The 57,671-nt window shown below is 43.1% G+C and carries 33 protein-coding genes (1 of these 33 running past the window's edge); 16 read left to right on the top strand and 17 right to left on the bottom strand.

Features of this window, described 5'->3' with window-relative positions:
* The first annotated feature begins 363 nt into the window (after positions 1 to 363).
* From QXD64_04045 to QXD64_04065, 5 genes are read left to right on the top strand one after another with little or no spacing between them, the layout of a single operon-like run.
* A complete protein-coding gene (locus QXD64_04045) occupies positions 364 to 759 on the top strand; it encodes a hypothetical protein (protein MEM3396485.1) in 396 nt (131 codons plus the stop codon).
* Complete coding sequence (locus tag QXD64_04050) at positions 731 to 1,318, top strand: DUF2085 domain-containing protein (GenBank protein MEM3396486.1); 588 nt, start codon at positions 731 to 733, stop codon at positions 1,316 to 1,318. Before QXD64_04045 ends, QXD64_04050 begins: the two co-directional genes overlap by 29 nt.
* Positions 1,315 to 1,998, top strand: coding sequence for a 7-cyano-7-deazaguanine synthase QueC (gene queC / locus QXD64_04055; GenBank protein MEM3396487.1), 684 nt, complete (start codon positions 1,315 to 1,317; stop codon positions 1,996 to 1,998). Before QXD64_04050 ends, queC begins: the two co-directional genes overlap by 4 nt.
* Positions 1,958 to 2,896 carry a TIGR00269 family protein gene (locus tag QXD64_04060; protein ID MEM3396488.1) on the top strand — a complete coding sequence of 313 codons (939 nt, stop codon included), beginning with the start codon at positions 1,958 to 1,960 and terminating at the stop codon, positions 2,894 to 2,896. The genes queC and QXD64_04060 overlap by 41 nt, the downstream gene beginning before the upstream one ends.
* A 49-nt stretch (positions 2,897 to 2,945) precedes the next feature.
* Complete coding sequence (locus QXD64_04065) at positions 2,946 to 8,624, top strand: hypothetical protein (GenBank protein MEM3396489.1); 5,679 nt, start codon at positions 2,946 to 2,948, stop codon at positions 8,622 to 8,624.
* Here the strand turns inward: QXD64_04065 and QXD64_04070 are convergent.
* From QXD64_04070 to QXD64_04080, 3 genes are read right to left on the bottom strand one after another with little or no spacing between them, the layout of a single operon-like run.
* Positions 8,568 to 8,885, bottom strand: a complete 318-nt coding sequence (locus QXD64_04070) for a KEOPS complex subunit Pcc1 (protein MEM3396490.1) — start codon at positions 8,883 to 8,885, stop codon at positions 8,568 to 8,570. The genes QXD64_04065 and QXD64_04070 overlap by 57 nt on opposite strands.
* Positions 8,869 to 9,852: a hypothetical protein gene (locus QXD64_04075; GenBank protein ID MEM3396491.1), complete on the bottom strand. Its 984-nt coding sequence runs from the start codon at positions 9,850 to 9,852 to the stop codon at positions 8,869 to 8,871. The genes QXD64_04070 and QXD64_04075 overlap by 17 nt, the downstream gene beginning before the upstream one ends.
* 2 nt (positions 9,853 to 9,854) lie before the next feature.
* Positions 9,855 to 11,174 carry a hypothetical protein gene (locus tag QXD64_04080; protein MEM3396492.1) on the bottom strand — a complete coding sequence of 440 codons (1,320 nt, stop codon included), beginning with the start codon at positions 11,172 to 11,174 and terminating at the stop codon, positions 9,855 to 9,857.
* 128 nt (positions 11,175 to 11,302) lie between these two features.
* Between QXD64_04080 and QXD64_04085 the strand changes: the two genes are divergently transcribed.
* On the top strand, positions 11,303 to 13,066 hold the full coding sequence (locus QXD64_04085) for a carboxypeptidase regulatory-like domain-containing protein (protein MEM3396493.1): 1,764 nt from the start codon (positions 11,303 to 11,305) through the stop codon (positions 13,064 to 13,066).
* 126 nt (positions 13,067 to 13,192) lie between these two features.
* Here QXD64_04085 and QXD64_04090 read toward each other — a convergent pair whose 3' ends face one another.
* On the bottom strand, positions 13,193 to 15,604 hold the full coding sequence (locus tag QXD64_04090) for a fibronectin type III domain-containing protein (protein ID MEM3396494.1): 2,412 nt from the start codon (positions 15,602 to 15,604) through the stop codon (positions 13,193 to 13,195).
* 195 nt (positions 15,605 to 15,799) lie between these two features.
* On the opposite strand from QXD64_04090, the gene QXD64_04095 reads away from it, so the two are divergent.
* From QXD64_04095 to folP, 5 genes are all read left to right on the top strand, one after another.
* Positions 15,800 to 24,652 (top strand): S8 family serine peptidase, encoded by an 8,853-nt coding sequence (locus QXD64_04095; protein MEM3396495.1) that lies wholly within the window; start codon positions 15,800 to 15,802, stop codon positions 24,650 to 24,652.
* An 85-nt stretch (positions 24,653 to 24,737) separates the two neighbouring features.
* Complete coding sequence (locus tag QXD64_04100) at positions 24,738 to 28,232, top strand: hypothetical protein (protein ID MEM3396496.1); 3,495 nt, start codon at positions 24,738 to 24,740, stop codon at positions 28,230 to 28,232.
* On the top strand, positions 28,233 to 29,132 hold the full coding sequence (locus QXD64_04105; protein MEM3396497.1) for a DHHA1 domain-containing protein: 900 nt from the start codon (positions 28,233 to 28,235) through the stop codon (positions 29,130 to 29,132).
* On the top strand, positions 29,120 to 29,818 hold the full coding sequence (locus tag QXD64_04110; protein MEM3396498.1) for a metallophosphoesterase family protein: 699 nt from the start codon (positions 29,120 to 29,122) through the stop codon (positions 29,816 to 29,818). Before QXD64_04105 ends, QXD64_04110 begins: the two co-directional genes overlap by 13 nt.
* A 6-nt stretch (positions 29,819 to 29,824) precedes the next feature.
* The gene (gene folP / locus QXD64_04115) at positions 29,825 to 31,009 is read left to right on the top strand and encodes a dihydropteroate synthase (protein ID MEM3396499.1); all 1,185 of its coding nucleotides are present in this window, start codon (positions 29,825 to 29,827) and stop codon (positions 31,007 to 31,009) included.
* A gap of 56 nt (positions 31,010 to 31,065) precedes the next feature.
* Here folP and QXD64_04120 read toward each other — a convergent pair whose 3' ends face one another.
* Entirely contained in the window at positions 31,066 to 31,539 is a 474-nt protein-coding gene (locus QXD64_04120; protein ID MEM3396500.1) for a zinc ribbon domain-containing protein, read from the bottom strand.
* 108 nt (positions 31,540 to 31,647) lie between these two features.
* On the opposite strand from QXD64_04120, the gene QXD64_04125 reads away from it, so the two are divergent.
* A complete protein-coding gene (locus QXD64_04125) occupies positions 31,648 to 32,274 on the top strand; it encodes a DUF835 domain-containing protein (protein ID MEM3396501.1) in 627 nt (208 codons plus the stop codon).
* 1 nt (position 32,275) lies between these two features.
* Here the strand turns inward: QXD64_04125 and gvpD are convergent, their stop codons facing one another.
* The 10 genes from gvpD to QXD64_04175 all read right to left on the bottom strand — a co-directional run bounded on the left by gvpD (position 32,276) and on the right by QXD64_04175 (position 45,927).
* On the bottom strand, positions 32,276 to 33,802 hold the full coding sequence (gene gvpD / locus QXD64_04130; GenBank protein ID MEM3396502.1) for a gas vesicle protein GvpD P-loop domain-containing protein: 1,527 nt from the start codon (positions 33,800 to 33,802) through the stop codon (positions 32,276 to 32,278).
* Positions 33,780 to 34,232 carry a winged helix-turn-helix domain-containing protein gene (locus QXD64_04135; protein MEM3396503.1) on the bottom strand — a complete coding sequence of 151 codons (453 nt, stop codon included), beginning with the start codon at positions 34,230 to 34,232 and terminating at the stop codon, positions 33,780 to 33,782. The genes gvpD and QXD64_04135 overlap by 23 nt, the downstream gene beginning before the upstream one ends.
* Before the next feature lie 50 nt (positions 34,233 to 34,282).
* A complete protein-coding gene (locus tag QXD64_04140; protein MEM3396504.1) occupies positions 34,283 to 35,977 on the bottom strand; it encodes a DUF5591 domain-containing protein in 1,695 nt (564 codons plus the stop codon).
* A complete protein-coding gene (locus QXD64_04145; protein ID MEM3396505.1) occupies positions 35,967 to 38,309 on the bottom strand; it encodes a helicase-related protein in 2,343 nt (780 codons plus the stop codon). The genes QXD64_04140 and QXD64_04145 overlap by 11 nt, the downstream gene beginning before the upstream one ends.
* A 48-nt stretch (positions 38,310 to 38,357) precedes the next feature.
* Complete coding sequence (locus tag QXD64_04150; GenBank protein ID MEM3396506.1) at positions 38,358 to 39,314, bottom strand: RNA-guided pseudouridylation complex pseudouridine synthase subunit Cbf5; 957 nt, start codon at positions 39,312 to 39,314, stop codon at positions 38,358 to 38,360.
* Between the two features lie 113 nt (positions 39,315 to 39,427).
* Complete coding sequence (locus QXD64_04155; GenBank protein ID MEM3396507.1) at positions 39,428 to 43,168, bottom strand: S8 family serine peptidase; 3,741 nt, start codon at positions 43,166 to 43,168, stop codon at positions 39,428 to 39,430.
* A gap of 214 nt (positions 43,169 to 43,382) precedes the next feature.
* Entirely contained in the window at positions 43,383 to 44,138 is a 756-nt protein-coding gene (locus QXD64_04160) for an asparagine synthase C-terminal domain-containing protein (protein MEM3396508.1), read from the bottom strand.
* Positions 44,098 to 45,507: an amidophosphoribosyltransferase gene (purF, locus tag QXD64_04165; protein MEM3396509.1), complete on the bottom strand. Its 1,410-nt coding sequence runs from the start codon at positions 45,505 to 45,507 to the stop codon at positions 44,098 to 44,100. The genes QXD64_04160 and purF overlap by 41 nt, the downstream gene beginning before the upstream one ends.
* A gap of 1 nt (position 45,508) precedes the next feature.
* Positions 45,509 to 45,670, bottom strand: coding sequence for a 50S ribosomal protein L37e (locus QXD64_04170; protein ID MEM3396510.1), 162 nt, complete (start codon positions 45,668 to 45,670; stop codon positions 45,509 to 45,511).
* A gap of 29 nt (positions 45,671 to 45,699) precedes the next feature.
* Positions 45,700 to 45,927: an LSM domain-containing protein gene (locus QXD64_04175; protein ID MEM3396511.1), complete on the bottom strand. Its 228-nt coding sequence runs from the start codon at positions 45,925 to 45,927 to the stop codon at positions 45,700 to 45,702.
* 355 nt (positions 45,928 to 46,282) lie between these two features.
* Here QXD64_04175 and purB point away from each other — a divergent pair, with 355 nt between their 5' ends.
* The gene (purB, locus tag QXD64_04180) at positions 46,283 to 47,605 is read left to right on the top strand and encodes an adenylosuccinate lyase (GenBank protein ID MEM3396512.1); all 1,323 of its coding nucleotides are present in this window, start codon (positions 46,283 to 46,285) and stop codon (positions 47,603 to 47,605) included.
* A gap of 1 nt (position 47,606) precedes the next feature.
* A complete protein-coding gene (locus QXD64_04185; protein ID MEM3396513.1) occupies positions 47,607 to 49,010 on the top strand; it encodes an aminopeptidase in 1,404 nt (467 codons plus the stop codon).
* A gap of 128 nt (positions 49,011 to 49,138) precedes the next feature.
* Here the strand turns inward: QXD64_04185 and QXD64_04190 are convergent, their stop codons facing one another.
* On the bottom strand, positions 49,139 to 49,429 hold the full coding sequence (locus tag QXD64_04190) for an iron-sulfur cluster assembly protein (protein ID MEM3396514.1): 291 nt from the start codon (positions 49,427 to 49,429) through the stop codon (positions 49,139 to 49,141).
* A gap of 725 nt (positions 49,430 to 50,154) precedes the next feature.
* Here QXD64_04190 and QXD64_04195 point away from each other — a divergent pair.
* On the top strand, positions 50,155 to 50,703 hold the full coding sequence (locus QXD64_04195) for a TATA-box-binding protein (GenBank protein ID MEM3396515.1): 549 nt from the start codon (positions 50,155 to 50,157) through the stop codon (positions 50,701 to 50,703).
* 2 nt (positions 50,704 to 50,705) lie between these two features.
* Complete coding sequence (locus QXD64_04200) at positions 50,706 to 51,539, top strand: TatD family hydrolase (protein ID MEM3396516.1); 834 nt, start codon at positions 50,706 to 50,708, stop codon at positions 51,537 to 51,539.
* Positions 51,540 to 51,546: 7 nt separating this feature from the next.
* Here the strand turns inward: QXD64_04200 and QXD64_04205 are convergent, their stop codons facing one another.
* A protein-coding gene (locus QXD64_04205; GenBank protein MEM3396517.1) for a NosD domain-containing protein crosses the window boundary here: on the bottom strand, positions 51,547 to 57,671 show its 3' portion. It continues 295 nt past the right edge of the window; 6,125 of the gene's 6,420 nt are visible here — the last part of the coding sequence; its start codon lies off the right edge, out of view; it ends in the stop codon at positions 51,547 to 51,549.

The following is a 57,671-nucleotide window of genomic DNA, read 5'->3' on the forward strand; positions in this document are numbered from 1 at the left end:
CTGACTATCAGGAACATACGGGGATTCTATATTCGTAAGGTGACGCCTTTCGGCACCAGCGCCAAGTGGGCAGATCTATATAGAGAAGGAGGTGAGATTCAAGGAATTTCTTCTCGCTCTCTATGAAATATGTAGAGAGCGAAATGAAAATACACTAGGGAAGGGTTGATGGCCACTTCTATGGTACAGGAGCCATAGGGGTGTAGGCCGGGAAAAAATCAGTAGATTTCCCTGTAGTATGTCCACATCAATTCCCTTTCTAATGGCTTTTAGGGTAGTAATGAGTATCTGGCTTTTCCAACTTGTTCGGAGATACTGACAAAGAGCGATAATTTTATCTATTCTCCTATTTTATTCTGCAATGTGAAACTAAAATTTCCACATACTAAAGAGTCGTTCATCCTCCTGATTGTTGTCTTCTTCGGTGCTTCTGCGTTTATAATCTTCATAATGCCTGCATTTCTACCAGAACTTCCGCATAATGATATTTATCCAGTTCTCACCAATATGATGGGCATCTTTGCAATTATTTCTGCAATATTCTTCATTTACTGGGCATACAACATGTCCAAAAGAATGCGAATGCGTAGCCAAGCAAGTTCCCAAGCCAAAGTCAGTGATGAAAGAGTGGAAGAAGGACATGGTGAGTTCATTTTCTGCACAGAATGCGAATTAATAGAAGGGAGGGCAAACATTTGCAAGGGCTGCCCGAAAGCAGGAGAGGTAAAAAATGGATATCCAGGTAAAAAAACTTTTTGATTTTAAACCTTCTTTGAACTTCTCAATTGCGCTTTTTTCCCTCAGCATCCTATTTACCGTTTTTGCATTTCTTCTAGTAATCACTCCCTACATGCTTCCACCCAACTCACTGGATTTAGGTGAGGGAGGCAGGGTGAACATAATTGACTTTCAAAACGAAACCGAAAAGATGCCGCACTTGGCTAAAGAAATTTATGAATTTGGGGATATAATGTGCCATCAGCATGCCTCTCGTTCTTACTTTCTAAATGGAAACCAGATGCCTTTCTGTGCAAGATGTACTGGCATTTTCTTCGGCCTTGGAATTGCTACTATATTACTCAGCTTTGTCAATTTAGATATTAAACTCTGGCTCATTTTCCTGCTTCTGGTGCCAATGGGTGTTGATGGTGTTGCCCAGGACTTTCTCACATTTTTACATTACGAAAGCACAAACCCTATTAGAGTATTCACAGGTGTGCTTGGAGGCATCGCACTTGCCCTCGCAATTGCATTCATTGTTCGCTCAATCGGAGAAATCCGTAAGATGGAGCAGGAGTTGAAGAAGGCGAGAAGATGAAAGCAGTTGTTCTTGTCTCTGGTGGCTTAGATTCTGCTACAGTGCTCGGAATCGCAAAATCAAAGGGCTATGAAATTCATGCAATTTCCTTTGTCTATGGACAACGACACAAGAGGGAACTGGCATGTGCAAAAAAGCTCTGCAAATTCTTTGAGGTAAAGGAACATAAGATAATAAAACTCAACCTTGATACGATTGGGGGCTCGGCGCTCACAGATAAGTCGATTGATGTCCCGCTAGCAACTCACAAAATCGGAAAGGATATTCCGCCAACTTATGTGCCTGCTAGAAACCTCATTTTTCTCAGTATTGCGGGCGCATATGCAGAAGTAATTGATGCAGACGCAATTTTCATCGGTGCAAACCAGGTTGACTTTAGTGGTTATCCTGACTGCAGGGAAGAGTTCTTGAATGCATTTGAAGAGACGCTAGCAAAAGGAACTAAAGTGGGTGTTTCAGGCAAAAGAATAAAGGTGTTAGCACCGTTACTCCACATGACAAAGGGAGAAATAATAAAGAAGGGAATACAACTAGGCGTTCCTTACGAATTCACATGGACTTGTTACAAAGGTGGGAAGCTTGCCTGCGGAAAATGCGAGGCATGCATCCTCCGCTTGAAAGGATTTAGGGATGCTGGCTATGAAGACCCTCTCAAATACGAAAAAAAGCCGAAGATGTGATTTTTGCAGTAAAGAGGCAATAGAATTCGTTAGATACAGCGGTGCTCATCTATGCCGTGAACATTTCAATGAATTTTTCGAGAAGAGAGTGAAACGGGAAATTGCCACCCAAATATACATCGAAAAAAAAGCGGTTATAGGAATTGGTCTATCTGGCGGAAAGGATTCATCTGTCTGTCTCTACATGCTTCATAAAATTTTTTCTAGGCACAGAGATGTACGAATTGTAGCAATAACTGTGGATGAGGGAATTGAGGGTTATAGAAGTGAGACAATTAAAGCAGCAAAAAAGCTCTGCAAAATGCTTGGTGTAGAGCATCACTTTATCTCATTTAGGCAACTTTTTCAGAGGACACTTGATGAGACCGTTGCAGATAATCGAACACGGGCTTGCACATACTGCGGGGTTATGCGAAGAAAGGCACTAAATCTGGCAAGCAAATCCCTTGGCTGTACAGTTCTTGCTACTGGCTTAAATCTAGATGATACTGTACAATCAATTCTGATGAATTTTACAAGAGGAGATGTGGAGAAACTTGCACGGATGGCACCGCATGTTCATGTACAGCCTGGGCTTGTACCTCGAATTTTACCGTTGAGGAGCATACCAGAAAGAGAAGTATATCTCTTTGCAATGCTAAATGCTATTCCATTTTCGCATGCTGTCTGCCCTTATGCAGAATTTGCATTGCGGAACCAATATAGGGCTCTGATAGAGAGGCTAGATAAAGAAAACCCGAGTGTAAAATTCGGAATTTTAAAAAGTTATGATGAAGTTATCCCCCTAATCCGAGAGAGATACAAACAAAAGCAACTTAAGGTGTGTAAAATCTGTGGCGAACCATCTATAAATGAAGTGTGCAAGAGCTGCAATTTATTAGAAGGAAAACCAAAATAATGATAGAACGCTGTAACCTATAAATACCAGAAGTTGGATATATATACAGATGATGGGAAAACAGGCACCTGAGATGAGAGAGATATACAAAATGTATGATAGTGCACTCTTCTTTTATTCCAATCAGGATTTTCATAGTGCAATCATACAGCTTAAATCTATTCTTAATCTTAATCCAGAATTTAAGGAGGCCTGGGAACTTCTCGGTCACTGTTACAAGGCACTTGGTGATATAGACGCAGCCCAGCACTGCTACCAGCAATCACAAAAACTTGCATACAGTGGGCCTCTAACATACTACTGCCCATTCTGTGGGACTGTTGTGGGTGAAAAAGATTCAAAATGCAGGAGCTGTGGGGTGGTCATTGTCGATAGTGAGGAGGAGAAAGCAAAATACAGGGGTTTTGTGCTTGCAAGGAGTGAGTTGAAGGTGATGGGACAGGTGGAGATTCCAGAGACACAGAAAACTGATGTGAAAGGAACTTACGAGAGCCAGGATAATATTCCAGCCCAACCATTGAGACAAGAGCCACCACAATACCCAGTGGAGGAGAGAGCTGAGTTGAATGGGCGGGAATCCCGGCCACCATATGTGTTTCCAGACCTCTCTGTGAAAACTTCCGCAAGGTTCGGATTTGCTGACCCAAGTGGTCTCACATTTGGAAGAAAAAAAATCAGGGGCTTTTCTCCCAAAGTGTACATTGTGCCATTTATCTTTCTGATGTTTCTTCTTATTTCCATTTCATCAGGACTTTATGAACTCAGCACCAAACCCCTTCTGAAAGTGGATGGAATTTTTGAAGAATGGAAGGACATTGACAAGTCATCCCAGATAACCAGTCACGCTCAGGTAAATCCAAACATCAGAATCAGAGAATTTTCTTTTGCAGAGAAGGAACAGGCATACTTTGTTTACCTTTCAGTGGAAGGGAGAATGCTGGCTGGAAGTCAAGACCGTGTAGCAGATACTATTTTTGTTTTTATTGACACAGGCACAGGGGGTTTTAGCATCTCGGGTGTCACTGCCTCCTACCATGTGCAGGTCTATGGCTGGAATAATGAGGTTTATTCCACAACCCTTTACAGATACGACAGTGCGAGCCCTTATTCCTGGCAGTGGATTCAACCTGTATCTGTGCCAGCGGCAGTTTCAGAAAACCAGCTCGAAGTTGAAATTAAAAAGTCATTGCTTTCAGGTAACGATTTTAAAATTTTTATCGTTGTCCAAGCATACGATGGCACTCTAGATATGGCTGACTATCCAATTGGAAAAAAGCCCACACTTATCCTTACTACCAGAACTTTGCTCCAGGATATCACACAACCTGGGAATGTAGATGCGATGGAACTTGAGTTCACATCTGTCAGAGGAGATTCGAAAGTCGAGGAGGTCTTTGTAAGCATTGAAGGTAGTGCAGCACCGCAAACCGCTACATTGAAAGGCCCTCAAACCATCAGTGTTGGGCTTGAGGCGGGAAGGTACAGGTTCCAGCTGGGAAGAACATTGAGCTTTGGCACATCAGAGAAATGGCAGTTTTCGGTGCCAGTAGATGGAAGCATGAATACCGCTACCCTCGGTTTCTCAATTAAGGACGGAGGGGTCAGGGGAGATGTCATCGTAGTCCTGATGGATGCCTCAGACAGATACCATGCTAGAAAAAGTTATGTTGGTTCAGCCCCTGCAATTACCATAGATGGTGCCTTTGCCGATTGGGCTTCAACGCCGAAAAGGAGCGAATCCTCTGGTGAGGTCTCAAATCCTTCCATAGACATTCAAGAATTTGCGGTAGTACATGGCACAAGCAACCTTCAGTTTTACCTTGATGTTGAAAAGTGGATTTTTGGTGGAGAGAAACTTCCATATCGAAACTATGTGACTGTTGGAACTGTTTACACCCCTGATACTGATAGAGACACAATGCCAGACAACATTGATCCGCTGCCCTCTGACTTCAACAATGATGGGATTCCAGATAGCCAGACAAATAATGATATTGATGGAGATGGGATAAAGGATTATCCCTATGGTGAGGACTATTACCTCAACACGACAATTCCAGATACAGTGGAATTTCCACTGGCGTACAGAGGCAAGTTTGTGAGTGTCTACATAGGGCCAGTAACACCAACAGAAAGCGAAGATAGAGGACTTGACTGGCTCAGAGTTTACCTGGACATGGATAACAACAGAAGTACTGGAATTCCGTGTGCTAGCATTGGTGCAGATTACCTGATTGAGTTCGGTGGAAGGGAAGGGAAGATCCTTGAGAAGAAAACATGGAGTGCAGAAGGAGGTAATTGGAGATTAACAGGCGATGGAGTTTCTGGTGCTATTGATTTCTATAGGTTAGAATTTGAGTTGACAAAATCGGTGCAAACAAACCCTGATATTTACATTGAATTTGCAGATTTCTGGCAGAACAGGGACACGGCCTTCTTTGAACATGGGTTGCTGGACCAAGTTCGGGCTGCAGAATGCACTCCATCAGTTGGAACATTACAAGGAAGAGTGGTGGAGCCAGTTCATGAAGAAAACCCACCACTTCCCCAGCATGTTGCTGAACTCAAATCAAACGATGTCCCTGTTACCTCTGTTCCAGAAAAACTTGAACCTGCCGAGATGCCTGTGCCTAGAGCTTACTCTACGGGCACTGTTTCAGCGGAAACACTGTCTTACTACCTAAATGCTTCAAAAGAAAAGCCAGTGAGACGAGGGTTTGCATTTACGCCAGCGAAACCCATGGTGCCAGGTGGTGCTGTCGGTTCCGGGTGGATTCCTGATGTGAATGTGAGCAAGGCCTCAAACTATAATGCTTTCTCGCCTGTGATGGCAACCGATAGTGATAACTACATTTACACTGCGTTCATGTTCTGGAGCACAGCCGTTTCAAGATGGGGCATTGCAGTATTCCGTTCAACTGATTCTGGCCTCACATGGAGTGGTCTTTGGTGGTATTTCACGAACTATGATTGTGACAATCCTTCGCTTGCGATCTCTAGCAACTCTGGAAGTTATGCAAACAGAATCTACCTTGCTTTCACATTGTATTCCTCCTCTTACTTGTTTATAGAATTGGGCTATGTGGATAAGGCAAATTTTGCCACATCTACAGCTTGGCAGTGGAGGCAGATTACTAGTACCTCAGAGTACTGGGATATGCCATCCATTACTGTGATGGGAAACTCAGTAAATTCTGTTTATATCGCAGCTAGATGGTGGTATGGTAATTTTGACAGGGACATTCTTGGATTTAGGTCTGACAATGGTGGAAATAGCTGGAATGGATATGCTCCACCTCTGACTTCGAGTTATGCTTACCAGATAAGATACACATACGAAGATTCAGGTGTGGTCTATGGACCCACTGTCGCCTGGGGCACTGGTACAAATCTCTATTGTGCGTACGATGACATGGGAGTTACTTATGCCCGCTGGGAATTCTGGACAAATGGAAATGCTGAGGGCTGGGTAGTCGGTAACCATCTCACCGCCTTCACAGTTTCAGGTGGCATTCTCTCCACCACTGCAACAGGCAATGACCCGTTTATGTACAGCCCCGCTCTGAACATTCCCGCATCCAATTACAAATACATCCATCTCTACATGCGGGCTACTGGCACTGGCACAACCACAAAAATTTACTTTATCACTAGCACTGACGGAACCTGGAACGAAGCAAAATCAGTAACTCTGAGTGTAACAGACCACTCTAATTATGTTTGGTACACCTTCAACATGTCACAATGTGCTGGTTGGACAGGGACAATCACTAGGCTACGACTTGACCCGATTGATGCAGGTGCCCAGAGTGGGGACACATACTCCATAGACATGATTGGCATCCAGTCCCAGCCACTTAACTCTATTGTCTTGAAATCCACAGATAGTGGTGTTACATGGAACATTGGTTACATTTTAAGGCCAGCAGGACCTGATGTCACACCTTCATTTGCTCCTTATGTGGCTGCAACCCACGGGAGTAATACCGTGGTAGTGGCGAGCGTTTATTACAAATCAAGCACGGACTGGGATATCAACATTTCTTACAGCACTGACGGATTGGCATCGCCACCTTATGTTATCCCCTTCAGCACCGAAAGCACCACTCAGGCGTGGCCTGCACTTTGTTCTGACCCTGTATATGGGTATTTCCATTTAGTTTACTATGATTCTGGGAGTTATTCAATAAGATATGCAAAGGCCTACTACACCACACCGAACTCCTGGAGTGTACCCTATGCCACAAGTTATGTCTCGGATGGAAATACAGGAGATTGGGAATACAGGCCTGCGGTAACCTACCAGTGGAGAGATGGTGGTGCAGGTTACTATCCCTGTGTTACCTGGGGTGATGCAAGAGGAAGTTACTGGAATGTTTATTACTCCACGCCAGGCTCAAGGTGCACAATCACCACATCCCCATCTGGCTTGCTTGTTGAAGTTGACAGCACTCAGTACACAGCCCCTGTTTCATTTACCTGGATTGCTGGCTATAATCACTATCTCTATGCTCCATCCCCTCAAGGAACAGACATATATGCCCCAAGGTATCTGTTTTCTTCATGGAGTGATGGTGGTGCTCAGGGCCACACAATCACAGTCCTCGGATTTGACATGACAATTACTGCTTATTACCAGACCCAGTACTATCTTCGGGTAATTTCTGCCCATGATAGTCCAGCAGGAGAGGGCTGGTATAATGCCGGAAGCTCTGCCTCTGCCTCTGTGACCTCTCCCGTTTCTGGAGGTTCTGGTATCCAGTACACATGTACAGGTTACACTGGAACTGGCTCGGCACCTTCAGGCACTGGGAACAGTGTTATATTCACAATCACCGCACCTTCAAGCGTCACCTTTAACTGGAAGACCCAGTATCTCCTAACTGTCTCAACCCTGAATCTGACATCTACCTATCCCGGAATCCTTTCTCTCAATGGTTCCTTCTATTCTACAATTTATGACAGCTCACCTGTTACGCTCTGGCTTGACGAAAATCTTGGCTATCAAATTGGGATTTCTTCAGAAGTAGCAGGCCCGGCAAACACCAGATGGGCTTTTTACAGGTGGACTTCGGGAAGCACTGCAAATCCAATCACTGTAAATTTGAATACACCCACTCAGATAACTGCGGAATTCCTCAAGCAGTATTACTGCACCCTCACATTAAATGGGCTTTCCCCCTCTGCACCAGCTACCATAAACTACCAGTCTCTCCTCACTCCTCACTCTGTTTACTCCTCTGATACATGGAATGCCTGGGTGGACCATGGCTCTACGATTACAATTTCAAATGAAATTCATGTGAGTTCCACAGAACGCTACAGAACTGTTGACCAGTACTCTTTTGTCGCAATTACAAGCCCGATTTCAAGAACCATCACCTACAGGCACCAGTGGTATTCAACAATCACACTTGTTGGTACAGACGCAAGTCATACGGTCTGGGCGAACTATACGCTCGATGGCATTTACTATTCGCAATCTGGGGTTTATGGTTCATGGGCAAACTGGTGTGACCATGGTACCTCCCTCTCTTTCAGTGATACAACCACAGGCACGCCACCATATACTACGACTGACCCACACTCCTGGACTGTCACAGGTACAATTGTAGCAACAATCCATTACACTACTCCAGTGGAAGAAGAGAACCTGTTTGAGATTTATCCACTAATTTTTGTCCTTGCCTGTATCGTCTTCTCCATCAGAAGGAAACTGTCTGTTTGAAAGTTGGGCACTTTCAATTGCAAGGTTGAGCCATCGGATATAGGAGTTCAGAGAGGCCCTCAAACTGCTCAGGTCTTGAGCATTGATGATAAGGTGGAGGCAATTATCTAGGTATTCCATACTCAAATTTGTTCTAGCATCTGTTTCCCCATCTTCTGCAATTTCAACCTTAATTGCGTCCATCACACACCTAGCAATTTTTTTATCCAGTTCCACAGAAATCGTGAGAGAGCATGTTAACTTCTCAGAATTCTTCACCATTTTCCTCACTATCTACCGCTCTATATCTATTAGGTTCAGGCTCATCAATAAGTCCTTTCTCAATTAGTGAAAGGGTGAGATTTTCGATTTTGTCCTGTTCCATCCCTGTAAGTTCCATCAGTTCCTCCATTACAACGCCGTCTTCTCTGTAGCTTTTTATCATTTCATACAAAGTTCGTTCCTCATCTTCAACTTCTGTTTCTATCTCGTCAATTCCACTATCAAATGAGTTTGCAATGGACTCTCTTTTCGTTTCTGGTAATTCAACATCTTCGCCGCAAACAATTTTCAGAGCATCAATTGCTAGTTCCCTGTATCTTGCAACCCTTTCAGAATCAATTCCATAGTACTTCTTTGCTCTGAGCGCCGCCTCCGCCTCACTCCTTGTGTATCCAATTGCCATCAAATTCTCAACGCTTTCAGGTTCCATCTTAGCCAACTCCTCAAGGCACTCAATCCGCCTGAGCAAAGATTTTGCTGCCTGAATAAGCCAGTAATGATGCATGTCCATCGTTGAGTCGCAGAGCACTTCTGGCCTAATTGAGATATAGAATCTCGTTTCATCTGGCTTGTAGGTTCTTATTTTTCCACAAAGAAATACAACCTTAGGCAGAGTGTCAGGGTCCATATTCTTCACATAATTCACAATCTCCGATCGGAAATTTGGTGTGAGCACATAGAACGTACCTAGGCTATCCGATACCTCTAACTTCCACATCTCCTTTTCACCTATCCGTTCTGGAGCATACAGGAGTTTACCTACAACAAGAACCCGGTTCACTCGCAGGCCAGTTGGTGTGATTACATAGTTAGGAGTTTTACTCTGCTCTGAAAAGCTGGCACTCTCGGCACTGAGCGTTTCCCCTCCCTTCTCTTCCACTGTGGCTTCTTCTAGTTCAAAAGAAAAGATTCTGTAGGCAACCTCTCTGCGGGTTGCCTTCTTTATAACCCTCTGCTTGCTCTCCATGTTCACACCTCCATTTCAGAAAGCAAGCTCTCTGCCTCAACTTTGCAGTCAATCTGGAGATTCTGGGCGTCCTTCACTATGAAAGTAGTTCCAAAATCTCCAGAGCTAACATTTCCCCTGAGTTGAAACGCTCTGCCAAGCAATCTCTCGTTCATCTCTAGGAGTGCAGGATTTACAACACCGTTTTTGCCAACAAGTGAGAGATAGTCCTCTATTCTCTTTCCGAGCAGTTTCTCACAGACCTCCAACGGAAAGATTGCAATTATGGCACCAGTACCATCGTCTATAACTCCCTTTATGCGCAAATCAGTTTTGCTCTCCTTCACTTTCCCGTGGGTCTTACACATCCCTTTGTCTAGAACCATACCACATTCACTGCATCTGTATACTAGCCCAGAAGTTTCCTTCACTTCTATTAGAAAACCCTCTATCTGGACATTTGACATAAAACCTTCGCCCTCCTCATATATATCCTCTATCAATATTTCTCTGGGGGCTAGCAATTGGGTAGATGGGGGAAGTTTGGTACTTTCAACTCGCTCCACGGTTGTTTTTTCATCCAGCACAACAGAATGCATATCCTTCCATAACTTCTTGTAAGCACCATTTATCTTCACAACTTCATCCTCTTTTAGTCCGAAGTCCGCCCATGCAGTGAAACGGACATGGCCAGTTTCGTCAGCAATCACACCTGAATAAAGCACTTTCTCTGTATCTCCCACATTCACTGTCTTTTTCTCAACTGATATGACCCTCACTGTGAGTGTTACTGGAAACTTCACTACTGGCAAGTCCTTTACCTTAACAGGTGTCCCAAGTCTAATGTTGGGTAGATGCTCATCAGTCACAGTTGTTATCTCAGTTGCATCTGAAGTGTTAATCTGCGGCTCTCCCTGCCATTCTGTCGTATAAATATTTTTTAATGAAAGCACTGCACCCTTCACTATCAATCCCTGATGTTTCTCGGGGTTCCAGACAACAAAGTTAAGCTTCTTTGTGTTGTCGGATATCAAGCCCTTCAGCACCTTCTTTTCAGTTCCATTCCTCATTTTGATGGTTTCATCATTCACGAAGAGGATGCGTCCTACCACTGACACATTTTTCATACCCTCTCTCAATTTAGAAAGTGGCACAGTTTCTCCTTCCATTTCTCTGTGAGGTGCCAGTTTGTGAAGAACAACCTCTTTAATCTCATTTGGTTGGAGAGAAAGTTTCCCAACTATCTCGTTCACAGTCGCTTCTATTTGTTCTCGCGGCACATCTTTCATTTCTGGCATCCTGGCGATTTCATCAATCAAGGATGCGATTTTTTCTTTCTGCATCGATTTCACCTCGTGCCTTTCGGCGGAGAGAGGATTTGCAGGGGTGCATATATAGTTTTAGGGAAGGGGTGAGTGAAAGTGCTTGCAAATAGAGCGAGGTTAATATATCCCTTTGGCTATTGAGAATCATGAAGAGTGAAAGTGCTCCTGTAAGTGTTTTGCTCCTCATTCATCTAGTCTTAATACTCTTGCTCATTTCTCTACCTTTGCCTGCCAGTGAAATACATATCAAACCCTCTGCAACAGTACTCGAAGGTCATGTGGTCAACGCCACGTCTCTTGTGCCCATTCCAACTGCAAAGATACATGTGTACCCCGGAAATCTGAGTGCAGAAACCGACCTCAACGGTTCCTTCTCCCTCGTTCTCTCATCTCCTGGAAATTACACAGTGAATGCAAGTGCAGATGGCTACATTTCATCCGAGGAAACAATTTATTGTGCGGAAAATCAAAACACACACATAGACATACTTCTATTTCCGCTCGGGACCTCATTTGAGAACGGTACAATATATGGATATGTGGTTGATGGAATGACTGGACTGCCTGTGAAATCTGCAAATATTTCAATAACACCAGGAAATCTTTCCACAAACACGGATTCCAATGGATTCTATTCTGTTTCTGCAAGAGGCAGTACATACTACACAATTACTGCAAATGCTACTGGGTACTACAACGCCTCAACATTCGTGTTTCTAGGGCCTAACAGTTCCACGAATGCATCATTCTACATGACCCCTCTAGAGGAGAAGTATGGATGGATCTTTGGCTACATATATGATGGTGCTAACAGTACAAGAATTGCAGGTGCAGAGGTGAAAGTGTTTCCAGGAAGCAATACCACTCTTTCAGATTCTCAAGGTTACTATAACTTTACTGTCGTGGGTGGAGTAACTTACACTGTGCAAGCGATTGCGGAGGGATATCAAACGGGAAGCAAAAGTGTGCATGTAGAGGCATCTAATGGTGTCCGCATAGATGTTCCATTAATGCCAGTTTCAATCGCCTCTGCTAGGGTTTATGGATATGTTTACAACACATATACAAATGAACCGTTGCAATCTGCAATAATTGTAGCTACACCTGGAAACTTATCTGCGGTCACAAATTCTAGTGGATATTACTATTTGGAACTGATACCTGGAGTGAACTACACAATAAAGTGCACCGCTGAGAGTTATCAAGAGAACTACACATTCGCAACCCTCTCACCCAATGAAGAGAGGCAAATTGACTTTTATATGAAGCCCGAATATGAGAAGGGGAGGGTGTATGGAAAGGTGCTGGATATAACAAACCAAACTCCATTAGCTGGAGCCATCGTAGTTATTGAGGTAGAAGGATTAACTACCTACACGAATCTAGCAGGAGAATACGAATTTCTTCTCAGAAAGGGACTCGACTATAGAATTTCAGTTAGTTGTGAAAATTACACTTCCCAGACCACCACATTCACACTAAACGAAACCGAATTCCGGTTAGATTTTTATATGTATCCAAGAATATACAACCTTACTGTCAACATTACTGGTGTGGTGCGTGATGCGGCTGGTAACCCCATTGAAAATGCTGAAGTAATTCTTCGTTCCATGGATGGAAAATTGCTTAGAACTAATTACACAGATTCTAGCGGAAATTTTCGTTTCTCAAATCTTCCAGTGCTTTTGAATTATTCCATTACCGTTTCTGCCGATGGATATATCGAAAAGAGAATTCTAATTAAAAATGAAAATTTTACTTCTGACACTTACTCCATACCTCCAGCCCTCACGAAACTAGACCGGATACAGACCGAAAAATCAGATTATATGCCATTTGTGATCGCCAGTGTTCTAGTTACGGCTGTGGTATCCGCATTTGCAGTTCTATATTATGCTATGCGAAGATGATGAGATATACCCCATCTTATGGTTATCCGCTCATCACTCAGCACTGCATCAGCGTTAACGGATAGCATGGCCTGATGGGGCAGGATAATAACTTCAATCCTGTATTTATGCTTTGGGCTAATCTGCTCATTTTCTTCGTTGGATTGCGTTGATGTACAGCCCAGAAATTGTAGAGGAGAGGAAGAAAATAATCAGGAGAAGCCCATAGAGATAAAACGGAACTTCTGGCTCTGGATGTTCGCATTCAATGCTTGTTGTGGTGCGCACCTTCAGTTGCTCAGAAATACTCTTCTGTCCAAAATTATCTACTAACACTATTCGAACATAGTAGTCCACATCAGGAGTTAGACCATAAATTACATAGGCAGTTTCTCCTTGGGTATATATTGTGTGAAGCAATGTCTTTTCAGAAGGTGTGAAATTCTTTTCGAGCGAGAGATGAACTTCAAGACGGGAGAAATAGCTGTAATCCGTTGCAGGAAAATAAATTTTTACAGAAGTAACATTCAATATCTCATATTTTGTAATTGAAACTCCGGGAATTACCGGCAGATATGTGCTATTGGAAACAATGTTTGATTGTGCAGACTGCCAGAATGTGTTGTATACAACTATTCCAAAGTAAAATGAAGTATTCATCTCCTCGAATTTCATTGTGAAGCTGGAAATAGATGAATCGTAAATTACAGTGGCAAGTGAGCACGTATCAAAAGTGGTGTTCTCCATTTTAGAAACATACACCTCCATTTTCTCAAAAAAGTTATTTGATGGTTTTTGCCATCTGATCGTAATTTCATCTACATTCGCCACGGCATCTAATATCTCAGGACGGGTGAGAACTGTAATGACCTGGGAATCCGCTTGGTCTCCATAGAAACCGATGCTCCGCACAAATACAAAGTACGTAGTGCTAGCATTAAGAGAATCGAAAGTGTAGGATGTTGTAGTATTCTCCAACTCTAGGATTATCTCGTCGCTGAAATCTGAATTGGTTGAGAAATGCACTTCGAAGTTCTTACAGTGTTTTTGCTCCCATGAAAGAGAGAAACTATCAGATCCCACATTAGAAACTGTAGCATTCACTTGTTCAACAGGTGCGGGTGTTTCCCAGGAAGCGAAGTTAGAGTATATGGTCTCGTTTGTTATGAATCTTACAACTATGAGAAACCAAAACATTTTCCCAAGTTCAAGGTTTTCTATGCATTCCATCGTTTGCTCGTTATCGTAAATTGTTGCATACAGTGTTACTAGGGACGGTGTGAAGTTACTTCCAGTATAATAATGAATTTCATACCATGCAAACTCTTCATCGTAACAAGGAGACCAGCAGAGTGTAATTGAGGTTTGTGTCGTATTAATAATACTCAAAAATATGGGTTCCTTGTGAATTGTATATATTTTATAATGTAAAAGGCCATTTTCGATAACTAGTAGGTGCAACGTGTGTAGTTCTGCAAAAACACCACATATCTTGCCAGATGAAACAGAAACAATAGAGGCAAGTTCATCGCCCACAATCCTTCCTACTTTTCCAGTCAGATTACCTAAAAAGTTGCCTTCACTCCATGAGATATAGAATGTTTTTGTGCCTGAGGGGGCAATGTATACTCTCGGATTAGAAGGGCTATCCGTCAGGGAACTCGTGTTGAATGTGGAGAGCACAAGGGTTTCTATTTCTCCGATGCTTCCATTTGATGCAATCTCTCCGGTCCCTATCACTGCATTCATGTCCTGTCCTATTATGCCAAAAAATCCAATATAGCACTTGTTGTTTACAAACCTAGCATTTACCTCAGATGCAAGTGTAAAGCGTACACTTAGTTTTTCATGATGCCAAACAGTCCCATTCGAATAATAGTGTTCAACTGAAGAGAGATTTGCAAGCATCACATGGGAATTACCGTAAATGTCATACCAACAAATTGGATTTCTGAAACTTTGAGCATTTAAAGGAAGTGTATCTAACACCTCAACATTTAAACTCCCATTTTCGTCTCTATTAGCAACAACGAGATTTGCACTATCAGTTTGGTTTCCACATAGAAAAACTATCATCAACTTTTTTCCAAATGATGCGAGTGTGGGTGGGTTGTAGTAGTCAGCAATATTTTCTATTCTACAGATGCCTGTAAGATTCTCGCCCTCAAACATGGATAAGACGATTGCTCCTTTTTCAGCCCAGCATACATAAATTGAATTGTTGTGAAAGGAAATAGCCGGTGCGAAGGTTCCTTCCGTTATATTTACTTGTTCCACAACACCCGCAGAAAAATTCTTGATAGCATTCAATGATATATCCACCTGCGTAACTCTAATGCAGGCACTGCCATTCGTGTCTACTATTGTATAGACATGGCACACACAATTGCCATATCCATAAAGAGATGGGAAATCCATTTCACCCGCAATGGAGAGTACAAAATCTTGGCTTTCTTCATAACCTCTTACAATGTTAGGAGTATCGGCATCTATGACACTAACAGCTACGGAGACCAGCATCGCCACAATTCCCAGATGCCACAAATTGCTCCACTTCATGAGAGGGAGATGGTCTTCTGCTTATTATTGTTTTTGTTTTCGAGAAATAGAGTGGTATTCAGCTTTCATTCAGAATAAGCGATTAGAACACCAGGAAAACCTGCGAAAAACGCAAAACCCCAATGTATTTATATTGGTGCCCCTATGTAGGCAGAGAAAAAATAAGCGGAGGGCATATAAATGAATATAGAAAGAATGCAGAAAATATTTGGGCTCGGATTAGCGGCTGTGATTCTGATATCTGGGTTTGTACTTCTCGCAAGCCCTGGAAGCGGAGAAATCCCTGAAAAGCAAACATTCGTAGTGTGGTTACCTGTAAAGGGAACAAATTCTAATCAGTGGCTGGAGATTGTAGAGGACTATGGAGAAATGAAAATTGTAAAGATAAGCCAGAAAGAGAAAGCAATTCTTGAAGCGGAGGGTGCAGTGCTTGTTGATATTTCATACATGAAGTACATTGGTCTTGATACTGGCACATTTGACCCTGTGCTTGCTTGTAAATCAGGAGAACTTAAGGGAAAATATTTTCTCTGGCAGTTTGACAGAATGCCGAAGACCGATGATGTTACCAGATTGACTTCTATGGGTATCAAAGTGGTGATGTATCTCCCCTACAATACCTATCTTGTTTTTGGAGATGTAAATGCACTAAAGGATACAGCAGCACTCCTTAGGCCGAGATGGGTAGGAAACTATGAAGCCGAATACAAAGTACATCCATCACTCCTTTCCAAGAGTGGAAAGTACACTGTGACAATTCAGATTTATCCTGATGAAAACCTGAAAAACACGCTTAAGGAAATCTCGGGCTATGCAGAAAATGTGATTGCAAGTTATGAAAAGAGAGGTTTCTGGGTTGTGAAGGCAGAAATTTCACACATGGTGTTGAGGAAGATTGTATCCATAGAGAATGTGCTCTGGGTTGAACCATTTGTCATTCCACAGCTTTCAGACGAAATAGGTGTTGAAATCCACAGTGGAGCTTACTCAGGAGCAGGTGGCTACATTCAATCACTTGGCTGGCAGGGAGAGGGCGTGGTAGTGGGACTTGCAGATACTGGCCTTGACGATGGAAATTTGGACACAATGCATCCAGACCTCTATGGAAGAGTGGTTGGACTGATAGATTATACTGAAACTTATACTGGTGATGGAATTGCAGAGGATGCTTATGGCCATGGAACCCATTGTGCGGGTATTATTGCAGGCAATGCAGCAACTGGTATGACAGATGAAAACGGGTATCTCTATGGTTATGGCGTTGCTCCAAAAGCCAGTGTGATGATGCAGAGATTGTTCGATGACTATGGATACTGGGGCTATTCTTACCCTGTTTCTGTGATGACAAGTGCTGCAGCGAACTACAGCGTGAAAATCCATAGCAATTCCTGGGGTGCTGCAGTTGCTGGTGACTATGACGACTATTCTCAGGATTTTGATTGGGCTGTGAGAGATGCAAATCCATACAACGCCGGGAAGGAACAAATTACCTATGTGTTCGCAGCAGGAAATGCTGGTCCAGGCACCCAAACTGTAGGAAGCCCCGGCACAGCAAAAAATGTTCTGACAGTTGCGGCTTCGGAAATTTATAGACCTAACCTCGGCAGTTATGCAGACAATCCTGAAGAAATTGCTGACTTCAGTTCACGCGGACCCACTGCAGATGGAAGATGGAAACCAGAAATTACAGGCGTTGGTACATGGGTTGCCTCTGCCCTCTCCTCTTCTGCCTCACCCGGCTGGGGCTGGGGAAACATAAATGAGTACTATGAATGGTGTGGAGGCACAAGTATGGCTACTCCACATGTTGCAGGTGGCGCGGTTCTTTTCTTCGAATACTACTCAAAGACCTATGGTAAGGAACCTTCTCCTGCCCTTGTAAAAGCGGCATTGATAAACGGTGCAGATGATATGCTCGGTGGGCCAAATGGTGGAAGTGCACCTGTGCCCAATAAGGATGAGGGCTGGGGCAGAATGAACCTTACAAAGGTAATTCAGCCGGACTTGGGTGTGGTCTATGTAGATGGTGGCTATAACCTAGAAACAGGTGAGCTATATGAAAAGGATGTGAGGGTTATTGATGCGAGCAAACCACTGAAAGTGACAATGAGTTATCTGGACATACCTGGGGCCATCTCAGCAAATCCTGCGCTCGTAAATGACCTTAACCTAATTGTAATTGCACCCGACAACACAATCTACTATGGCAATGTATTTGCAAATGGCTGGAGCATGCCATCGATGGGAATACCCGATGCCAAAAACAACCTTGAAAATGTGTTTATTGAGCATCCAATGCCTGGTACATATAGGGTTATTATTTCTGCTTTGAATGTTCCGCAGGATGCAGTTAACGAAACGCCTGAGGTTGACCAGGACTTTGCGCTTGTGATAAGTGGGAACATTGAGGCAGAGCATCCAGGTACAATTTTGTTACACAAGGAATACTACATGCCTAGCGAGAACGTGACGATTACTGTGATGGATGCAGACCTTAACACAAATCCTGGTTCTGCAGAAACTGTGAGTGTTAAAATAGAGAGTGAACTTGAACCCTATGGCGAAACGGTGTTGCTAACTGAAACGGGCATAAACACAGGTAAATTTTCAGGAGTGATACATCTTAAAATGGCCAATCCATCTCCAGGTGATGGCTACCTGGAGGTAAAGGCACAGGACAACATTACCGCAAGATACATAGATTTATCACCACTGGGCGAAAGAACTGCAACAGCTGTTGTGGATGGAATTTCACCAGAAATCTGGGGTGTGAGTGTAACCTCCATTGCTTCAAAGAAAGCCACAATTGAATGGATGACTGATGAGCCAGCTACAAGCGTGGTCTACTACTGGGAAGAGGGAAACCCTGTTCCGATGAAAACAGTTGGCAGGGATAGGAGAGACATGAGAAGCAATGCTGTCTCATTAGTTGAAGCCAAGGTAATTCCTAACAAGGATAAAACAGTGCTCAGAAACGAAATGGGAATTGAAGTCGAACCGCAGGCTACCAGTGTTATCAACATGCCCGGTTATGTAACCCACCACATCGTGGAAATCAAGAACCTGAAGCCAGAGACCAAGTACTTCTTCTATGTTGTGTCTGTTGACCCGGCTGGCAACAGTGCAATGAACAACAACAATTCCAAAAACTACACATTCACTACGCCACCCCCAGCCAACATTCTCCTTGTTGACGATGACCTCGGTGCAAATTACGAGGTCTACTTTACAAATCCACTCACACTCGCAGGATACTACTTTGATGTCTGGGATGTTGCCATTGATGGAAGTCCTGATTTAGATGCTCTTAATCAATATGATGTTGTAATATGGACTACGGGTGATGACTTCTCAACCACACTTTCAGTCTCTGACGAGGCAAATCTTGCAGCTTATCTAGATGCTGGTGGTAAGCTCTTCCTTTCTGCCCAGGACTATCTCTGGGATGTAGGACTTACCACATTTGGAACGGATTATCTCCACATTGGAAGCTATGATAATGACTACGGAGCCACCTATGTAGTTGGCGTATCTGGTGACCCAATAAGTGACGGACTTGGTACAGTTCAGCTATCATATCCATACTACGACTGGTCAGATTATGTGGAACCAGATGCAAGTGCATATACCGTATTCACAAGCAACTATGGCTATCCATGTGCAATAAGGTACGAAGATGCAACTGCCGGCTTCAGAACTGTGTTCTTTGCCTTCCCGTTTGAAGCAATTACAAACGAAAACATCACAAATGGCACGCTCATTATAGACAGAATCATAAAGTGGCTAAACCCACCGCAACAGCATGATTTAGCAGCCACCTCTATCTCTACAAACAAGACATGGTCGCAGCCAGGTGAGAGTGTGACGATCACTGCTACAGTGAAAAACAAGGGCTTGCAGACAGAGACAAACATCGAAGTGAAGTTCTATGCAGATGGAAATGTGATTGACGTGAAGTACATTCCTACTCTTGCAGCGGGTAAGTCCACCACGCTTAGCACTTCCTTTGTATTTCCAGTTGAGGGCCTCAGACCAATTGCAGTAGAGATAACACCAGTAACCGGTGAAACAGTGACTGGAAACAATATCAAAGAAGGACAGGCCTATGTCCGTGTCCCCACCGGTCCAATCAAGATTGGGGTTGTAGATTCATTCGGAGCAGATAATGCGCCCTACATGGTTTGGGCAGAACTTGAAAATAGCTGGTATAAGTACAGCAACTACATGTTCGAATTTGATACTGAAAGCTTGAATATGGAAGACATCACATTGAACGACTTGGTGGAAAGCGGTGCAGATGTGCTCTTCCTTTCTGATGCTTGGTATCCAGACTATGGCTGGGAATTCACGGATGCAGAAATTCAAGCCCTCAAAACTTATGCGATGATGGCTCATGGAATGATTGCAACCAGCGGCACATTTGGAGACAGTGTTCCAAACAACATGAAACTGGCTGACGCATTTGGATTCGACCCAGCGGTGATGGGATACTGGTCTGATTCCATAGTAAGCCCATTTGCATTCAATGACCCAACCCATCCACTGTTCAAGGATATGACTGAGCCTTACATGCCTGGGCTGCTGTACGCCTGCGTTCTTCTCTCTCCAGATAACGCAACAGTGCTTGCAGCAGCTGATACATACTACGACTATGCTTACATCACAGAGTACAAGTATGCTGCTTCAGAGGCAATCTACTTTGGCCACATACCTGAGTATGCTGGCGGTGCCAACGCCCAGGACATGCAACTCGTCGCCAACGCAATAATTTGGGCATACGAGAATTCTACACCCTTAGCCCATGACCTCTTCCCGACTTCTCTTGCACTCCCTGATTACACGATTCCAAATCAGCAGCTATATATCAACACCACTGTTCTGAATGCAGGCACCAATACCGAAACAAATGTGATTGTTGACTTAATTGTAAACTCGGCACTGGTAGATACTAAAGTGATAGCCGCAATCTCTCCTGGGTCACAGGCAGGTGTTTCCTTCCAATGGACGCCCACATCTGAAGGCAGTTATCAGGTCCAGATTTATGTGCACGAAGTAGCAGGTGAAACGGTTGACTGGAATAACAGGATTTATGGAGATTTGTATGCTGTGTTGCCAAAAGGTCCAATTAAGGTGGCAATGGTAGATAGTTGGGGTCTGGACATCAAGGATTATACGGTATTTTCAGAGATTGAGAGCAAATGGTATAAATTTGGAAGTTACATGATTGAATTTGATTTAACATCGTTGGACAAAGAAGGCATCACAGCAGAGGACCTGATTGGTACTGAAGCCCATGTTGTGTTTATTTCCAACGCATGGGACAATGGTACCTATACCGGGTATAACTGGGAATTCACAGATGCAGAGATTCAGGCACTCAAGGACTACATTTACTATGGACACGGTGCAGTAGCGACTGCGGGCACATTTGGGGATGGAGCCATAAACAACATGAAGCTTGCTCCTGCATTCGGAATTGCCCAATCTCCATATGGTTACTGGGGCGATTATCTGTTTTCACCACCTGGCTACACGCTTCTCATGCCTACGCATCCAGTGTTCGATAATATTCCTAATCCCTATCTCACAGGCGAAAGCAGTGGCTATACACTTGTGAACAGTGGTCTAACATTAGCTGGTGCTACAAAACTTGCAAATGCAACCACATATTATTCAGACGAAGCAGTGATTGTGAACTACACCTATGGGTATGGTGCAACCGTCTATGCCTCCAATATCCCAGAGTATTCTGGATTTGCGTGCAAGGCAGACAAACAGCTTATTTACAATGCAATTGTCTATGCCTTCAGAAACACCACATACCTGCCTTTGCTGCTCCACACCCCAGTAATCTCTGCAGCCCCGAATGTTCCTATCCCGATAAGTGTTGTGGCTAAAGAAATTGATGATGGGGTAAAAAATGTCACACTTTATTACACCAATGTGGGTTCATCCACTTACAATGCTGTGCCAATGGTGCGTACAAGTGGGGACAGTTTCAATGGCGTATGGAATGCTACAATTCCAAGTCAGACAGTTTCAGGCAATGTTAATTACTACTTTGTGGCATATGACAATGGTGGACATTCTATCTCACTGCCATTGGGTGCTCCAGCAACCTATTACACCATAGTGATTGATGCTACACCACCTGTGATTACTCACACACCTCCTGCTTCTGTAGAAGTAGGGTCAGGATGTGGAATAACTGCCACAGTCACAGACAATGGGGAACTGAAAGCAGTTTATCTGAACTACACGGATGTGAACGGAAACAACTATAATGTAACCATGAACTGGATGGGTGGAAGCACCTACACATACTTCTTACCACCCCAGAACAAAACAGGTACTGTATACTATGTGATTTCTGCTGTTGACAAGGTCGGTAACTGGAACTTCACGCCGATGTCCTCAGTGCCTGTTGTGGATACACAGGATCCAGTTATTCAGCATATGCCAGTGCAGAGAGCTGATGCAATGGTATCGTTTGACATTGTGTGCAAAGTGACAGATAACTATGGCATTCAAAGTGTGAAATTAAGATATACTACACCAGACGGACAAACAGGAAATGTCACGATGACTATGTTCTCTCCCGACTACTACAAGTACACGGTGCCAGGGCAACCGATTGGTACATTCAAATACAGTATCTTTGCGATAGATAAGGCCGGCAACGATGCTCTTACACCAGAATACACAGTCCCAGTTGTGGATATAGTGCCACCAGTCATTCGTCTGTTCTATCCAACCCCTGTGGTCAATACCTCACAACTCACAGTATTCGCATATTGTGACGACACCTTAGGTTACACTGGCCTTCTTATGGCGTATGTCTATCTGGACTATATTGATTTCACATCCCTTGTGGTTTATGACGGTGATTATATAAATTGTACAATTCCATTTGACCTCACAGACGGAACACACATTCTCCAGATAGATATGTATGATAAAGCATCTAACTACGCCACACTCACCACGATTTTCGAAGTTGATACCGCTGCACCTGCACTTACCGTCACGAATCCTTTGAATAGTGCGGTGCTGCCAACCAGTGATGTGAATGTAACAGGTCACTCCGAACCAGGTGCAGTAGTGACGGTGAATGGAAACATTGCCACAATGTTACCATCAGGTGACTTCTACTGTGAAATCACGCTGAATGAAGGAGCGAATACAATCACCGTAGTTTCAACTGACAGCGCAGGCAATACAAACACACAGAAACTGGATGTTATTGTGGATACCATAGAACCTGTGGTAACAATTTACACGCCCTCAAACAACGCAGTGCTGAACAACGGGGAGGTGCTGGTCACAGGTAAGGTTACAGAGACGAACCTTGATAAGGTGGAAGTAAATGGAATAATGGTGGATGTGGCGACTGACGGAAGCTTTGCCAAGGTGCTTTACCTTTCAGAAGGGAGCCACACAATCACTGTAAAAGCATTTGATAAGGCGGGCCATGTTGTTACAGAAAGTGTATCTATAATCATAGATTCTGTAGCGCCAGGAATAACAGTCACAAATCCACAAGCTGGAGAATACATTCCAGCAACGAGCATTAATGTCACAGGAACAACCGAACCGGGATCCGTTGTGAAGGTAAATGGTTACAATGCAACTGTGTTCTCTGACGGCACATTCTACTATGTGCTCAGTGTTTCTGATGGACCACTAACCATCACGATTGTGAGCACGGATGCAGCTGGTAATACAAACACAAAGCAAATAAGTGTTATTGTAGATGCCACAGCACCAGTAATAGCCATAACAAATCCACCAAATAACAGCGTGTTCAACAAATCCACCGTGCTTGTGAACGGCACGATTGTGGAAGCAAATCTTAAAGCGCTCAGTATAAATGGCATTGGTGTAAGTGTTGGAACTGGTGGAACCTTCGGATATTATCTCACCCTTGCAGATGGCACGCAGGAAATCACAGTGGTTGCAGAGGACATGGCAGGTAACAAGGTCACGGTGAAACGCACTGTAACTGTGGATACAACAGTACCAACGATAACGGTGGCATCCCCTGCAGATGCCAGTTATCTTGGCGACAAATCAGTGGTTGTCTCAGGAACAACAGAACCAAGTGCGACCCTGAAGGTGAATGGCAATCTAGTTCAGGTATCTTCTAGCGGGAGTTTCAGTGCAGAAATCACACTTGCAGAGGGAACGAACGAAATCCTATTCTTTGCTGAAGATGTTGCCCACAACACCTACACCACAAAGATAAAGGTAATTGTGGACACTATCTCCCCAGTTATAACAATTGCACAACCCGTTGATGGAGTATTGATTAACACAACCACTGTTAGTGTATATGGCAAAGTCAACGATGCAAATCTGAAGAGCATCAGGGTGAACGGAGAACAGTGTCTTTACACGGCCCATGGTTACTTCCTAACTACTCTTATAGGTTTGAGCGAAGGAGATAACACAATCAATGTAGTAGCAGAGGATTGGGCAGGACATATCACCGCCCTTGATATCACAGTTAATGTAGATACAACTCCACCCATGTTAAGAGCTAATGTGCCCACAACGACTTCAGAAACTCAATGCAGTGTAAATGGCACTACAGAATCTGGTGCAGAACTATATATCAACGGAGAGAAGGTCACAGTGGGAGTGGATGGGAGCTTCTCCAAAACAATAAACCTCAAAGATGGTTCAAATCTTGTTGTAATAAGAGCAGTAGACGCTGCAGGCAATGTGAACACCCAAACATATACAGTCCTTTGCACAAAGACAACTTCAGAGCAATTCGATAACCTCAACAAGACGATTGACGACCAGAAAAACATAATTGACAAATTAAAAGAGGACCTGAACAATCTGGGCATGCAGCTGTTGCTCGCAGTGATTGGTCTAATAGTAGCACTAATAGTGGCAGCGATTGTACTCCTCCTGTTGATGCGGAGGAGAGGTCCCTCCGGAGAACTCCCTATGCAAGAAACACCTGAGGAAACAAACGAAGGTGCACCTACAGAAATCGCATCTAAAACTCAAGAAACGCCAGAGGAACCAAAACTATAACCTAAGAACAATTTTTCTTTTTTTTGTTTTTATTTCTGGTTTTTTCTCAGGCAACCTTAAATATATCGTTTCCATTATTATCATGATGTTTCCTCACTGGTGTGTGTTAGTCGTGGCATTGGTTGTGCTTGTAAACCCAATAGTTAGTGCGCCATCTCTGATGTTTGAATTGAAGGAAACGACGAAAAAACTGACAGAACCTACTGAAATTTTGGAAGATAAAGGAATTTTCTGGCAGAATTTTTCTATGCCTGTTGTGAAAAGAGGTACTGTGGGCAATGCCTCGATTACTCTCTCATCAAATATGACACCAATTCCAGATAACCCTGTTCTGTACATTGGTGGAAAAAAGGTCTGGGAATTTACAGGAATGTTTGGGAAATACCAGAACTTCACAACCCCTGTTGTTCTTGATTTTGCCGTGAATTCTACCTATCAAATTGAAATTGAAGTCCCACTGAGCATGGTAAATACCGCATCCATTTCACTTTCTAGCAATGTGACACAGGTCAACAACTATGATTTCAAGTTTTATGCTTGCGGGAAAAAGATCTGGGAGCGAAACACAAGTTCCCAGGTGTTTGTAGATGCGAGAACCATTGCAACAAGCAGTTTGGACCTATATGGAACTGAAACTTGCGACCTGAACAATGATGGTAAAATCGATATAATTGTGCTTGACCGCTCAGGGAACATGCTAGTGCTTGAAAATATAGGGAACGGGACTTTCAGCACCCATTATGTACCCGTGTTGGATTATCAGGACCACCCTGCAAAAAAAGCCATGATTAGAAGAGGAAGCACCGGCTTTGATGACATCTACTTCCAGTTTTCTGATTGTATTCTTGTAGTGAAAAACTATGGCAATTTCACCTTCAGCAGGGCAATCTCCGTGGCATCGCCTGGAGATGGGATAAAGGACTTTATTGTAAACGATACAAACCTATTCCTATGCAAGAATAGTGGAATGGTGTATGTGTACAATTTCACAGGCGATACCGTCTCATTCTTCTACAATTTTCAGGGAGCTAGTTGTAGCGTAGAATCTCTCGGTATTTACAATAATGAGTTGGTCTGGGGTGCTGCAGATGGCTTTTTGTATTTCCAGAACGGAACCTCAATTTCCGTATCTAGTTTTCCACTGAGCGCCCTTGCAGTACTCCAGGATAAGAGGATTGTTGTAGGAGACACAAACGGGACACTCTACATTGTTTCTCCTCTTCTTGAAGTGAGCCAGCTTATCCAGAAACCCTGGAAAAAAGTCAACAGAATTGTAAGTGCTGACATAAACGAAGATGGTAAGGAGGACCTTGGCTTCTCTACTTCACCAGGTGGATTTTATGTCCTGTTAGGAAAAGGCAATTCTTATGAGGAGGTATTTTCAGGTTCTGGCTATTGGTGTACCTTTGCAGATGTGGATGGAAATGGGATAGATGTGGTAACTGCTTCTTACAAAAACGTGTATTTATATAGAAACAACAGAAATGTGTTCATAGAAAATGTAAATCTGACTGCTGTGCTGAATGAATGCCTGAATTCATCCGCATCCATACTAGATGCCTGGGGCAACCGTTTTGCAAGGGTGAATCTTACATTTTATGGCATATCTCCAACAAAGCTTACGGTTGCCTCCCTTTCCATAGATTACAATTATACAACTACACTTTTTATCACTGAAAAAGTGATTGAGTATGTGGGCCTGACAACTGCAAACGAGACAGGCTTCGTGAATGTGCCCGTTTGTTTTTCTAGCACGCAGGAGTTTATAATACAACCGTTGTTCCAGCTTAATTATATAAAATGCCCCCCATTTCTGAAAAAATTGATTCCAGAACTTGTATTTGACGAAGATTCTTTTCCAGTTAGTGGAATTAACCTTCTTGACCTTTCAGAAATTTTCGACGATGAAAAGGACAAGGTACTTAACTACAGAATTGTATACATGGAGAAGCCAGAGGTGCTGAGAGCGGAGATTTCAGGAAACTTTATGAGCTTTTATCCTACGGAGAACTGGTATGGGAGAGCAATGTTTTGCGTGGCAGCCATGGATAGTGAAAACCAGGAAACAAGGAGTAACTACTTCAATGTGACTGTGAGAGAGGTAAATGATCCCCCATTCATCTCTCCAATTCCAGATGTTGAGGTCAACCAGAATGTGGACTTCTACCTGAATTTAACTGACAAAATCCATGATGTGGATAGCACAGAATTTACTCTCTCTTCAGATTCGGAGTATGTGGAGGCATTGAACCAGAACCTCTCGCTTCGCCTCAATTTCCCAGAGTTAGGAAATTTCTCAGTAAATCTTACAGTTTCAGATGGTATTGATGCTACAAATACTTCCTTCATAGTGAGAGTGTATCCATATGGTTTTCCACTATGGAAACCTCTACCAGTAATTTACACCCAGAAAAACAAAAACATTTCTTCAAGTAATGGCCTCGATTTGTTAGCGTATGTAACGGATGTAGACACACCTTCCCAGAACCTTAAATTCAAGGTGGCGAGCCAGACAAACAAGGACATAAATGTGAGTATCATAGGAACAAAGATCCAGGTGAATATTACATACAACTATGTTGGCAGGAGTAATGTCACACTTGCAGTAAATGACGGTACTTTTGAAAACTATGCAAATCTCACAGTTATCGTAAATGAAACCAATTATCCTCCCGTTTATCTAGGAGGATTGGAACCAATCTACACAGTTTATGAGGATACCCAGTTTATCCTTGACCTTTCTAAGCATTTTTTTGACGTGGAAGATGGAACAGCTCTTACCTATGGATGCACAAATTCCACAGTTTTAATAAACGGTTCTATTGCAATTTACATGCCGCGGCATGGAAGCACTAACATCACAGTTCAGTTTTTTGCACTGGACTCTGCTGGCCAGAATGCATTCTCGCCTATGATAAATCTCACCTATGTGGAAGTCAACGATCCTCCAGTATATCTAGGGGGTTTGAACAACATCACGCTCTATGTGAACCAGAGCATAACAATAGAACTAGATAAATACTTCTGGGATGAGGAAGGACCATTAAGTTTTGCAGTTAGTGATCCCCTGATAAAAATAAAAAATTCCACCGCAGAATTCGTATCTGAGCAACCAGTCAGTTTTGAGGTCAATTTCAGTGCAAGCGATGGAAAATACACAGTTTATTCGCAGAATCTCACCATTACAGTTTTGCCAGTGAACCAGAAGCCCGTAGCAAAGATTGAAAAAATCTCACCTTATAGAGCCTACACTAACACCGAGATTGAATTTGCGGGCAGTGGCATCGATGTAGATGGTAACATAACCGCTTACCTTTGGATCTCAAGCATTGATGGTGTGCTTTCTGCAGAACCAAACTTCACAAAGAAACTGAGCAAAGGTGAGCACATAATAAAATTTAGAGTTAAAGACAACAACGATACCTGGAGCCAGGATGTTGAGCGAGTGATTGTGGTGGAAGACCCCCCTGTTGTAGTGAACCCAGTCATTGGTTATCTACCTCCTGTTGGAATTACTGCACTGGTAATTGGACTCGTGCTTAACATTTCGGGGAGAATATTGATGAAAAGGAGGCTATGAATGTACATAATAACCCATCACGACGCAGATGGAATCCTTAGCGCTGCAACCTTAATGAGGGCAATCCCTCAGAAATTCTGGATTTACTTTTCATCACCTAATCGTCTATTCAGTACGATCTGCACCACACTCCTCAATACAGAGGGAAGGGACACACTCTACATCTGCGACATCAGCGGCAGCCAGAAAAGCATAGGGGTTGCAGCCGTGTATGATAAGGTTTTTTGGCTTGACCATCATGTTTGGGAGGATTGCAAGACCCCAAATAATATAACCTTAGTGTTGGATGTAGAAAGTAAATCTGCCACTAGAGTCGTTGGCAACTACACAGGTATCTTTGACTTCGTAGAGGTCGCAGATGAAATTGACACCAATAATGTTGTGACAGACACTGCGGAACGGTTCAGAACAGTCACTTTTGCGATAAAGATGATTTATCCGAGACATGAGGTTTACCGTGCCCTTTATGACCTCACTGCAACAATTGCAGAAAAAGGTCTAGGTGCGATTTACAGGCCTATTTTTGACGAACTGATTGCAAGGTACAATGTAGTGATTGAAGCCGCAATTAATAAAGCAATAATGACAAAAAAGGACTACAAACTTGGAACCGTGACAGTTTCTATAATCACGATGCCTGATTCCATTCCTATTGCACCATTGTTTAACAGAATCGAAAATTCTGGCATAGATGTGCTTGTTTTTGTCACCAAGAAAGATAATGAGGAGGGTGGAGTAATCACAAAGCTTGAATTCAGAACTCAGACGGAATATGATGTTCTCAAAATAGCTAGAGCGTTTGGGGGAGGAGGCCACAAGCGCGCAAGTGGAGCGAGTGTGAGAGGAGAAATAAGTGCCGATCAGATTCTTGAAAAAATAAGGAGCACATGTGGGTGGTGAAATTGAGAATTGCGGTGATTTCAGATGTGCATGCTAATCTACCAGCACTTGTGACATTTCTCAAAAAAGCTAGAGAGGAAAATGTTGAAAAAATATGTTGTGCTGGGGATATTGTAGGATACAACCCATATCCTGCGGAAGTAGTTGAGATTTTCATGACTGAAAACATCATTACAGTTGCTGGTAATCATGATTTTGGTGTGGCTAACAATGACTTTAGTAATCTTAACTGGATGGCTGCAGAAGCTGGGAGATGGACAAGAGAACAGTTGAAACAACGACATCTGGAATATCTCGCGTCACTTCCTGAAATACTCAGATTTGTGTGTGCTGGAAGGCAAATCTGTATATGCCATGGAAGTCCGTATGACAGAAACGAATATGTTTATCCAGAGAATGCAAGTGGAAAGATGCTCAGAGATGCAGAAGCTGACATATTAATTCTAGGACATTCTCATATCCAGTTTCAAATTTCTTATGGAGAGTCAGCAATTCTTAACCCGGGAAGTATTGGACAGCCAAGAGATGGAAATTGGCAGTCAGGCTATGCCATTCTTGAGATAGATGAGCATTCCTGGCGTGTAGCACTTAAGAGATTTGAGTATCCTGTTGAAGAAGTAGTGGAAAAAATCAGGAAAACTGGTCTACCCGACTTTCTTGCCAGTAGATTACTTGAGGGGAGGTAGGAAAAAATGCATGTGCGGGTTCTCTCTAAAGATTTAGAACTTGAGAGTTTATTTGCAAGAATTGGAGTGCACCCAGAGGGAATTGAAATTTTGAAGAGGAAAGGAGAGATATACAGAATTTATATCTCAGGTATCAAACCTATCTGTGCAAACATCATAAAGCAAGAGATGCTAGCCGCAGGTGGTGATGCTGCAATTCCAATGGATGCAATAACTGGCAAAGGAGAAAATTGTGATGTGGTTTTACTTGGGACAGAAAAAACCCTTAAGATTTTTTTAGGAAAACTTAGAAAGCAACCGTTTAATCTCGGAGAACTAGGTGAGCAGATTGAGAGAATTATTATTTCTCGTGCAAATGCATTGAAAGGTGTCTGGAAGACAGCAAAAAGGACAATAAAGATCGAAAGACCATTGATAATGGGAATCCTGAATATTACTCCGGATTCATTCTCAGACGGGGGCTATTTCATGCAGCCAGAGGCAGCTTTGGAACATGCAAAGCGGATGGTTCTGGAGGGAGTTGACATAATAGATATAGGCGCAGAATCTACAAGGCCCGGCTCCGAACCTGTCTCGGTCGAGGAGGAAACAAAACGCCTTTCCTCTGTGTTAGACGCTATTGTTTCTCTTGGAAAACCGGTCTCAATAGATACATACAAACCAGAAGTTGCTGCATTCGCCCTCGAGAAAGGTGCGGAGATAATAAATGATGTATATGGATTACGGAAAAATGGTATGGCAGAAGTGGTTTCTGAATTTGGAGCTGGTGTGTGTATAATGCACATGTTGGGTGAGCCGAAAACAATGCAAGATAATCCTGTTTACAAAAACCTGATTACAGACATCTATGAGTTTCTCAAGGAGAGAATTGAATTTGGGCTGAATGTAGGCATAGACCTGGAAAAGATTGTGATAGATCCTGGAATCGGTTTTGGTAAGACCATTTCTCAGAATTACGAAATTGTTGCAAGATTAGACGAATTTCTCTCTCTAGGGCGTCCATTGCTTATTGGAACCTCAAGAAAATCGTTCATAGGCAAGGTCATCGAAGCACCTCCTGAGAAAAGAATTTGCGCTACAGTAGCAATTAACATGCTGGCTCTAATAAACGGAGCCAGGATTCTCAGAGTTCATGATGTTCGTGAACATGCTGAACTTCTAAAAATCTATAGGATGATTAAAACAGAGTAAATTAAAACAAAAAATCAAAAAACATAATAAAAATTATTAAAAAAGTTTAAAAATTTTTACTCAGATTTCTCTTCCGTTGCCTCACCAGACGGTGCACTCTTCTTCATGCCCATTAGCATCATTACGACGCCAACAATACCAATCACCACACCTATCACTGCAACAGTCATGTTAAGCCAGCCAAATGAGTCAAAGTTTTTACCGATAATTTCCCACTTGAAGGCATCGTGCGCCCAGGAAATTATTGGTCCACCGAGGAATCCGACGATTGCCAGGATTACACCCAGCCAGAACATCATCGGACTGCGTTCTCCTGCTGGCTCTTCCGCAGCGGGTGCTTCGGCCTCTGTCTCTGTCACTGTCTCTTCCTTTGGCTGTTCTTCACTCGATGCCGCTTCTTCTGTCGCTGTCTGGATTTTTTCACCGCATTCTGGGCATTCAGTTGCACCTGCAGGAAGTTCTGCACCGCATGTTGGGCATCTCTCTTCCTCTGGAATATTTATCACCGCTACCCTGATAGATGTTCTCATTTATATTATTTTCGCTTTCGCATGATATTTGGGTATTTTTCAAAATATGACATAAACCTGCAGATTGAAAAATGCTTATATATTGTTTTGTTATTGTTTCCATTAGATATGCAAAAAATCCCTAAGTTCACTAGCACAGGTGGTGCTGAGAAAGGATTAAATATAAAAGCTAAATTAGGAGATGGGGCTATAATCTCAGAGATGGGAGGTCGGGGCAGGATGACCGTGGCTGATGAAAGGAATACCAGCCGTGTGGAAATTCGTGATGGTGAGATTTACATACTAGAAACAAAAAATATTGACAAGGCACATGATTTTATAATGAACTACATTGCTGAAAACGATAAGAACAATTCAAAGTATCTTGTGAATATATTTACAAGGCACATGCCTGTTGTTAATGGGCTTTACAAGGAAGCAAAGGGAGTTTGTGGTAATGTTTTTGAAATCTCTACAGTTAGCGGAAAGAACAGGATTTCACCAGCCTCGCTTGGATACATCAAGCACACAATTTCTTCCACTGCTTTCACAGAGAAAAAGCCCCTTTTTGTGATTGACTGCATTGATGTTCTGGCCATGTACACAGATAAGGGTAAAGTAGAGGCAATGCTGGAAGAATTGAGAGATATAGTTACCGCAACAAAGGGGCTTGGATTTATAATAATCGACCCTGCCACCTACGATGAGAAGGAACTTGCCCAGATACGAAGGTTCAAAACCACAATAAAAATCTAGCTCAAACAATCGGTATTAATTTTATTTTGATCTCCTTCGGTGCTGGTTTTGAACCACTCTTTGGAGAACTCACATATTTTTCCACACTGAACCCATGGTAAGGTGTGTGCGGAAACTCTCCTGCAATCGCAGGGACGGACTCAATCTTTTTCAAGGAAAGGTTGACATCACATAACTGGCTTATCGTATCATAGGTGATTCCTCTGTAGGTGATGAATATACAATTGGAACCTGTCTGTCTTATCAATCTGATGAGGTTCATAATATCCACTGCCCCCATGTTTCGATAGGTAGAATAGAGAGCATCAGCATCAATAACAAACAAATACGGGGGTTCAATTCCAATGTTGGATTTCAATATATCCAGTGTTATCTCTCTGCTCACATCCGAGCCCTCTAACAGCATCAAATTCTCCTGGCGTTCACTCACACTCGGGAGGAAGGTGTGGAGCACAAGCATTCGTAAATTGGTTTTAAACCTTTCTGCACAGGGCTTATTGCAACTGAAATATTTTGCGGTCTCCCTTAAATCCTGGACTTTTGAGGGCATGTAAAACACACCTTTACCAGCAAGCAAATGTCCGGCGATAATTTTCTTCAAGAAGAGGTACTGGTCTGCTACAGTCGTGCCTTCATCTGCAAGCATGTTCAGAATCACACCTTTTTCACCTAATCTCACAATTATCTTATCAGCGGTATCAATTTCTGTAGAGAATGGCTTTGCAGATGCCTCCTCAAAGCTGTTGAAGGAAATCACATCTTCCGGCTCTGGTGTTGCCAGTGCAGTGAATCTCCCGTTTTCCAGCGTGTACACATAGTGGCTCCTTTTTATTCTCATCCCTCTCAATTTCCTGATTTCCATTGTTCTCAAGGTGCGATTGTTCACAATCTTCATTTCGAGATGGACGACACCATCGGCCAGGTAGTCCAGCAGTGGCTCAGGGGTCTCTACAATAAACAGCACCTTTGCATGTGCGCTTTCGACAAGGTCCTTTTCAAGCGTATACATGAGTTTCGCTGGAGAAATTCCATATTTCTCACATATCCCTTCTATTGAATCAATAACAACGAGTGTGGATTTGGGCAATGCCTTCTCCACCACATCATAAACAAGGTCGAGTTCCTCAACTGGAGAACCAACGGCGAGCGTTATCTCACCCTGCTCAAAAAGGGGCTCGCCCCCTTCCTCAATAAAACCCTCAAGCTTTCTCAATTCAGTTCTCTCCACCTTCGGCCCTTTCTTTTCTGCCGCCTCCCTTTTCAACGCCAGCTTCTCCATCTCCTTCACAACCTTCATCATCTCTCCTTCCTCAATCATCTGCTTCAGCCAGGGGAAGTGGTCGTAGAGAGCACTATCCGCTACCCTTGAGGTAAGGTAGTAGGTGTTCATCATTCTCCGCATTTTGTCCATTGTCTCAAGTGCCAGCGTTGTTTTACCTGTGCCCGCAGGTCCTCTTATCAACAACGATCTCCCAGCATCCCTGTTCAGAAAGTCAAATATTTCTTCAGGAATTTTTCCTTTCATCATTTTCTTCACCTTCTGTATTTTCTCCAGCTTTCATCATGAACATGCTAAACCTTTTTTCAGTTTCTTGGTGAGGTTGTGTTCTTACTTCCTCAGCAATCAACTCCGCGGTTCTCTCAATTTCAGGCTCTGGCGAATCCATGAGAGCAAGTTTCACCTTCACCTTTGTGCCCTCATAGTAAATCTGAACATTTTTCACCAATGACTTATACAAATAAATTCTTTTCCCTTCCCGTGTGAGCACACGATCAACCGCTTTTAACAGCCCTGCATTTTCGAGTGCATGAATTCGTCTGTAGCATTGTGCAATTGGGATTCCAAATCTATCAGATAATTCAATAGCGGATTTTGGTCTTCTAGAAGTAGCAATCAATATCTTCGCAACATAACCATCAGTCAGAAGTTGAGCAAGCTCAAGCGCATCAAGGGCCATTCTTTTAGTAATATTTTTCTGATATATATAAATTTTCGGCAGAAACTACCTCAGCCAATATTTATTTCCGTAATGCCTGGTATAAATTTCCATCTTTCCCGCATCTTAACTGCCAACCCCTTCTTTAAATCTCTCATTTCAATTCCAGAGAGCATCGCTCTTCCCGTACCCACAGCTACTCCATTTTGCACCACCACGACCTCGTCGCCCTCTCGAATATCAGAGGTTGCAGAAACTATGCCTGGAACAAATACATCGCCTTTCAATTTAAACTCGCCAATTTCAACACACTTAACCCTTTGCGATGCAAGAATTTTTCCGCCTTCCTCAAGCACCAGTATTTTTCCTGTCTCTTCATCCATTCTGAATGCATTACTCCCACAGACCAAGAGCCAGTTCCATCTGTTTCCCTTTATCTTTGCCTCTGTCAAAAATGCAGTATCGATCCCAGAAAACTGGAACTTTAAAGCATTTTTCACTTCTTCAGCCAGCCGCTTCCAATGCTGTCCCTTTTCCAGCTGAAATTCGCCAACTTTTTCTACCAGTGCCTTCAAGCTTGCCTCTGAGGTCACATCATCATCTTTGCAGGTGTTCTCCAGCCCAAAATGTTCCACCACAAATTTGTAATCATCTGGTAGATGGGCAAGCACAAATCTGTATTTTTTTATTAGGGGCTCGAGACCCTCAATCACCACCTGCTTTTCCTCCCAATCCCAGTGTCCAGTTACCGGAATATCGTAGGCATTAGCAGGATAAAAATTTTCCAGTTCCTCTGGCACTACTCCAAGAGGTGATGTAAGCGAAACCACATGAATGTTTGCTCTCACACCAGTACTTCTTAAGACCTCCTCAACCAGCATGTGGGAACGGGATTGATGATAAGGTTTTTTTGCGGAACATGGTAGGAGGAGTAGCAAATCTGCATTTATTCCCCTGTAGTTCAATATCTTTTTTCTGTATCTCACAACATCAACTCTACTGAGCGATTCCTTTGAATTTGCATAAAATTTTTTCCCACATACAGTCCACAAGTTTTCAAAAAACTCATAATGCAACAGGTCCATGTACCTAAGTAAAGCCACAAGTTCTGGCTCGGCCCGAATTCGCATCTCAACAAGCTCCCTTAACTTTCCTCCCTTCCCAAATCTTTCAACTACATTTAGCTCGCTCTTCAGCTCTGCCAAATTTTCGGCAACGCACCTTTCCTTCTCTGGGAGCAAGCCAGCACTTAATGTTCGCACTCCCTTTTCTCCTAAAAACCTAGCTAGTGCATCATCAAACAGGTCTATCCTCAGGCATGAAAGCACTGCAATTCTAGAGGGCAGGGCAATTCCAGGCACATAAAGTAATTTCCCAAACCCGATTGCCTTTCTTATTGCTAAAATTGCATCTGAAAACTCCTTCGGACGATGAAAAAGTTCTGTGCCCCTTGGAAAAAAACACAACGCTTGGCTAAAATTTCGAAAGTCTGGAAGATGTCGCCAGTCAACTACAACAATCCACTCACCCACAATTTTCCAATCATCCTCTAAATTAGTCATAGAAAGAGGGGCGGGAAAATAACCTTCTGGGTTTGTAAATATCACATCAGGCATTCTTATCTCTGTTTTTTCTCCCCCTTCAGTGGTAGCAATCAGTGTATCTCCGCGTACCTCTACCAGTGTTGGTATTCTGATTGCTTTTTCCTGGAAATGGAAGTATCCAAAGGCAGCTGAAGCATCTTTGTGTTTGATTTCAAAACTCATCTCTACCTCTCCATTCCTGATTCAGCACTTCGTAGATTTCCCTTGCCTTTCCATCTCCCAAACCCTTTACTTCCATCAACTCGTCCACTGTGGCATTGAACACTTTTTTCGGAGTTCTGAAATGCTCTAGTAATCTCCTTGAAATCACTGTAGAAACATCTGGTAATCCTGCCACCAAATACTCTTGGAGTTCAGCCATACTTCTTGGCTTTTTCTCAAATCGGATTTTGGGAAGGCGAGAGCCGTTGTTGACCCTCTTTATCAGCTGGTGGAGAAAACTCGCAGTTTCTTCTGAGGTCTCAAAGTTGACCACTGGAATTCGGAAATCAATTCCCAGGGCACAGATTGCTCCATACACTGCAGACACAGATACATTTCTGGTGTAGCCATTCCATTTCCCCTCAACCACTATCAGCGGATGTGCATTTGAATCGCTGAGTGCCTTTGCCTGTTCAAAAATCCTGCCATCTAATATGGAATTGACAAAATCCTCCACAGTTTTCCTTTCTACAACCACTTCATCTGAGATCAGGTAATCCCCAACATCTAGCGTACGAAAGATTACATGCACACCCATCTTTGAAAGCGCTCTGGGAATCTCAGACCTAAATTCTCTCCTATCCACAACAATTTCTAGCGTTTTATCAGAACAAGCGGAAAAGAAATCGTCAAGCGTGAGCTGTGTCTTTGATGATTTTCTCTCCTTTTTCTCCTCAACCTTCGAAACCTCTTTTACCACTTGCTCTTCTTCAGTCACATTCTTTTCATGTTCACTCCTTTTTTTATCCGCTTCCTTCAAAAATTCCCTCTGGACTTCCTGCACAATTTTCTGCATCTTCCTTTCCTTTTTTGTAGAGGCAAAAAATCTTCCCATGTCAAAAGAATCCACTGTGATTAAAAAGTAAACTTTGCCAGTATATCTTCTTCCAGTTCTTCCTCTACGCTGTATCAATCGTTTTTCTGAACCAACTGGCTCATAAAAGATAACCATATCCATTGATGGAATGTCCAGCCCTTCCTCAGCAACCGATGTAGCACAAAGCACATTAAACTCTCCATTCCTGAATTTATTTATAATCTCTATCTGCTCCTTTTGCCGCATCCCCTTTAAGTTCTTTTTAGAGGCCTGACCATAGAATAGAGATGGCCTTACCCCAGGTAAATCCTTGATTTTCTCATAGATGTATGCCACGCTCTCTCGCACCTCTGCAAAAATCAGAATCCTTGAATCTGGATTTTCAGCAAATTGTTTTTCAATTATTTCCATGATCTTGAGAATTTTTGGATGCTCGACCTTGCACTCCTTAGCCCTAAGCACTGCTTCAAGCATTTTTGGATGTTTTGCTACTTTTATGGCTGCCTTTGATGCATCTGATTCCTGTGCATCACTCAGTAACTTATTCTGGTAATAGGCAAGAAACTGCTTTACTCCCTGGGTTTCCACAAGTTGAAGGGCATGGTGTAACTTCTGTAATACTGCAATGTAAGAACGCGCAGTAAAAAGTGAGCTTTCTTTTTTCTGAGCAAGCATTGCCGTAATTTTTCTAGTGACATCTTCAAATTTGGAAAATGTGAGACCTTTTAAAGAGAGGATAATTCCGAATTTTTTCAATGCCTCTATATATTCCAACATTGCCTCTTTAATCAATCTACTAATTCTCTCAATTTCTGGTGGAAGCGTAACATATGCCCACTGGTTTACAAACCCATGCACATAAGGTGCCACATCAGGGTCCGTAGGGAACCGGATTTCCGCCCAGTTAATATTGAGGTTTCTACAGACCTCCAGAACCTTCTCCTTTTTGGACCCAGGAGACGCTGTCAATCCCATCGTTCTTATGTTGTGTTCCCTGCAAAGCTGGCCTATGTATACATAGTCATAATTACCAACACCCTTATGTGCTTCGTCAAATATTACAAGCCCAACATTTTCTATGTTTATCCTATTTGCTAGTAAATCGTTGGAGATTACCTGAGGCGTGGAGACCACAATTACACTCTTTTCCCAGATTTCCTTTCGCTTCTTCCAGGAAATCTCGCCTGTGAACAATGCCACCCTCTCTTTTTCTATGTTTATGAATTTCAGAACACCATGTTCATACTGTTGGACCACAAGCGGTTTTGTGGGAGCTAGAAAGAGAACCTTTTTTTCTGGCTTTGCCCCAGTTTTTGCAAGAAAGTCCGCAATGACAATGAGGGCAATCATTGTCTTGCCTATGGAGGTGGGCAGCACCACCAATGTGTTTCGCTCTATGCATTTCCTACTTATATTTATCTGATATTCTCTTTTCTCCACGAGTTCAGTTTTGAGATATGGGTTTGTTTCAAGCATGATTTCAACCATGAATGTAGTATATAAATTACTTAGCCCTACATGTAGTTATTCCTTGTGTTTCCACATTCTCGGGTATGTTCCTCTATGCATCAGAACTCTGAGCGGATGGAACGCTACACCTGTTTTTGCATTAACTACACCCTCGCTGCTCATTTTTGCCTCTGCAAAGCACACTGCTTCTCCTTTCAGCGTAAACACGCCCACAACATCGCCTTTCGCAATATTCTCTCCAATTTTTGCAATCCCAGGCACATGCACATCAGCACCATGGCACACGGCATCCACTGCAGAATCCTTCAAAATCACTTTTGGCAGATGCTCAAGCATTGCTTCAACAGGCAAAATGACTTTCCTGAGGAGCTCAGGATTTCCCTCCTTGTAAAATTCATATGCATCTTTAAGGTCCTGCAGTTTCACTGCCTGGCTTTCTGTAAAATTTGCAGTTCGCAACCGCCTTAGTTCCTGCATCTGGGCACCAACGCCCAGTACATCACCAATATCTGTACAGAGCGTCCTTACATAAGTGCCAGAATCACATACAACACGAAAGAGCACAAATTTTCCATCAATTTCTAGCACATTCAACGCATGAATTTTTCTCACTCTCAGTTCTCGCTTTACTGCAGCTCTTACGGGTGGGAGTTGATAGATCTCCCCAACGAATTTTGCCATCACTCTCCTGATTTCGCTCTCTTTTACATCACCGTGGAGACGCAATAGCGCTATGTATTCTTTTGTTCCAAGAAGAAGGCAAGGGAGTGCCTTTGTTGCGTTTTCCAAGGCAACAGGTAGCACCCCACTTACTTTTGGGTCTAGAGTTCCAGCATGGCCTGCTCTGGAAAGCCCAAATATCTGCTTTACCCAGGCAGTAACTTGATGGCTAGTAGGGCCTCTTGGCTTATCCACTATCACTAATCCATTTTGAATGTGCTCCTCAATGCTTCGCATTTCTGGCGGTTTTCCCCATCTTGGATCTGCTTCGGTCTCGGAGAGTACAAGCATCAATGAGCGGGATAGATTTGATGAATAAAGAGTTTTCTGGGGTTTGGAGAACACAATGGGGTGAAAAATTAAAACAAAAAGAAGGTTTTAAAAAATTTAGAGGGCTAAAAAATTTAAGAGGAGGTGGCTTTGATTGTGAAGCTACCTGAGCCAGAGTAGGAGTATATCATGATGTACCAGGTGCCACCTGCAGGGCTCGAAATCGTGATCGTCTCTGTAGATGTTGAACCGATGCTTCTGTAGTCGTAGGAGGAGGTGGATGGATTTGCACCGAGTTTTACATAGAGGTCGAAGTCTGTACCACTTGGTCCTGTGAGCTCAATCTTTAGTTGGCTCTTTCCACTGGGGATTGTGATGTAGTAGTATGCCTTTGCTCCCGTTGCACTCAACGAGCCGGTCTTTGCCACGCCATCTGTCAGTTGCCCTGTGTCTGTGGAGGTTGAGGTGGATGCTTTGATTGTGAATGTGCCAGAGCCAGAGTAGGAGTACACATAGATGTACCATGTGCCTGCAGCTGGGTTCGTAATTGACACTGTTTCAGACGCGGAAGAGGTCGTGCCACTGTAATCGTAGCTTGAAGTTGTTGGCATTGCACCGAGCTTTACATAAACATCGAAATCAGTGCCGCTTGGACCAGTCATTTCAATTTTGAGCTGTGCCTTGCCAGAGGGTATTGTTATGCTGTAGTACTTTCCATCCTTTGAGGCACTCAGTGAACCAGTCGCTGCAACTCCATCTGTAAGTTGGGTAACATTGGTGCTTGAGGTGCTTGTTGTGGCTTTGATTGTGAATGTCCCAGAACCAGAGTAGGAGTACACCATGAAATACCAATCTCCAGCTGAGGGATTTGTGACATTAATTGTCTCTGTTGAGGTTGATCCAATGCTTCGGTAATCATAGGTGGAAGTCGTTGGCTTTGCACCCAGCTTTGCATAGAGGTCAAAGTCAGTACCACTTGGTCCTGTAAGCTCAATTTTCAACAAGGTCTTGCCCGCAGCTACACTCAGCATATAGTACTTTGCATCTTTGGTTGCACTCAGTGAGCCAGTTGCTGCAACGCCATCTGTAAGAACAACCACATCCGTGGAATTTGCGAGAGTGGTGAATGTGTAGTCAGAACTAGTTGCAAGGTTGCCTGCTGCATCTGCGGACTTAACCCTGAAGTGATAGGTGGTTGAGGCGGTTAATCCTGACAGTGTAACTGAGTGGGAAGTAACTCCACTTGAACCAGTTGCGGTCTGGCCATAAGAGGTTGTTGTACCGTATTCCACGACACTTGTGCTAGCCTCGTCCGTTGTCCAGGTAATTGTTGCTGAGTTTGCTGTTATCCCACTTGCTGCCACATTTGAAATTACCGGTGGTGTTGTGTCACTAGCAGATGAGGTTGTGAATGTGTAGTCAGAGCTGGTTGCAAGGTTGCCTGCTGCATCTGCGGACTTAACCCTGAAGTGATAAGTGGTTGAGGCGGTTAATCCTGACAGTGTAACTGAGTGGGAAGTAACACCACTTGAGCCAGTTGCGGTCTGTCCATACGAGGTTGTTGTACCGTATTCCACAACACTTGTGCTTGCCTCGTCCGTTGTCCAGGTAATTGTTGCTGAGTTTGCTGTTATCCCACTTGCTGCCACATTTGAAATTACCGGTGGTGTTGTATCGCTTCCACCAGAGCCGAAGGCACCAATCAGCGCAAGTGCAAATGGCTGTGGACCATTCGGCACACTCGTAGCAGTAACACGGATTGTATAGGTACCAGTAACTGGTGTTGGCAGTATTACACCTTCTTCAGCATTTACTGAGTCAGCTGTTCCACCAGTAACGGAGTGCCCTGGGTTCTTGCCTGAAAACACATTTCCCAGATAGACACTACCATCTGGTGCCGTTACCTTCAAGTCCAGGTTGTTCACAAGCGCCTTTGAGGCACCAACTGTGCCCGGGTAATCTGTCCAGGTGAGAATCACTTTGAAAGGCTGAGCATTTGAGGATATTGTGTACTGGTACTCCTTATACTGGCCTGTAGTAATACCTGTGGTCTCGTCGACAATCTGAAGACCAAGTGTATCACCTGAGAAATAGAGAGAATTGTCAAGGTTAATTCTGCCCCAGCCCTGGCTGTTGTTCGGGAATTTGCCCTCGTTGTTCATATCACTATAGGAGCCAGTTAGCTCAACACCACCAACCATCAGCACCGCTTTTAGCAGAGCAGCTGAAGGTGTAATTGCATTTGCTGGATTCTTTGTGCCAGTCGGATACCAACCCTCTGTGAAATATTGCCTTACAAGAGCTGCATTTCCAGCCGCACATGGGGTTGCCATGCTTGTACCAGCCATACTTATGTAACCCGCGTTATTTGAATTGAGGTTCCCATCTGAATCTGCAGAATACAAGCTATATCCAACTGCTGTGAGTGTGGGCTTCATTCTCCCATCTGCTGTTGGCCCTCTGCTTGAGAAGTAAGCTACATTGTTCTGATTTGGGCTGTTCTGGGAAGCACCGACACTTACCACACTTTTTGCAGTTGCCGGAGAACCCACTGTGCTTGCTCCAGATGAGCCTGAGTTTCCGTTCGCAAACAGAATCAGACAATCCTTGTAGTTCCACATGAACAAATCGACCATCCTTGCATCATCATCATAGGTGTTAGTAGAGGCACCCCAAGAGTTTGAAATGATTCTTGCACCTGCACTATAAAGAGGCCCAAAGAGGTCATTTAAATCAGAAGGAATTCCAGAAAGGCTATCTCCTGAGCCTCCAATGTCTGCGAATGCCAGCTTTGCCTTGTATGCCATACCATCATAGGAACTTGTGCCGCCCACATAGGAGTCATCGCCTGCAATTGTGCCCGCTACATGGGTTCCGTGGCCTGAGCTATCCAAGTCCTTTCCATCTGCAAAATTTTTGTAGAGAACGATCTTCCTGTGGTTCTGGTTTACCTGGTTCTGCACAATCTGCACATTCGGGTCTCTGAATGCAGCATGGTCATAGTCAATTCCTGTATCACTCTCTCCTACAATCTGTCCTTCTCCGTGAATACCTTTATCCCAGATTTTTCTGTTCTCAGAGATGCCTGTCTGGGTAATCCACTGAGCATTGTTGTTCAGGATTTTCATTTCATAATAGGGTGAGACGAACTCAACACCTGCCAACTCTGCCACTGCCCTTATGCCTGCCTGGGATAGTTTTGCAATGACCCTTGTACTGCTTGCCTTTATCACCTCTCCGCCATAAGAATTTATTACACTCATCACCCCGCCAAGAGCCTCTGGCTCCAGCAACGAAATACTTACCTTTGCTTCTCCCATGCCGCTCAAGGCAGTATCAACCTTGTAGGCAGGCAGATATTCGCCCACCCATCTAACAAACGAGAGTTTTTTCACTAAAGAAAGGGAGGACGAGGGAACCTTGACTAGGAATGCGTTGTTTGGGACATACCAGTAAATCTCACAACCCAGATTTACAAGTGCAGTTTTCCATGAATCCTTCACTGGACCTATGAACTGCACAATTTTCACATCAGAGCCAACGTTCTGAAGTCCAGACTCACCCTGGAGTGGATCGAACTGGTAGTTTCGGAGAAGAATTGCATTATCCACATTTGCAACTTCAAATCTATTTTTCTCCAGTACCGCTTTCTCCTCTCCCGTTACCTCTACAAGTATATAATTATCGTACTTTTCGAGGATATGAATGCCTGATTTTTCAAGCATCTGGATCTGCATTGGATTTGCAGATACATACACAACTTCTTTCTCAGTCGCTGGTGTCGCTTTGTAGGTACTCATCACCCAGAAAACACTACCCACTACAACTATTGCCAAAAATGCGGCAATTACTGCCACCTTTGTGCATCTCTTCATATTATGTCACCAATTGCCCGAGCGGTATATGAGTATATAAACCCGATTTGGTAAATACCAGTTTTGCACCAAATTGCTAATTTTTAACAACTACGGTGTGTTAAAGGCAGATACTGGAATAACACAACAGGTTAGTTAATTTCAAAATTTCACACACCAGTATTTCTGCAAGTGTGAGAAGTCGCAAAAACATCACAGTGTTAACCAATGAAATTCACAGATTTTTCCTTAGAACTTTATAGACGCCAGAACTATACTGAGCCGCTTTTTTCTCTCGCTCATAAATTTCCGGCGGAATACCTGCAATTCTTGCACAATCCCTGAGAATAACCTTTCTTCTCCCCAGATAGATTTTTTTCTCGTGAGATAGCGAAAATGCAAACTTCACTACCTCCTCGTCCATATATGGAGAACAAATTTGTTTTCCTAATTCAGATGCAACCTTTTGTTCTATTTCCCGCTCAATCCGTGCCTTTTCAAGGTCCTTTTTTAGTTCTTCTTTGAGTTCCTGGGGGTCTGCTCTAAGTATTCTAAGGTACCTGCTGTATCCCCCAAAGAGTTCGTCGGCACCTGCACCAGTAAGGATTATTTTCTCACTAGCAAACTTGAGAAGAGCATAAACCGGTAATTCGTAGCTAAGTATGAGAATGGATGAAATCTCTGTTTTTCTTCGTAGTTCCTCGGCTATCCCAAGAACCTCTTTTTCGCTCAACTCTATTTTCTGATGGTTAATTGCCAGAAGATTTGCAGCATGGACACCCCAAACAATATCTCTAGAGCCAGCAACTCCTACTGTGTATCCCTTTACATTTGCATGCTTTTTTGCAAGAAATGCTATCACAGCAGAATCCAGACCGCCAGAAAATGCAATTGCTACATTTTTCTCATCTATGCATTTCGCAACTGCTGCATCCAGAATTTCAAGAAGTTCAATCTCTCTCATTAAAATCCCAGATACAAGGTTGAACATGGGCTTTTGTAGTTTCTATATGTGTAGGATAAACACCAGTTACACACCCAAGGCACAGGTCTCTTCGCTCATGCTGTACCGCTTCCACGAGCCCATTAATGCTTATGTATCCAACCGAATCAGCACCAAGCTTCTCTGCAATCTCCTCTTCAGTCTTGCCTATAGCCACAAACTGTTCTCTTGTTGTCATGTCAATTCCATAAAAACATGGAGAGATTATTGGAGGAGAGCCGACACGAACATGGACTTCAGTTGCACCAGCATTTCTGAGAATATCAATTATACTTCGCATTGTGGTTCCTCTAACTATGCTGTCATCCACAAGCACAACCCTTCTTCCAGCCACAATATCCCTTATCGGATTCAATTTTTCCCTTACATTCATTTCTCGCTTTTCCTGTTTTGGAAGAATGAAGGTCCTAGCAATGTATCTGTTCTTTATCAAGCCTTCGTTGTAGTGGATTCCTGAAGCTCTAGAGTAGCCGAATGCATGGGCTCTGCCCGAATCTGGCACCGGAATTACTACATCTGCATCAACTGGTTTCTCCTTAGCCAACCTCCACCCAATCCTCCTTCTTATTTCATACACACTTCTGCCATTCATAATTGAGTCTGCTCTTGCAAAATATGTGTATTCAAAAAAGCAGAACGCTCTTTTGCCAGATGTTCCAATTTTGTAACTTTCAAAACTACTGGGCTTCAACTCAATCAACTCACCCGGTTCCACTTCTCTTGCAAGCACTGCATCGTTTACATCAAGGGCAACGCTCTCTGAGGCAGCAATTGTGTAACCGTCACCACAGCCAACACAGAGAGGACGTAAACCCAGAGGGTCACGGAGTGCAAATACTCTTGAATCCCAGAGAATTGTAAGGGCATAGCTGCCGTTGAGCACTTTTACAAGTGTTTTAAATGCCCTGATTATGTTTCTGTGCTTTGTGTATTCGTCAGAAAGTATGAAGGCAATGCTCTCCTCCTCACTTTCCTTTTGATAGCAGTGTCCCCTCGCCTTGAGTTTTTCCTTCAGAATATCTGAGTTAGTGATGATTCCGTTATGAGCTACTGCAATTTCTCCTGCAGGGGTGCTTACTACATGGGGCTGGGCATTATCTGGAACGGAAATTTTGATCGAGTAGTAATCATGTCCAATACCTACATTACTTGCTAAGTTGTGCAGCTTTTCATCATTGAATACATTGTCAACAACCCCAATTCCCTTAACGCTCACAATTTTGCCTTTAAAAACCGAAATACCAGAGGCCTCCTGTCCCCTATGTTGAAGGGCACGCAGACATCTATACAGAATATAACTTGCAATTTCATCCTTGCAGGCAGTCGCCGCTACACCACACCTTTCATGAAGTGGCATCTCACCGCGCCTTTTGCCATGAATATTGTCTCAACCTGGTTGATGCACCATAGCCGCAGTGAGCACATTTCTTTTTTGTGATGTGATAAGTATGATGACCACAGCGTCTGCATCGGATGTGGGTTTTTCTCCCACCTTTTTTTGAAGGCGTTCCTTTTGTCATTCAATCACCATTTCCTGATTAGTTTAAATTTATGGGGAAATAAAGATTACATTGTCACCGCGGACAAGGGCCACATCCATCTTTCGCACCACTTCGTTGTTCACAAATTCCTCTGCATTCTTGAGCACTAGATTCATATGTGGGTCGTAGCCCTCTAGGATTCCCCTGTACGCCCTATTTCCCTTCAGTTCTACCATCACTGGCTTCGTAAGCGCCTGGTTAAGCATTCCGAGCGGTTTAAGCATTGTCCCCACCATGTTGTTGGAATAAAGCAGGTTATACTTAAACCTATTTGTTTTGGAAATTTTGCCTCTGCAAATCAAGTTAACAAGTAGAAAGAATTTAATATTATTTATAGGTTATATAATTAAATTAGTGATTAACAATATGACACTTAAATTAAATTAAAATGATTTTTATTCCAGAAAACTCTTTGATAAAATTTCTCCACTTTTGAGCACTATCGGACTATTCTCTTAGCTCGTGATGTGTTATCTTGCGTTGAGTAACTTTATGTAAGTGGAGAAAAAGGAAAATCTCTGGAGTACTTAGATAACAGCGAAACTCGTGACTTCCCCTATCTTAATATACTCTCTTTCAATACACCTTTTCATGATATGCCCTATTGATTACAGATACGGTCGAGAGGAAATGAAAAGAATTTTTGAAGAAAATTCCCGTCTGGAATACATGTTGCGGGTGGAAGGGGCTCTGGCCTTGGTCCAGGCAGAGTTTGGAAACATTCCCGCCGAGATGGCAGAGAAAATAAATGAAATGGCAACACAAGAGCATGTGAAGATGGAAAGGGTGAAAGAAATTGAGAACCAGATAAAACATGATGTGATGGCGCTGGTTAAGGCACTCTCAGAGGTTTCGGAAGAAGCAGGTAAATATGTGCATCTCGGTGCCACCTCCAATGACATCATTGACACAGCTAATGCCCTCCAGATAAAAGATGGGCTTGAAATAATACTTAAAGGACTTGGAGAACTCAGGCGTGTCCTTCTCGCCATTGCAAAAGAACACAGAAATACTGTGATGATTGGGAGGACACATGGCCAGCATGCTGTGCCCATCACATTTGGCCTGAAAATGGCTGTGTTTGCTACAGAGGTAGCAAGACATGAAGAGAGGATTCGACAAGGCATACCCAGATTCTGTGTTGGAAAACTTCTCGGGGCTGTTGGAACAGGTGCAGCCCTCGGACCAAATGCTCTCAAAATCCAGGAAAAACTGATGGAGAAGCTTGGAATCTGGGCCGAAAATGGGTGTACGCAGGTTGTGGGTCGAGATAGATACATAGAACTTGTCTGTCTTCTCGCCAACATTGCAACCACATGCGAAAAATTTGCAACTGAAATTCGCAACCTTCAACGCACAGAAATCAACGAGGTTTCTGAACATTTTGAGGAAACGCAGGTGGGAAGCTCAACAATGCCTCACAAGAGAAACCCAGTAATGGCTGAGAATATTTGCGGGCTTGCGAGAGTTGTGCGTGCCCTTGTGCTTCCTGCATTTGAGAACAATCTGATGTGGCATGAACGCGACCTCACCAACTCCTCTGCAGAGCGCTTTATAATTCCTCATGCATTCATTCTCTGCGACGACATTATTCACAAAACCATTTCCCTCTTCAGAAAACTGAATGTGAATGCAGAGCAAATGCAGAAAAACATAGAACTCACACAAGGTCTCGTGATGGCTGAGCGTGTAATGATTGAGTTGACAAAGAAGGGCATGGGACGCCAAGAAGCCCACGAACTTGTGAGAAAACTTTCAATGGAAGCGCTATCAGAAAAAAGGCATCTGAGCGATTTACTTGTGGAAAGACAGATTTTTAGCAGAGAAGATGTGGAAAAAATATTTGAGGCAGGGAGTTATGTAGGTGTTGCTCCTGAAATTGTGGACAAAATAATCAAGGAACTTGGTGATTGAGATGGCTAAGAAAAGGAAAAAAGAATTGGAAATTAAGAAGAAAAATCTATGGTCTAATCTAAAGAAGGACGAAATAAAGAAAATAGAAGCAACTGGAGAAAAACTGCTGAGGTTTTTAGAGGCAAAAACAGAACGAGAAGTGGTTGCAAAGGTAAAGGAAATTGCAGAAAAACAGGGTTTTGTGGACATAAACAAGGTCTCAAAAATTGAGCCGGGAATGAAGTTGTTTGCTGTGAACAGAGAGAAAAGCATTGCGTTGATTGTGGTGGGGCGAAAAAAGATTGTGGAGGGGATGAACCTCATCGTGTCCCATACTGATGCACCACGACTTGATTTAAAACAGATGCCGCTAGTTGAAGATGCTGTTGCGGACCTCTGTTTCCTTGACACGCACTACTATGGCGGAATCAAAAACTACCAATGGGTTTCAACACCTCTTGAACTCAGAGGCGTTTTCGTGTTGGGATCAGGGGAGAAGATAGATGTTTCAGTTGGTGAGAAAGATGGAATTTACTTCATGATTCCAGACCTTCCGCCGCATTTAGATGATAATGTCCAGGGCAAGAGAAAACTATTGCCTGGGATAAAAGGGGAGGAACTGAATGTGCTAGCCGGAAGCATTCCGCACGATTCAGATAAGTCCCCACTCAAACTGAATGTGCTCCGCATCCTCAACGAAAAATATGGAATTACGGAGGAAGATTTCGTTTCTGCAGAACTCGAGTTTGTGCCTGCCTGGAAACCCGCATATCTTGGGTTTGACAGGGGGTTGATTGCTGCCTATGGGCTTGATGACAGAGTTTGTGTGTTTGCCTCACTGGAGGCCCTCTTTGGGTTGAAAGTGCCAGATAGAACATGCATTGCCTATGCTGTGGATAAGGAGGAGATTGGGAGCGACACAAACACCTCTGTCACCTCTTTGTTTTTCGAAAACCTAGTAAAAAAATTAATCCAGCTTGAGAAAGGGCATGCTTGCAGCACCGAAGTTCTAGATGCTCTCATCAGAACCAAGGCAATTTCTGCAGATGTGAAGCCAGGTGTGGACCCAATTTACAAAGGTGTTTATGATTCCACAAATGCGGTGTATGTAAATCGTGGAATGTGTTTCACCAGAGGCCCATACCATGGCGGGAAGAAAGGTGCAAATGAAGCAAATGCAGAATTTTTGCACGAAATGAGAGTGATTTTAGACAAAGCGGGAGTTGCCTGGCAGTTCGGAAATTCTGGAAAAATGGATGAAGGTGGGGGTGGCACAGTCGCAAGATATTTAGCCACCAGAGGAATGGATGTAGTGGATGCAGGTGTGCCATTGATTGCAATGCATGCACCTGTGGAGATTGTGGGTAAGGTAGATGTTCATGCCACTGTAAAAGGTTTCAAGGCATTCTTTGAACATCCTTTTTAATGGTTTTTCCAGAATAACATGTAATGCAGATTTCCCCTCTTAGACACTGGTCGCAGGTGGGAAGTCCACATAGTTTGCAGGTTCTGATTGCCTGCTTCTGACAGATGTGGCAAATACCAGTTAGCATGTCAATCTTTTTTCAATTGCTCAGTAATTTCCTTTGCGGAAACATGACCTTCCACACGCATATCAATGCCCTTTACCCCTGCTATTCCCTTGACTTTATTCTTTATGTCAAATGCAATTCTCACGCCCAGAGGACAGAATGGAGAGGAAGGTACGAAAACCAGGTGCACAATTCCATCCTTCACACTTAGATTCTGCACCAGACCCATGTCCATAACGCTTATTCCTGTCTCCGGATCAAGAACTTCATTCAACTGCTTTGCCACTTCAAGTTCCAATTCCTTATCATCCATTTTTTCCACCTTTGTGTTGTTTTTTCAGATACGAAATAAGTAAGAGATAGATAAGGGTTGTTATTTAGAAGACCTATTGTGGACGAGAAAAGGGAAAATAAAACGAATGAAGGGTCTCCTTCCAACCCCTAAATAAATCTATGACTTCGGAAAGTTCATAGAAAGTTTGAATAGAAAAAACCATCTCCATCTAAAATCAACCAGAGGGGATGGCATCTCAACACAGCATGTCTATATTTCGTCCGAACTAAAAAAATTATTGATGACCATTTGACCCGTTGCTTTCCAATATGCGACTATTGCAACGTAAGATATTCTAAATCTGAAATATGTTTATACGTTGCTGGACGCAATAGGTAGCAAAAAATTTGTAACAGCAAGAATTGACGAGAGAGTGTATTATCAATGGCCCTCGTGAACGCCTGCAGGTGAGAGTAACTCGTCCGTAGATTTAAAATCTGCGAGTTTAAACCAATTTCTTTCGTTCCTTTTCATATACTACTTTTCCATTGACTACTTTGGGCCTTATGGGCATGTTGATCACCCACAGGCGCCATAAGGTCCACTGATTTTTTTCTTTTCCTCCCCAAACTTCGTGATCTGTTATATCAGGCGTATTGGTGTTCACGATGTGTGGTGATAATACAACAACACGGCGATTACAGCAAAATATAAATATAATGGGGACATGGGTTTAAATACTATTTAAATCAGGGGGCACGAAAATGGTAAAAATAAAAATAGAAAATGTGGTTGCAAGCACATCACTGGATGGAGACCTCGACCTTCAGAGAATAGCAAATGCACTTGACGGTGCAGAATATGAGCCAGAGCAGTTTCCAGGTCTCATTTATCGGCTCTCAGAGCCAAAAACAGCCACCCTTCTCTTTAGAAGTGGAAAAGTCGTCTGCACGGGTGCAAAGAGCATTGAAGATGTGCGAAAAGCCATTTTTACTGTGGCTGAGCAAATTGAGAAGGCAGGTGTCAGAATCAACAAGAAGCCAGAAATTGAAATCCAGAACATTGTTGCTTCCTCAGACCTTGAACAGGAGATAAACCTGAACGCAATTGCGATAAGTTTGGGGCTTGAGAAGGTAGAGTATGAGCCTGAGCAATTCCCAGGGCTTGTTTACCGTCTGGACAATCCCAAAGTCGTGGTTTTGTTATTTGGTTCAGGGAAACTCGTATGCACGGGTGCAAGGGTGCCTGAGGATGTCGAGCATGCAGTTGAGAAAATAATGGAGGAACTGCGTGCTGTGGATTTGCTGAGATAAAAATGAAAATTCCAATTCTGGACGACCACATCCATCTTTCTTCTGCTGGAGGCAATGTAGAATCTGTAAAGCGGTTTGAGAAGGCAGGAGGAACCCATTGCATTGTTGTAAATATGCCTTATGCGGGCATGGAAGCAGTGAGGAACGGTAATTTCAAAGCCCAGTATGAAGAAACACTCCGACTTTGTGAACTCGTGAATGCAAATACAAATGTGAAGGCTTTTGCTGTGATTGGGCCTTATCCTGTGGAATTGCTTGCACTTGCTGAAAAGCTAGGATTAGAAAGGGCAAAAGAAATCATGTTGCGGGGTGTGGAAGATGCAGCAACACTGATAAAAGAGGGGAAAGCGATTGGGTTTGGAGAGATTGGGAGACCGCATTTTCCTGTGTCTCAAGAAATTATGCAAATTTCCAACGAGATAATTGAATCTGTTTTTGAGAGAGCGAAAGGACTGGGTTGTGCAGTTGTGCTCCATACTGAGAGAGCCTCAGAACAGCTTTACGAAGAGATTTGCAGCATGGCTGAGAGAACTGGGATTGAGAAAGCAAGGGTGGTGAAGCATTTTGCAAGGGCTGAAACAATTGGTCATGCTGGTGGGCTTACACCATCTGTTCTTGCTGGGAGAGAGGTTCTGAATCCGGGAATCTTCGAAACCCCGAATTTCATGCTGGAAACCGACTTTCTTGACGACCCTGCAAGACCTGGTGCAGTGCTTGATATTACCACGGTGCCTAAGCGTGTGAAACGACTTCTGGAAATAGGCGTGAGCGAGGAAAAGATTTGGAGCATCATGGTGGATGTACCAAAGAAGGTGTATGGGATAGAAATTGTTTAGTCTGTGTTCATGGTTTTCTTCTGCCTTTCTCGCTCTGTGTTTTTCTGGCGAGGATGGGAAGAATGACCATGAGTAAGACTCCGAGATTGGAGAAAACTGAGGTTTCGATTATGGGATACCAGTCGCTTGCACCTGCACCACCGTCAATGGGATAAGCACCTGCTGTGCCCCAGCCATTCCCGTCCCAGTTACTCCAGTAGTTGCCTTCCTGAATTGTGTTGTTATACCATATGTTCCCACCCACACTATCGTATGCCTGGCAGTTGCCAGAAACACCCTTGCCCGCACCGTTGTTGCCAATGAAGTAGTTGTAGTAGATGTAGTTGCCTGTAGAACTGGATGTGATGTACACTCCGTAGTTTGTGTTGTTGCAAATCCAGTTATATGTAATAAGGTTGTTGGATGAAAAAGACAAGTAGATGCCACGGTTGGAGTTACTCGAAACATTGTTGTTTGTGATGTTATTGTTGCTTGAGGAAGACAAGTAGATGCCATAGGGGTTACCAGATACATTGTTATTGATTATGGTATTGTTTGTGCTTGAAGAATACAAATAGATGCCGTATTGTGAACAACCAGAGACAACGTTTCCTCTTACGGTATTGTTGGATGATGTGCGGAGATAGATGCCATTTTTAGCACTATAAAATTTGTTGTTTTCTATAGCGTTATTGTCTGAATAGTATGTGTAAATGCCATTGGTATTTGGAAAGTTAGATGCATAGTTACCTATTATGTTGTTATATTTGGAGTATTCCATGTAGATACCCTCGTAACTGGCACTGATATTGTTGTCTGTTATGTTAGTGTAGTTTGCATTAGACAAGATGATGCAATAATATCCGATGCTGGAAATATAGTTATTCCTTATGTTGTTGAATCTAGCGTTAGAGTATAGATAAATTCCGCTGTACCTACATCCATTGCAACTGCAGTTTTCAATTGTGCCGTTTTGCACATTATTTAGTGCGATGGCGTTACCATTCGTCATACTGTTTCCATCAGTTGCGTTGTATAGATTGCAATTTCGTATCACGAAATACGCATCCGTGTTTTCAATCCAGATGCAATATATCCCACCATTTGCGTCTATTTCCCATCCCTCTATTAAGTAGGGGTCTGCTTGTGTTCCTGAGCCGCCGACGACTCCGTTTACGGGTGTAAATTCACCGTTGTTGGTTATGTGGATAGGTCCCCTTTTGATATGTAAAGGATACCAGTCGCTTGCACCTGCACCACCGTCAATGGGATAGGCACTTGGTGTGCCCCATCCGAGATTATTCCAGTTACTCCAGTAGTTCCCTTCTTTAGATGAATTATTGTACCAGTTGTTGCCACCACAATTATCGTACGCCTGACAATTGCCAGAGATCCCCTTGGTTGCACCATTGTTGCCGATGAAGTTGTTGTGATGAATTGTGTTGTCTATGGAGCCAGATGTGATGTAAACGCCATAGTTTGTGTTATTGCAAATCCAGTTGTAAGTTATACTATTGCTGTTGGAGGCGGACAAGTAAATGCCATAGTTTGTGTTGTTAGAGACAGTGTTGTTTGATATATTGTTGTAGTTACTCGAGGATGCCAAGTGGATGCCGTATTTAGAGTTGTCTGTGGCTTTGTTGTTTGCGATGGTGTTGTTGCTTGAGGAATACAAGTAGATGTCATAGTTAGTATTTCCAGAGGCATTGTTGCTTGTTATGTTGTTGTTGTTTGAAGAGTACAAGAGGATGCCGTGATTAGCGTTGCCAGAGACCGTGTTGTTTGTTATGTTGTTGTAGTTGCTTGAGGAATACAAATAGACGCCGAATTGGTTGTTGTTAGAGGCATTGTTGTTTGTTATGTTATTGTAGTTGCTTGAGGAATACAAGTAGATACCGTATTGGGTGTTGCCATATGCATTGTTGTTTGTTATGTTATTGTATTGAGAAGAACCGTAGAGATAAATCCCACGGTTTGAGTTGTTGCACTTGTTGTTTTCCAGGAAGCCATTTCTCATATTGTTCAATGTGATTCCTGCTCCATAAGGCACACTGCCTGCATTTGTTGCATTGTAAACTGTACAATTTCTTACAACAAAGTAAACATCAGTATTTTCAATCCAGATACAATAAGTGCCTCCTTTAGCATCTATTTCCCAGTCCCCTATAATGTATGGGTCATTTTGTGTCCCAGAACCTCTTATCACTCCATTCTCTGCAGTGAACTCGTTATTGTTGGTTATGTGGATTGGAGTATGCAATCCTGCACTTCGGAGGGGGTACCAGTCACTTGCACCAACACCGCCATCAAGTGGGTAAGCATTTGTAGTGCCCCAGCCTTGCCCATTCCAATTGCTCCAGTAATTGCCTTCCTGGATTGTGTTGTTGTACCATGTGTTTCCACTCACACTATCGTATGCCTGGCATTTGCCATCACTTATGCCTTTACTCGCTCCTTTGTTGCCTATAAAGTTGTTGTGATGGAGAATGTTGGCAATGGCACTGCTGGCAATATAAACACCGTAATTTGCGTTATTGCGAAGCCAATTGTAAGTTAGAATATTGCTTTGGGAGCTATACAGGTAAATACCGTACTGGTTGTTGCTGGAGACATTGTTGTTTGTTATTTTATTGTAGTTGCATGAAGAAAACAAGAGAAGGCCGTGTTGTGTGTTGCCAAAGGCATTGTTGTTTGTTATGTTATTGTAGTTGCTTGAGGAATACAAGTAAATACCGCTGTAGGAGTTGCCAAAGGCATTGTTGTTTGTTATGTTGTTGTAGGTGTTTGAGGAAGACAATTGGATACCGTATTTGTTGCTAGAAACATTGTTGTTTGCGATGTTGTTGTAGCTTGAGGCCTCTATGTAGATGCCATTGTTAGTATTCCCTGAAGCATTGTTGTTTGCGATGTTGTTGTGGCTTGAGGAATACAATAAGATACCCTGATTGGTGTTGCCAAAGGCATTGTTGTTTGTTATGTTGTTGGAGTTACTTGGGGAATATACATAGATGCCGAATTGGTTGTTAGAGGCATTGTTGTTTGTTATGTTATTGTATTGAGAAGAACCGTAGAGATAAATCCCACGGTTTGAGTTGTTGCACCTGTTGTTTTCTATGCATCCATTTGTCACATTGTTCAACGCAATCCCAGCACCTGTAGGAGCACTAGTAGTACTTGTTGCTCTGTAAAGTGTGCAATTGCGCACAACAAAGTATGCTGTTGTGTTCTCCACCCATATTGCGTACGGCCCTCCATTAGCATCAATGTCCCAGCCATCTATTATGTACGGGTCTGCCGATGTGCCAGAGCCACTTACAACTCCATTTGCACCGGTAAATTGGCTGTCGCCATTTATGTGGATTGGTGCATGCGATGTGCCCCTTGTCTCAACATTCGTCTCTATATTCTGCTGTTGAATCTTTCCTGCTCTGTAAGCAAACTCGCTCGCATCTTTTTCGCCAATCCAATTTGTCATCTCAAAGTAGAATTTCGTGTCGGTGTTAAGGCCAGCTAGTGCTGTTCCTGCAACACTGAACTCTATTTTTCCATCGCTCAAACCATGAGCAATGTTTGGATTCTGGATTTCCTCTGACATTACTCCATTCTCCCACTTCCAGACCCTTTCACTTACAACCTGACCATTTCTGCCCTGCAACTCAATCAAATAACCATGGGAAATCATTGCTGGATTGAATGTGTTGATTGTGGAATTCATCAAATCAATGTAAACCCTTGCCACATCCATGCCCAGATTTTCTTTTATCACCACTGGCGTTGGTGGTCCTGGTTGCACTGGTGGTCTGGCACCAAGCACAGGGATTTCGCAGCCAGCAAGCATTGTACCATCCACTGCCATATAGAAGTATGCATTGCTTGCAATTGCACTTGCATACTCCCGCAAATCAATGTTTTTAGTTACATCGCCTGGCACATCAACACCTTTCTGCACACCCTGCCAGTCACCAAATGCACCGTCTATAACAATCCCAGAAGGCAGAGAACCAAAGTATGCTTTGCCACCGTTGCCCACAATTCTGTAGGGCACGTTTGTGTCAACGCTGGAAACTGCAAACGCATACGCATTACCATCACTCAAGCTCTTTGCCTTGCATCTCACAGTAAGTTCTTCGTTCACTGCAATGTCCTTCTTCGGTAAACTCACATTCGCATTTGCCACGCTTATGCTTTCCACATGCACATCCTTACCCTTTGCAATCAATCTTAGCTCGAGCACATCAGCATCTGCATATACCACATCATTGCCAATAAAATTCTGGTAAACCACTAAACTTCCTTCAGTTTTGCTCACCAGCGCCATGCCCCGTTTCTCTGCATAAACACTGCCCTCATAGTGTCGCATCGCAACAAGGCCTATTGGCTCTGTCATTCCTGTAATCTTCGCACTTCCTTCAACAATGTTCCCGCTTTTCTCCACGACCACACCGCCAACACTTTCCCAGGCACTGTAATTCAATTCTGGCTTTATAGATGTACTCCCTTCTTTAAACACTGCCACTGATGAAGTATGAATGTTGCCATTGAATCCGCTAATCTCTATCTTTGCATCTGCTCCTATGTTCTCCACCCTGTAGCCAGTGTTTGGATTCCTGTCCTTGTCGATAAACAGAACAAGGGTATCATAGCCACTGTTTGCACCATTAAACGCAGTGCCAGCAACTTTCACATAGAAATAGCATTTTTCATTGCTATAATAAATGCTGTATTCTGTGATTTTTATGTCTGGGTTTGCAAAGTCCTCACTGTCTTTATAAACCGCAAGCCCCTGCCAATCATCTATGTTTCCATCCACCTTAATTTTTTCTGAAGGAATCGTGAAAAGCCAGAATGCAAAAACTGAGATGGCAATTACCACAACCACAAGTCCCACAACAACCTGTTTTACCCGGCTAACTTTTGCTGGTCTTTGCCTCATGCCAGGTTTCTTCAATCCGTTTACATACCCTGGCTTCCGCTTTCCAAGTCCATTGGTGTAGGCCTCTCTCGCAGTCACACTCTTCTTCAACCCATTTGTAAATGCTTCCCTGCTAACTAGCTCTTTTGTTTTCACTTCTTCTGGCTTTTCCTCAGTAACCTCTTCTGCTTCTACTTCTTCAACAACCTCTGGCTCTACTTCCACTACCTTTGCTTTCTTTCTCTCTTTTCCAATTTCCTTACCTTTTAGCTCCATGTCAAAACTTTTCGAAAGCACATAGAGTTTCTCCTGCTCTATGCTCTTGTCATTTATCACAGCCAGAACCGTGTTGCCGTTCACCGCAGCCATGTCACCAATTTTCTTCAGAAACTTAACAACCTTATCAAAGCCATTTTCAAGGATGAGGGTTTCAATGCAGTCAAGAACCAGCACACCATTCTTATTGTTTTTAAGGAAAATAGCCACTTCCCGCATCAACTCAAATTCCATCCTGCCTGGCTTCACTGCACCTTTCTCTGAGGATTCCGAAATCCACAGCACATCTGACTCAAATTTGTGCATTTTTTTGAGCTTATCAGGAAATGTGGTACTCACACAAAGTCCAGTTGCTCCCTCTGAGAGAAATTCACTGTATAGCTTGTAAATGTAGTTGGGCCTGTTTTCGTAAACAAGGACACTTGAGCCCCTCATATCTTCAAGATTCTCGCTGAGTTCTGCTTCCTCTTCTGGCTCTTCCTCTACCGCTTTCTTTACGACTTTCTTCACTTCTGGCTTCGGTTTTGGTTTTGGCTCATCCTCATCCATGATTACAATGCATTTTGTCTTGCTCACGCCTATCTTTTTGTAAGCGGTCTCATAAAAAAGATTGTCAAGCGAGATAATCCCAATTTTTGCGACAATCCTGTCTGCTTCCCTGCTGTGCTCGATGTCCAGCACACCATTAAAGTGTGGATGAAATGCGGAAACTACTTTTTGTTCATGCGTTGTCTTTGAAATCTTGAACAGAGCACCACCACTGTACTTTTTGATTCTTGCGGTCAGCCCTTGCGAAAATTTAAAAGCGGTTTCGAACCCAAAGACCTTAATCACATTTGATAGAATATCAGAATAAACCCTGAATTGTTTTCCTTCAATTTTTTTCAGAATTTTCGAAATTGCAATCTCCACATTTGTTAAACTCTTCGAGCATTTGTAAATTGCGCCTTTTTCCTCTAGCCCGA

The sequence above is a fragment of the Thermoplasmata archaeon genome, assembly GCA_038874435.1.
Lineage (GTDB): Archaea > Thermoplasmatota > Thermoplasmata > Lutacidiplasmatales > SKW197 > SKW197.

Bases quoted from the DNA above. Each gene is read 5' to 3' on its own strand.
- QXD64_04155 (MEM3396507.1), bottom strand. From the start codon at position 43,168: ATGAAGAGATGCACAAAGGTGGCAGTAATTGCCGCATTTTTGGCAATA.
- QXD64_04190 (MEM3396514.1), bottom strand. From the start codon at position 49,429: ATGGATGATAAGGAATTGGAACTTGAAGTGGCAAAGCAGTTGAATGAA.
- QXD64_04080 (MEM3396492.1), bottom strand. From the start codon at position 11,174: ATGCAGAAAGAAAAAATCGCATCCTTGATTGATGAAATCGCCAGGATG.
- QXD64_04145 (MEM3396505.1), bottom strand. From the start codon at position 38,309: ATGCTTGAAACAAACCCATATCTCAAAACTGAACTCGTGGAGAAAAGA.
- QXD64_04125 (MEM3396501.1), top strand. From the start codon at position 31,648: ATGCAAAAAATCCCTAAGTTCACTAGCACAGGTGGTGCTGAGAAAGGA.
- QXD64_04075 (MEM3396491.1), bottom strand. From the start codon at position 9,852: ATGGAGAGCAAGCAGAGGGTTATAAAGAAGGCAACCCGCAGAGAGGTT.
- QXD64_04160 (MEM3396508.1), bottom strand. From the start codon at position 44,138: ATGTTCAACCTTGTATCTGGGATTTTAATGAGAGAGATTGAACTTCTT.
- QXD64_04200 (MEM3396516.1), top strand. From the start codon at position 50,706: ATGAAAATTCCAATTCTGGACGACCACATCCATCTTTCTTCTGCTGGA.
- QXD64_04170 (MEM3396510.1), bottom strand. From the start codon at position 45,670: ATGACAAAAGGAACGCCTTCAAAAAAAGGTGGGAGAAAAACCCACATC.
- QXD64_04095 (MEM3396495.1), top strand. From the start codon at position 15,800: ATGCAGAAAATATTTGGGCTCGGATTAGCGGCTGTGATTCTGATATCT.
- QXD64_04195 (MEM3396515.1), top strand. From the start codon at position 50,155: ATGGTAAAAATAAAAATAGAAAATGTGGTTGCAAGCACATCACTGGAT.
- QXD64_04185 (MEM3396513.1), top strand. From the start codon at position 47,607: ATGGCTAAGAAAAGGAAAAAAGAATTGGAAATTAAGAAGAAAAATCTA.
- QXD64_04065 (MEM3396489.1), top strand. From the start codon at position 2,946: ATGATGGGAAAACAGGCACCTGAGATGAGAGAGATATACAAAATGTAT.
- purF (MEM3396509.1), bottom strand. From the start codon at position 45,507: ATGCCACTTCATGAAAGGTGTGGTGTAGCGGCGACTGCCTGCAAGGAT.
- QXD64_04060 (MEM3396488.1), top strand. From the start codon at position 1,958: ATGAAGACCCTCTCAAATACGAAAAAAAGCCGAAGATGTGATTTTTGC.
- queC (MEM3396487.1), top strand. From the start codon at position 1,315: ATGAAAGCAGTTGTTCTTGTCTCTGGTGGCTTAGATTCTGCTACAGTG.
- QXD64_04105 (MEM3396497.1), top strand. From the start codon at position 28,233: ATGTACATAATAACCCATCACGACGCAGATGGAATCCTTAGCGCTGCA.
- QXD64_04110 (MEM3396498.1), top strand. From the start codon at position 29,120: ATGTGGGTGGTGAAATTGAGAATTGCGGTGATTTCAGATGTGCATGCT.
- QXD64_04085 (MEM3396493.1), top strand. From the start codon at position 11,303: ATGAAGAGTGAAAGTGCTCCTGTAAGTGTTTTGCTCCTCATTCATCTA.
- QXD64_04070 (MEM3396490.1), bottom strand. From the start codon at position 8,885: ATGGTGAAGAATTCTGAGAAGTTAACATGCTCTCTCACGATTTCTGTG.
- folP (MEM3396499.1), top strand. From the start codon at position 29,825: ATGCATGTGCGGGTTCTCTCTAAAGATTTAGAACTTGAGAGTTTATTT.
- gvpD (MEM3396502.1), bottom strand. From the start codon at position 33,802: ATGATGAAAGGAAAAATTCCTGAAGAAATATTTGACTTTCTGAACAGG.
- QXD64_04090 (MEM3396494.1), bottom strand. From the start codon at position 15,604: ATGAAGTGGAGCAATTTGTGGCATCTGGGAATTGTGGCGATGCTGGTC.
- QXD64_04120 (MEM3396500.1), bottom strand. From the start codon at position 31,539: ATGAGAACATCTATCAGGGTAGCGGTGATAAATATTCCAGAGGAAGAG.
- QXD64_04140 (MEM3396504.1), bottom strand. From the start codon at position 35,977: ATGAGTTTTGAAATCAAACACAAAGATGCTTCAGCTGCCTTTGGATAC.
- QXD64_04175 (MEM3396511.1), bottom strand. From the start codon at position 45,927: ATGGTGGGGACAATGCTTAAACCGCTCGGAATGCTTAACCAGGCGCTT.
- QXD64_04150 (MEM3396506.1), bottom strand. From the start codon at position 39,314: ATGCTTGTACTCTCCGAGACCGAAGCAGATCCAAGATGGGGAAAACCG.
- QXD64_04100 (MEM3396496.1), top strand. From the start codon at position 24,738: ATGTTTCCTCACTGGTGTGTGTTAGTCGTGGCATTGGTTGTGCTTGTA.
- QXD64_04135 (MEM3396503.1), bottom strand. From the start codon at position 34,232: ATGGCCCTTGATGCGCTTGAGCTTGCTCAACTTCTGACTGATGGTTAT.
- purB (MEM3396512.1), top strand. From the start codon at position 46,283: ATGATATGCCCTATTGATTACAGATACGGTCGAGAGGAAATGAAAAGA.
- QXD64_04050 (MEM3396486.1), top strand. From the start codon at position 731: ATGGATATCCAGGTAAAAAAACTTTTTGATTTTAAACCTTCTTTGAAC.